52 protein-coding genes and 5 tRNA genes (1 of these 57 only partly in view) are annotated in these 55,548 nt (G+C 67.4%); 17 read left to right on the plus strand and 40 right to left on the minus strand.

Annotation, left to right across the window (positions count from 1 at the left end; all coding sequences use genetic code 11):
- Positions 1 to 165: 165 nt before the first annotated feature.
- From cfa to FAZ79_RS06830, 4 genes are all read right to left on the minus strand, one after another.
- Positions 166 to 1,311 (minus strand): cyclopropane fatty acyl phospholipid synthase, encoded by a 1,146-nt coding sequence (cfa, locus tag FAZ79_RS06815; protein ID WP_211238814.1) that lies wholly within the window; start codon positions 1,309 to 1,311, stop codon positions 166 to 168.
- Between the two features lie 112 nt (positions 1,312 to 1,423).
- The gene (locus tag FAZ79_RS06820) at positions 1,424 to 3,946 is read right to left on the minus strand and encodes an EAL domain-containing protein (RefSeq protein WP_247709516.1); all 2,523 of its coding nucleotides are present in this window, start codon (positions 3,944 to 3,946) and stop codon (positions 1,424 to 1,426) included.
- Between the two features lie 190 nt (positions 3,947 to 4,136).
- Positions 4,137 to 6,719, minus strand: a complete 2,583-nt coding sequence (acnB, locus tag FAZ79_RS06825) for a bifunctional aconitate hydratase 2/2-methylisocitrate dehydratase (protein WP_136867237.1) — start codon at positions 6,717 to 6,719, stop codon at positions 4,137 to 4,139.
- A 198-nt stretch (positions 6,720 to 6,917) separates the two neighbouring features.
- On the minus strand, positions 6,918 to 7,523 hold the full coding sequence (locus FAZ79_RS06830) for an NUDIX domain-containing protein (RefSeq protein WP_136867238.1): 606 nt from the start codon (positions 7,521 to 7,523) through the stop codon (positions 6,918 to 6,920).
- A 166-nt stretch (positions 7,524 to 7,689) separates the two neighbouring features.
- Here FAZ79_RS06830 and FAZ79_RS06835 point away from each other — a divergent pair, with 166 nt between their 5' ends.
- Positions 7,690 to 7,989, plus strand: coding sequence for a hypothetical protein (locus tag FAZ79_RS06835; RefSeq protein ID WP_136867239.1), 300 nt, complete (start codon positions 7,690 to 7,692; stop codon positions 7,987 to 7,989).
- Positions 7,990 to 8,049: 60 nt separating this feature from the next.
- Positions 8,050 to 8,718 (plus strand): META domain-containing protein, encoded by a 669-nt coding sequence (locus FAZ79_RS06840; protein WP_136867240.1) that lies wholly within the window; start codon positions 8,050 to 8,052, stop codon positions 8,716 to 8,718.
- A gap of 21 nt (positions 8,719 to 8,739) precedes the next feature.
- Here the strand turns inward: FAZ79_RS06840 and ligD are convergent, their stop codons facing one another.
- Positions 8,740 to 9,630: a non-homologous end-joining DNA ligase gene (gene ligD, locus FAZ79_RS06845; RefSeq protein WP_136867241.1), complete on the minus strand. Its 891-nt coding sequence runs from the start codon at positions 9,628 to 9,630 to the stop codon at positions 8,740 to 8,742.
- On the minus strand, positions 9,627 to 10,175 hold the full coding sequence (locus FAZ79_RS06850) for a DNA polymerase ligase N-terminal domain-containing protein (RefSeq protein ID WP_136867242.1): 549 nt from the start codon (positions 10,173 to 10,175) through the stop codon (positions 9,627 to 9,629). The genes ligD and FAZ79_RS06850 overlap by 4 nt, the downstream gene beginning before the upstream one ends.
- 218 nt (positions 10,176 to 10,393) lie before the next feature.
- On the opposite strand from FAZ79_RS06850, the gene FAZ79_RS06855 reads away from it, so the two are divergent.
- Positions 10,394 to 10,675, plus strand: a complete 282-nt coding sequence (locus FAZ79_RS06855) for a hypothetical protein (protein WP_136867243.1) — start codon at positions 10,394 to 10,396, stop codon at positions 10,673 to 10,675.
- A gap of 73 nt (positions 10,676 to 10,748) precedes the next feature.
- On the opposite strand, the gene FAZ79_RS06860 is transcribed toward FAZ79_RS06855, so the two are convergent.
- The 7 genes from FAZ79_RS06860 to FAZ79_RS06890 form a co-directional block, all read right to left on the minus strand.
- A tRNA-Glu gene (locus FAZ79_RS06860) sits at positions 10,749 to 10,824 on the minus strand.
- 95 nt (positions 10,825 to 10,919) lie between these two features.
- A tRNA-Glu gene (locus FAZ79_RS06865) sits at positions 10,920 to 10,995 on the minus strand.
- Between the two features lie 5 nt (positions 10,996 to 11,000).
- A tRNA-Arg gene (locus FAZ79_RS06870) sits at positions 11,001 to 11,077 on the minus strand.
- A gap of 2 nt (positions 11,078 to 11,079) precedes the next feature.
- Positions 11,080 to 11,155 (minus strand) — tRNA-Asn (locus tag FAZ79_RS06875).
- 251 nt (positions 11,156 to 11,406) lie between these two features.
- A complete protein-coding gene (locus FAZ79_RS06880; protein WP_136867244.1) occupies positions 11,407 to 11,916 on the minus strand; it encodes a heme-binding protein in 510 nt (169 codons plus the stop codon).
- Between the two features lie 340 nt (positions 11,917 to 12,256).
- Positions 12,257 to 13,354 (minus strand): alkene reductase, encoded by a 1,098-nt coding sequence (locus FAZ79_RS06885; protein ID WP_136867245.1) that lies wholly within the window; start codon positions 13,352 to 13,354, stop codon positions 12,257 to 12,259.
- A gap of 126 nt (positions 13,355 to 13,480) precedes the next feature.
- On the minus strand, positions 13,481 to 13,837 hold the full coding sequence (locus tag FAZ79_RS06890) for a DUF2288 domain-containing protein (RefSeq protein ID WP_136867246.1): 357 nt from the start codon (positions 13,835 to 13,837) through the stop codon (positions 13,481 to 13,483).
- Between the two features lie 42 nt (positions 13,838 to 13,879).
- Here FAZ79_RS06890 and FAZ79_RS06895 point away from each other — a divergent pair, with 42 nt between their 5' ends.
- Both FAZ79_RS06895 and FAZ79_RS06900 read left to right on the plus strand, forming a co-directional pair.
- Positions 13,880 to 14,290, plus strand: coding sequence for a cupin domain-containing protein (locus FAZ79_RS06895; protein ID WP_136867247.1), 411 nt, complete (start codon positions 13,880 to 13,882; stop codon positions 14,288 to 14,290).
- 179 nt (positions 14,291 to 14,469) lie between these two features.
- A complete protein-coding gene (locus FAZ79_RS06900; RefSeq protein WP_136867248.1) occupies positions 14,470 to 14,658 on the plus strand; it encodes a hypothetical protein in 189 nt (62 codons plus the stop codon).
- 1 nt (position 14,659) lies between these two features.
- Here the strand turns inward: FAZ79_RS06900 and kdsB are convergent, their stop codons facing one another.
- The 20 genes from kdsB to leuS form a co-directional block, all read right to left on the minus strand.
- Positions 14,660 to 15,430, minus strand: coding sequence for a 3-deoxy-manno-octulosonate cytidylyltransferase (kdsB, locus tag FAZ79_RS06905; protein WP_331281109.1), 771 nt, complete (start codon positions 15,428 to 15,430; stop codon positions 14,660 to 14,662).
- Positions 15,427 to 15,660 carry a Trm112 family protein gene (locus FAZ79_RS06910; RefSeq protein ID WP_136867249.1) on the minus strand — a complete coding sequence of 78 codons (234 nt, stop codon included), beginning with the start codon at positions 15,658 to 15,660 and terminating at the stop codon, positions 15,427 to 15,429. Before FAZ79_RS06910 ends, kdsB begins: the two co-directional genes overlap by 4 nt.
- Positions 15,661 to 15,722: 62 nt before the next feature.
- The gene (lpxK, locus tag FAZ79_RS06915) at positions 15,723 to 16,715 is read right to left on the minus strand and encodes a tetraacyldisaccharide 4'-kinase (protein ID WP_136867250.1); all 993 of its coding nucleotides are present in this window, start codon (positions 16,713 to 16,715) and stop codon (positions 15,723 to 15,725) included.
- Positions 16,715 to 18,511, minus strand: coding sequence for a lipid A export permease/ATP-binding protein MsbA (gene msbA / locus FAZ79_RS06920; RefSeq protein ID WP_136867251.1), 1,797 nt, complete (start codon positions 18,509 to 18,511; stop codon positions 16,715 to 16,717). The genes lpxK and msbA overlap by 1 nt, the downstream gene beginning before the upstream one ends.
- Entirely contained in the window at positions 18,508 to 18,909 is a 402-nt protein-coding gene (locus FAZ79_RS06925) for a biopolymer transporter ExbD (protein ID WP_136867252.1), read from the minus strand. The genes msbA and FAZ79_RS06925 overlap by 4 nt, the downstream gene beginning before the upstream one ends.
- The gene (locus tag FAZ79_RS06930) at positions 18,906 to 19,538 is read right to left on the minus strand and encodes a MotA/TolQ/ExbB proton channel family protein (RefSeq protein ID WP_136867253.1); all 633 of its coding nucleotides are present in this window, start codon (positions 19,536 to 19,538) and stop codon (positions 18,906 to 18,908) included. The genes FAZ79_RS06925 and FAZ79_RS06930 overlap by 4 nt, the downstream gene beginning before the upstream one ends.
- A 98-nt stretch (positions 19,539 to 19,636) precedes the next feature.
- Positions 19,637 to 21,340, minus strand: a complete 1,704-nt coding sequence (locus FAZ79_RS06935; protein ID WP_169303631.1) for a DUF4139 domain-containing protein — start codon at positions 21,338 to 21,340, stop codon at positions 19,637 to 19,639.
- The gene (locus FAZ79_RS06940; RefSeq protein WP_136867255.1) at positions 21,333 to 22,421 is read right to left on the minus strand and encodes a 3-deoxy-7-phosphoheptulonate synthase; all 1,089 of its coding nucleotides are present in this window, start codon (positions 22,419 to 22,421) and stop codon (positions 21,333 to 21,335) included. The genes FAZ79_RS06935 and FAZ79_RS06940 overlap by 8 nt, the downstream gene beginning before the upstream one ends.
- Before the next feature lie 377 nt (positions 22,422 to 22,798).
- Positions 22,799 to 23,647 (minus strand): carbon-nitrogen hydrolase family protein, encoded by an 849-nt coding sequence (locus FAZ79_RS06945; protein ID WP_136867256.1) that lies wholly within the window; start codon positions 23,645 to 23,647, stop codon positions 22,799 to 22,801.
- Entirely contained in the window at positions 23,644 to 27,618 is a 3,975-nt protein-coding gene (locus tag FAZ79_RS06950; RefSeq protein WP_136867257.1) for a DUF3971 domain-containing protein, read from the minus strand. Before FAZ79_RS06950 ends, FAZ79_RS06945 begins: the two co-directional genes overlap by 4 nt.
- A 66-nt stretch (positions 27,619 to 27,684) precedes the next feature.
- Positions 27,685 to 29,169, minus strand: a complete 1,485-nt coding sequence (gene rng / locus FAZ79_RS06955; protein ID WP_136867258.1) for a ribonuclease G — start codon at positions 29,167 to 29,169, stop codon at positions 27,685 to 27,687.
- On the minus strand, positions 29,166 to 29,816 hold the full coding sequence (locus FAZ79_RS06960; protein ID WP_136867259.1) for a Maf family protein: 651 nt from the start codon (positions 29,814 to 29,816) through the stop codon (positions 29,166 to 29,168). Before FAZ79_RS06960 ends, rng begins: the two co-directional genes overlap by 4 nt.
- A gap of 52 nt (positions 29,817 to 29,868) precedes the next feature.
- Complete coding sequence (gene rlmH / locus FAZ79_RS06965; protein WP_136867260.1) at positions 29,869 to 30,339, minus strand: 23S rRNA (pseudouridine(1915)-N(3))-methyltransferase RlmH; 471 nt, start codon at positions 30,337 to 30,339, stop codon at positions 29,869 to 29,871.
- A gap of 7 nt (positions 30,340 to 30,346) precedes the next feature.
- On the minus strand, positions 30,347 to 30,760 hold the full coding sequence (gene rsfS / locus FAZ79_RS06970; protein WP_240031462.1) for a ribosome silencing factor: 414 nt from the start codon (positions 30,758 to 30,760) through the stop codon (positions 30,347 to 30,349).
- 116 nt (positions 30,761 to 30,876) lie between these two features.
- On the minus strand, positions 30,877 to 31,482 hold the full coding sequence (nadD, locus tag FAZ79_RS06975; protein ID WP_136867261.1) for a nicotinate-nucleotide adenylyltransferase: 606 nt from the start codon (positions 31,480 to 31,482) through the stop codon (positions 30,877 to 30,879).
- A 7-nt stretch (positions 31,483 to 31,489) separates the two neighbouring features.
- Positions 31,490 to 32,758: a glutamate-5-semialdehyde dehydrogenase gene (locus FAZ79_RS06980; RefSeq protein ID WP_136867262.1), complete on the minus strand. Its 1,269-nt coding sequence runs from the start codon at positions 32,756 to 32,758 to the stop codon at positions 31,490 to 31,492.
- 94 nt (positions 32,759 to 32,852) lie between these two features.
- Positions 32,853 to 33,224 carry a hypothetical protein gene (locus FAZ79_RS06985; RefSeq protein ID WP_136867263.1) on the minus strand — a complete coding sequence of 124 codons (372 nt, stop codon included), beginning with the start codon at positions 33,222 to 33,224 and terminating at the stop codon, positions 32,853 to 32,855.
- Positions 33,221 to 33,877 (minus strand): DNA polymerase III subunit delta, encoded by a 657-nt coding sequence (gene holA / locus FAZ79_RS06990; RefSeq protein ID WP_136867264.1) that lies wholly within the window; start codon positions 33,875 to 33,877, stop codon positions 33,221 to 33,223. The genes FAZ79_RS06985 and holA overlap by 4 nt, the downstream gene beginning before the upstream one ends.
- A gap of 6 nt (positions 33,878 to 33,883) precedes the next feature.
- Positions 33,884 to 34,471: an LPS assembly lipoprotein LptE gene (gene lptE, locus FAZ79_RS06995; protein WP_136867265.1), complete on the minus strand. Its 588-nt coding sequence runs from the start codon at positions 34,469 to 34,471 to the stop codon at positions 33,884 to 33,886.
- Entirely contained in the window at positions 34,471 to 36,945 is a 2,475-nt protein-coding gene (gene leuS, locus FAZ79_RS07000) for a leucine--tRNA ligase (protein WP_136867266.1), read from the minus strand. The genes lptE and leuS overlap by 1 nt, the downstream gene beginning before the upstream one ends.
- Positions 36,946 to 37,379: 434 nt before the next feature.
- On the opposite strand from leuS, the gene FAZ79_RS07005 reads away from it, so the two are divergent.
- Both FAZ79_RS07005 and FAZ79_RS07010 read left to right on the plus strand, forming a co-directional pair.
- Positions 37,380 to 37,889, plus strand: a complete 510-nt coding sequence (locus FAZ79_RS07005; protein WP_136867267.1) for a hypothetical protein — start codon at positions 37,380 to 37,382, stop codon at positions 37,887 to 37,889.
- Positions 37,890 to 37,980: 91 nt separating this feature from the next.
- A complete protein-coding gene (locus tag FAZ79_RS07010; RefSeq protein ID WP_136867268.1) occupies positions 37,981 to 38,901 on the plus strand; it encodes a rhodanese-like domain-containing protein in 921 nt (306 codons plus the stop codon).
- A 17-nt stretch (positions 38,902 to 38,918) separates the two neighbouring features.
- On the opposite strand, the gene FAZ79_RS07015 is transcribed toward FAZ79_RS07010, so the two are convergent.
- The gene (locus FAZ79_RS07015; RefSeq protein WP_211238813.1) at positions 38,919 to 39,611 is read right to left on the minus strand and encodes a hypothetical protein; all 693 of its coding nucleotides are present in this window, start codon (positions 39,609 to 39,611) and stop codon (positions 38,919 to 38,921) included.
- Positions 39,612 to 39,662: 51 nt separating this feature from the next.
- Complete coding sequence (locus FAZ79_RS07020; RefSeq protein WP_136867270.1) at positions 39,663 to 40,163, minus strand: CIA30 family protein; 501 nt, start codon at positions 40,161 to 40,163, stop codon at positions 39,663 to 39,665.
- Positions 40,164 to 40,230: 67 nt separating this feature from the next.
- Here FAZ79_RS07020 and FAZ79_RS07025 point away from each other — a divergent pair, with 67 nt between their 5' ends.
- The gene (locus FAZ79_RS07025; protein WP_136867271.1) at positions 40,231 to 40,755 is read left to right on the plus strand and encodes a hypothetical protein; all 525 of its coding nucleotides are present in this window, start codon (positions 40,231 to 40,233) and stop codon (positions 40,753 to 40,755) included.
- A gap of 81 nt (positions 40,756 to 40,836) precedes the next feature.
- Here FAZ79_RS07025 and FAZ79_RS07030 read toward each other — a convergent pair.
- Positions 40,837 to 40,912: transfer RNA gene (locus FAZ79_RS07030), tRNA-Ala, on the minus strand.
- Positions 40,913 to 41,148: 236 nt separating this feature from the next.
- Between FAZ79_RS07030 and FAZ79_RS07035 the strand changes: the two genes are divergently transcribed.
- A complete protein-coding gene (locus tag FAZ79_RS07035) occupies positions 41,149 to 41,640 on the plus strand; it encodes a low molecular weight protein-tyrosine-phosphatase (protein WP_136867272.1) in 492 nt (163 codons plus the stop codon).
- 126 nt (positions 41,641 to 41,766) lie between these two features.
- On the opposite strand, the gene rne is transcribed toward FAZ79_RS07035, so the two are convergent.
- Positions 41,767 to 44,613 carry a ribonuclease E gene (gene rne, locus FAZ79_RS07040; RefSeq protein ID WP_136867273.1) on the minus strand — a complete coding sequence of 949 codons (2,847 nt, stop codon included), beginning with the start codon at positions 44,611 to 44,613 and terminating at the stop codon, positions 41,767 to 41,769.
- 541 nt (positions 44,614 to 45,154) lie between these two features.
- Here rne and FAZ79_RS07045 point away from each other — a divergent pair.
- The 5 genes from FAZ79_RS07045 (at position 45,155) to clpA (ending at position 50,972) form a co-directional block, all read left to right on the plus strand.
- Entirely contained in the window at positions 45,155 to 46,210 is a 1,056-nt protein-coding gene (locus FAZ79_RS07045) for an RluA family pseudouridine synthase (RefSeq protein ID WP_136867274.1), read from the plus strand.
- Positions 46,211 to 46,241: 31 nt separating this feature from the next.
- A complete protein-coding gene (locus FAZ79_RS07050; RefSeq protein WP_136867275.1) occupies positions 46,242 to 46,988 on the plus strand; it encodes an HAD-IA family hydrolase in 747 nt (248 codons plus the stop codon).
- Positions 46,989 to 47,077: 89 nt separating this feature from the next.
- Positions 47,078 to 48,145, plus strand: coding sequence for a S49 family peptidase (locus tag FAZ79_RS07055; protein WP_136867276.1), 1,068 nt, complete (start codon positions 47,078 to 47,080; stop codon positions 48,143 to 48,145).
- A 42-nt stretch (positions 48,146 to 48,187) separates the two neighbouring features.
- A complete protein-coding gene (gene clpS / locus FAZ79_RS07060; RefSeq protein WP_136867277.1) occupies positions 48,188 to 48,556 on the plus strand; it encodes an ATP-dependent Clp protease adapter ClpS in 369 nt (122 codons plus the stop codon).
- Positions 48,557 to 48,683: 127 nt separating this feature from the next.
- Complete coding sequence (clpA, locus tag FAZ79_RS07065; protein ID WP_136867278.1) at positions 48,684 to 50,972, plus strand: ATP-dependent Clp protease ATP-binding subunit ClpA; 2,289 nt, start codon at positions 48,684 to 48,686, stop codon at positions 50,970 to 50,972.
- A 440-nt stretch (positions 50,973 to 51,412) separates the two neighbouring features.
- On the opposite strand, the gene infA is transcribed toward clpA, so the two are convergent.
- Entirely contained in the window at positions 51,413 to 51,631 is a 219-nt protein-coding gene (gene infA, locus FAZ79_RS07070; protein ID WP_058574334.1) for a translation initiation factor IF-1, read from the minus strand.
- Positions 51,632 to 51,825: 194 nt separating this feature from the next.
- On the opposite strand from infA, the gene FAZ79_RS07075 reads away from it, so the two are divergent.
- Both FAZ79_RS07075 and FAZ79_RS07080 read left to right on the plus strand, forming a co-directional pair.
- Positions 51,826 to 52,407: a nitroreductase gene (locus tag FAZ79_RS07075; RefSeq protein ID WP_169303632.1), complete on the plus strand. Its 582-nt coding sequence runs from the start codon at positions 51,826 to 51,828 to the stop codon at positions 52,405 to 52,407.
- A gap of 151 nt (positions 52,408 to 52,558) precedes the next feature.
- Positions 52,559 to 54,274 carry a glutamine--tRNA ligase/YqeY domain fusion protein gene (locus FAZ79_RS07080; protein WP_136867280.1) on the plus strand — a complete coding sequence of 572 codons (1,716 nt, stop codon included), beginning with the start codon at positions 52,559 to 52,561 and terminating at the stop codon, positions 54,272 to 54,274.
- A gap of 219 nt (positions 54,275 to 54,493) precedes the next feature.
- Here the strand turns inward: FAZ79_RS07080 and FAZ79_RS07085 are convergent, their stop codons facing one another.
- Positions 54,494 to 54,838, minus strand: coding sequence for a high-potential iron-sulfur protein (locus tag FAZ79_RS07085; RefSeq protein ID WP_136867281.1), 345 nt, complete (start codon positions 54,836 to 54,838; stop codon positions 54,494 to 54,496).
- 132 nt (positions 54,839 to 54,970) lie between these two features.
- Positions 54,971 to 55,315 carry a DUF2007 domain-containing protein gene (locus FAZ79_RS07090; protein ID WP_136867282.1) on the minus strand — a complete coding sequence of 115 codons (345 nt, stop codon included), beginning with the start codon at positions 55,313 to 55,315 and terminating at the stop codon, positions 54,971 to 54,973.
- Between the two features lie 114 nt (positions 55,316 to 55,429).
- Between FAZ79_RS07090 and purM the strand changes: the two genes are divergently transcribed.
- Positions 55,430 to 55,548 carry the beginning of a phosphoribosylformylglycinamidine cyclo-ligase gene (gene purM, locus FAZ79_RS07095; protein ID WP_136867283.1) on the plus strand. It continues 931 nt past the right edge of the window, so the window shows 119 of its 1,050 coding nt (coding positions 1–119); the start codon lies at positions 55,430 to 55,432; the stop codon falls past the right edge of the window.

Consider the following 55,548-nt stretch of genomic DNA (forward strand, 5'->3'; position numbering starts at 1 on the left):
CCGGGCCCCGCGTCGGCCCGCCCGGCGCGTCGGCGCTCGTTCTCGCGCTACCCGCGCGAGGACTGGCGTTACTGGCGAGATCTCGCGATCGTGATTGCCCTGGTGTTGCTGCTGCTCATTGCCACCGCGTTCATCGGCACGCGCTACGCCTGACCCGGGTCGGGATTAGACCGGACGACGATAACCGCCACGGGCCCCCGTGGGCGACAGCACGAACTGCCACAGCTGGATCTGGCGGGCGCGGAACCCGCCGGCGCAGGACTGCAGGTAGTAGGTCCACATCCGGCCGAACGACTCCCCGTACCGCTCGCGCCACCGCGGCCAGGCGCGCTCGAAGTTCTCGTACCAGGCCATCAGCGTGCGGTCGTAGTCGGCACCGAAGTTGTGCATGTCCTCGACCACGAAACGCCCTTCGCAGGCATCGATCACCTGCTGCATGGCCGGCAACTCGCCGTTGGGAAAGATGTACTTGCTGATCCACGGATCGGGCGGCGAGCCTTCGCGGTTCGTGCCGATGGTGTGCAGCAGAAAAAGCCCGTCGGGCTTGAGGCAGCGACGGGCGACTTGCATGTATTCGTCGTAGTTGTGACGGCCGACGTGCTCGAACATGCCGACCGACACCACGTGGTCGAACGGCTCGTCGATATCGCGGTAATCCATCAGGCGGAATTCCACCGGCAGATCGCCGGCAAGCTCGCGGCCGAGCGCCGTCTGCTCCTTCGAGACGGTCAGCCCCACGCATTCCACGCCGTAGTGTTCGGCCGCATAGATCATGAAGCTGCCCCAGCCGCAGCCGATGTCGAGCACCCGCTGGCCGGGCCGGAGGCCGAGCTTGCGGCAGATCATGTCCAGCTTGTGTTCCTGGGCCTCGGCAAGCGTCTGGGCCCCGTCGCCCCAGAACCCGCAGGTGTAGGTCATGCGCGGGTCGAGCATGTCGCGGTAGAAGTCGTTGCCGAGATCGTAGTGACGCTCGCCCACCTCCCAGCAGCGCGAACGGGTCTGGCAGTTGAGCAGGCGCGCCTTGAGCGCCGGCAGCCACAGGCGCGGCGAGCGACCGACCTCGCGCGCCAGCTCGGCGCGCAACACGCGCTCGACGAACTCGTCGACCCGGTCGATATCCACCCAGCCGGCCATGAACGCCTCGCCCAGGCCGAGATTGCCCCAGCCGAGGATACGGTCGACGGCGCGCGGGTCACGGATACGGATGTCCCAGGGTCGCTCGCCACCGACGTGGATGTCCGCCCTCGCCAGCAGTTGCGCAAAGCGGGAACCGGGATCGATCACGTGATCGTCGGCCGCTTCCGCCTCCATGGTCATTCGCCTGCTCATCGAGCACCTCCGTGCCTGGCTTGACCGGGTGCCCGCGCTCAACGCCCGCGCTTTGCACCCCGAATCAACAATCTAGCTAGCCACGGGGCGGTTTTCAATCCGCGCGACGCGCTGGCTGGCCCAACCCCCAGTGTCGGGCGAAGGCCTCGGCGGGCATCGGTCGGCCATGGTAATAGCCCTGTTGCAGGTCGGCCCCGAGCTCGGCCAGCAGGCGGGCCTGTTCGACGGTCTCGACCCCTTCGGCGATGACCCGCAGGCGCAGGTTGTGGGCCAGGGCAATGGTTGCCGAGACGATCGCGCGGGCATCACCGCTTGCGATCATGTCCGCGGTAAAGCCGCGATCGATCTTCAAGCAATCGAGCGGAAAACGACGCAGGTAGGCAAGCGACGAATACCCGGTACCGAAATCATCGATCGAGAAACGGAATCCCGCCTCGCGCAATTCGCTCATCGTGGCCACGTGCGCATCCACGTCCTGCATCAGCGCCGTTTCGGTGATCTCGAGGGTCAGTGCGGTACCGGGCACGCCCAGCGTCGTGCAGGTGTCGATCAGCGACCGGGCCAGATCGGGTTCGGCGAACTGCCGGGCCGAGAGATTGACCGATATCTTGACGCGTCCGCCCCAGCGCGCCGACTGGCTCACCGCCTCGTGCACCACCTGCTCGCCGATCGGCAGGATCAGCCCCGTTTCCTCGGCGAGCGGGATGAACTCGCCCGGCCCGACCGCCCCCCACTCGGGATGATCCCAGCGCAACAGCGCCTCCGCGCCGACGAGTTCGCCCGCGCCGTCGACCACCGGTTGGTAATGCAGGCGGAACTGCTGGTGCTCGATCGCCTGGCGCAGACCGGTCTCGAGATCGAGGCGCCGGCGGGCCGCCTCGTTCATCGCCGGGGTGAACAGGCTGTAGGTATTGCGCCCACTCTGTTTCGCCCGGTACATCGCGATGTCGGCGTGCTTGAGCAGGGTCTCGCTGTCGATGCCGTCGTCGGGGTAGAAGGCCACGCCGACGGAACAACCGATCACCAGCTCGCGGCCCTCGAGGACCACGGGACGACTCAGTGATTCGATGATGCGCTGCGCGATATCCGCCACCGGCTCGAAGTCCTCGATCTCCGGCAACAGCGCGAGGAACTCGTCACCGCCGGTGCGGGCGACCGAGTCGTCCTCGCGCAGGCACGCGGTCAGCTTGCCGGCCACCACCTCCAGCAGCTCGTCGCCCACGGCATGACCCAGGGTGTCGTTGATCTTCTTGAAGTGATCGAGATCGATGAACAGCACTGCCAGCCGCCCGCCACTGCGATGGGCATGCGCGATCGCCAGATCGAGCCGGTCGTGGAACAGCCGGCGGTTGGGCAGACCGGTCAGGGGGTCGTAGTAGGCCAGGTGCCGGATCTGGCGCTCGTTCTCCTTGAGCTCGGTGATGTCCGAGAACAAGGCCGCGTAGTGACTGATCGCGCCGTCCTCGTCGGTGATCGCCTTGATCGTCAGGAGCTCGGGGTAGATTTCGCCGTTCTTGCGTCGGTTCCAGATCTCCCCGCGCCATTGCCCGTCCCGGTTGAGCGTGGCCCACATGCGGTCGTAGAACGCCTTATCGTGACGGCCGGACTGCAGCACGGCCGGCGAGTGCCCGATCACCTCCTCGGGCCGATAGCCGGTCAGGTCGGTGAACGCCGGGTTGACCCGCATGATGCGGCCCTTGGCATCGGTGATCATGATCCCTTCGAGCGAGGTCTGGATCACCTTTTCCGCCAGCTGCAGGTTGCGCTCGGAGCTGGCCAGCGCCGAGTCGCGCGCCTGCAGCGCCGAGCGCAGCTCGTCCACGTAGGCCAGCTCGATGCCGGAAAGCAGGTCCGCGAAGCTGACCAGGCCCTCCACGTCGCCGTCGCGCTCGACCCCGATGTGGCGGACACCGCGCTCGTTCATCATGCGGCGCACGTGAAACAGGCTGGCGTCCGCCGGGACGGTGAACAGTTCTCGGGTGCACACCCCGCCCACGGCAACGTCCTCGTGCCGGTTCGCGATCAGGCCGACCAGGTCCCGCTCGGTGAGGATGCCGTGCCCGCCCTCGTCGAGGGCGACCAGCACGGCATCCACGCGCGCCTCGCGCATGCGCCGCGAGGCCTGCGAGAGCGTGTCCGTCTCCCGTATCACGACGGATTCGTGTCCGACCAGCGTGCCTACCGTGCGGAAATGCAGGTAATGCTCGATGCCCTGGTTGAGCACCACGTCGGTCAACGAGATGATCCCGCGCAAGGCGGCCTGCCCATCCCCGCCATCGCCGACCAGCAGGTGACGGATATGGCGTTCGCGAAACAAGTGTGCCGCATCGGTCAGGGTGGCGGTCGAAGGAATCGATCGCACCGGCGAGCTCATCACGGTCCTCACCGGTCGATCGAACACGCTCGACGACGACAGATCCAACGCCAGGGCGTCGTGCTCGGTCCAGATGCCGACCGGCCCGTCCTCGTCGGCGACCACGATCGAACTCACGCCGGCCGACCGCATGAGGCCGGCGGCCTCGAAGACGGGCGTGTCCGGCGGGCAGGTCAGCACCTCGCGGCCGGGCGGCAGGATGTCGACGATTTTCGGATCGAAGTCGAGTTGGCTGGCGTTCACGGGCGGCCTGTCATGTGTCGTGGAAAGCACCCCGACATGGCGGGGCTGGAACAGAGAAACAGCAACGCCGGGTCGCTCCATGATTCTCACCTCGAGAACCAGGAAACGCCCGGCGCGCATTGTTGGGCAGGGTCACTCCCGACGCGTCGATCCAACCACGACCGACCGGAAGCGCCCCGCGCTCATGTCATCAGGCGGTCACCACCGGGATGTCCTTGAGCATCTGCAGCCCCTTGGTGGCCTCTTCCTGGTACTCCTCGATCTCGTTGAAGTTGAGGTAGCGGTAGATGTCGGCGGACATCGTGGCCAGGTGGGCGACGTGCTCCTGGTACTCCTCGACCGACGGCAACTTGCCGAGGATCGCGGTCACCGCGGAGAGCTCGGCCGAGCCGAGGTAGACGCGCGCGTCCTTGCCCATGCGGTTGGGGAAGTTGCGGGTCGAGGTCGACATGACGGTGGCGCCGTCGGCCACGCGCGCCTGGTTGCCCATGCACAGCGAGCAGCCCGGCATCTCGACGCGCGCACCGGCGCGACCGAAGACGTTGTAGTAGCCCTCCTCGGTCAGCTGGTGCTGGTCCATGCGGGTCGGCGGCGCGATCCACAGGCGAGTCGGCACCGACCCGCCGTAGGACTCGAGCACCTTGCCCGCGGCGCGGTAGTGACCGATGTTGGTCATGCAGGAACCGATGAACACTTCCTGTACCTCGTCGCCGGCGACCTCGGACAACGGCTTGATGTCATCCGGGTCGTTCGGGCAGGCCAAGAGCGGCTCTTTGATCTCGTTGAGATCGATCTCGATGATCTCGGCGTACTCGGCGTCCGCGTCCGGCTCGAGCAGCTCGGGGTTGTCGAGCCATTCCTGCATCGCCTCGATGCGGCGACCCAGGGTGCGCTTGTCCTCGTAGCCCTGGCTGATCATCCACTCAAGCAGGGTGATGTTGCTCTTGAGGAACTCCTTGATCGGCTCGGGGCCGAGGCGGACGGTGCAGCCGTTGGCCGAGCGCTCGGCCGAGGCGTCGGCGAATTCGAACGCCTGCTCGACCTTGAGGTCCGGCAGGCCCTCGATCTCGAGCACGCGGCCGTTGAAGACGTTCTGCTTGCCCTTCTTCTCGACGGTCAGCTGGCCGTTCTGGATCGCCTTGTAGGGGATGGCATTGACGAGATCACGCAGGGTGATGCCCGGCTGCATCTCGCCCTTGAAGCGCACCAGCACGGATTCCGGCATGTCCAGCGGCATCACGCCCAGCGCGGCGGCGAAGGCGACCAGGCCGGAACCGGCCGGAAAGGAGATCCCCAGTGGGAAGCGGGTGTGCGAGTCGCCGCCGGTGCCGACGGTATCCGGCAGGATCATGCGGTTGAGCCAGGAGTGGATCACGCCGTCACCGGCACGCAGCGAGACGCCGCCGCGGGTGGAGATGAACTCCGGCAGCTCGTGCTGCAGGGCGATGTCCACCGGGCGCGGGTAGGCGGCAGTGTGGCAGAACGACTGCATGACGAGATCCGCGGAGAAGCCCAGGCAGGCCAGTTCCTTCAACTCGTCGCGGGTCATCGCGCCGGTGGTGTCCTGGCTGCCCACCGTGGTCATCCGCGGCTCACAGTAGGTGCCCGGGCGCACGCCCTCGACGCCGCAGGCCCGGCCGACCATCTTCTGCGCGAGCGTGAAGCCCTTGCCGGTGTCTTCCGGCTGCTCGGCGCGCAGGAACTCGTCGGACGGCTCCATCTTGAGCGCCTCGCGGGCCTTGGCCGTCAGGCCACGGCCGACGATCAGCGGGATGCGGCCGCCAGCACGCACCTCGTCGGGCAGTGTGCTCGGGCGCATGTTGAAGGTGGTGATCACCTCGCCGTTCTTGAGGATCTCGCCCTTGAACGGGCGGATGGTGAGCACGTCACCCGTCTCCATCGAGTCGACGTCGCACTCGATCGGAAACGCGCCCGAGTCCTCGGCGGTGTTGAAGAAGATCGGGGCGATCTTGCCGCCCAGGACCACGCCGCCGGTGCGCTTGTTGGGCACGTTCGGGATGTCACGGCCGATGTGCCACTGCACGGAGTTGATCGCCGACTTGCGCGAGGAGCCGGTACCGACCACGTCGCCGACGTAGGCGATCTTGTGGCCGCTCTCCTTGAGCTTCTTGATGGTGTCGAGTGCCTCCGGCATCTTGGATTGGAGCATCGAGCAGGCGTGCAACGGGATGTCCGGGCGGCTCCAGGCCTCCTGGGCCGGGGAGAGGTCGTCGGTGTTGGTCTCGCCCGGCACCTTGAGGACGATCACCTCGATCTCCTCCTCGAGCTTGGGCTTGGCCTTGAACCAGTCGGCGTTGGCCCAGGACTCGAGCACGCGACCGGCATTCTTGCTGCCCTCGCGGTACTTGTCCTCGACGTCGCGGAAGGCGTCGTAGACCATCACCAGCCGCGAGAGCGCCTTGACCGCATCCTCACCGACGGTCTCGTCATCGAGCACCTCGATCAGCGGGTCGACGTTGTAGCCACCCATCATGGTGCCCAGCAGCTCGACGGCCTGATGCCGATCGATCAGCGGCGACTCGGCCTCGCCCTTGGCCAGGGCCGCGAGAAAGGCGGCCTTGACGTAGGCGGCCTTGTCCACGCCCGGCGGCACGCGCTGGGAGAGCAGGTACTTGAGCTCTTCGCCGTCGACGTCGGCCGGCGGGTTCTTGATCAGCTCGATCAGCTCGGCTGTCTGCTCGGCGTTCAGCGCCAGCGGCGGAATGTCCTGCTCGGCACGTTCGGCCTTGTGTTCGCGATAGGCTTCAAGCATGGGGGATCCTCAACGGCTTGTGATCATGGATTCGGAGCGCCTCGACAACCGGCTGCCGCGTGGACGGCGGAGCCGGGACGGTGTTTCGAGACGCCCTGGTTGTTCGGTTTTTCGAGCCGGTGTGACCGACCGACCCGGTTGGCTGTTTCGAAGAGGCCGGATTCTATCAAATCCGGCGCCCCAATCCGCCGAACGCCCTCAGAGCTTTCCCGCCAGTCGCAGGCGGTCGAGCCAGAGCAAGGCGATCACCGGGGCAGCGGCCACGATCCGACCCGCCTCGACGTCGGCGAGCGCCTGGTCGATCGGCACCACCCGTACGCGGATGTCCTCGTGCTCGTGGTCGAGGCCGAAGCGCCCGTCGACCAGCCCGTCACCGTCGCGATCGATCGACCCGGTATCCACGCGGGCCAGGAACAGGTAGATGCTCTCGGTGGTGCCACCGGGGCTGACCCAGTAGCGGGTCAACGGGTAGAGCTCGTCGATGGTCAGTCCCGCCTCCTCGTCGGACTCGCGGCGGGCGACGTCCTCGGCCGACTCGCCCGGCTCGATCATGCCCGCGACGATCTCGGCCAGCCACGGGCCGGTCGGCGCATCCAGCGCCCCGGGGCGGAACTGCTCGATCAGCACCACCTCGCCGCGCCCCGGGTCGTAGGGCAGCACGGCGACGGCGTGACCGCGTTCGAAGATCTCGCGCTCGATCGGCTCCGACCAGCTGCCGTCGAAATACTCGAAACGCAATCGATAGCGCTGCAGGGAGAAAAAACCCCGGTACAGGGTCTCATTGGCCAAGAGGTCGAAACGCATCGGTGCTGGGTCCTGCTACCATCCACGGATTAATCAGGCTGGCACAACCGATCCGAACCGCCGACAGGCGGCTTGCGCGAAAGCCGCTCGGCAGTCGGGTGGGTTATCCAGAATCTCAAGACTAGCCTACATTTCGGCGAGCACGCTCGCCCGATCGACGGATGCCATGAATACGATTCTCACCCTGCTCGAGCCCCTGATCGGGCGCGAAATCCAGATCGGGGACCAGCGCGGCACCGTGATCGAGATCCACGACGCGCCGCCGTCCCTGATCCTGCGCGCCGAGGGCAGTCCCGATGCCTTCCAGGTCGACTATCTCGGCCGGCCGCGCTCGATGGCCCAGCCGACCTGGACACAGCCGATCACGGGCGAATCGGGCCGCGGACTGCATCCCGACCTGCAACGGCAGTTGCCGCGGGAAACCGCCCTCGCCCTCGACGATTTCATCAAGTCGCAGCAGCCATAGCATCGCGACGCCCCCCGACCGTCCATCCATCACTCACCCCTCGACAAGGAGTCACGTCTCATGGGAACCCCTTTCTCCTCCTCCGGCCTGCGTGCCATTGGCCTGGGTCTCGCGCTGGGACTGGTCACCGCGCCGGCCAACGCGGCCCCCACCCCGCCGACCGACACGCACTGGCGGCTGGCCAACGCGGTCGGCATCCAGAGCATCGACCCCACCATCACCGATCTCGTGGTGGACAGCGAGGGCAATCTCAGCGGGGTGGCCGGCTGCAACCAGTACCGGCGCGAACTTGGCGACGAGGGCTACGGCGAGACGATCGTGACGCGCAAGAGCTGCTCCGAGGCGCAGATGAAACAGGAAGCCGCCTTCCTGCAGGCACTCGAGCAAACCCGTCACTGGGACCATGACGGCGAGCGCCTGCTGTTGCGTGATGCCGAGGGCCGCACGCTCGCGATGATGCTCGAGCCGATCACCCGCACCTACCACTTCGAATGCCAGGGCAAGGCGGTGGTCTTCGACGTGATCCGCCGTGGGCAGATCCGCCTGACCGTGGACGACCAGACCGTTCTGATGCAGCGCGAGGAGAGTGCCTCGGGCTCGCGCTATCGCGACGAGGACGGGGCGATGACGTTCTGGGGCAAGGGCACCGATGGACGATTGACCCAGGGCGATGAAACCCGCGAGTGCCAGCAGGTCCCGCCGCCGGATGCCTACCCGATCAACGACTGACCGCCACCGGCGGCTCGGGATTCAATCCAGCGCCTCGAAGGCCTGCCGTGCGGCGGCCAGGTCACCGGCGTGGTCGAACATCCGCGCCCAGGGGTCGCCCTTCTGGCCCAGGCGGCGGAACACGTTCTCGAGCGTGTAGCTGTCCGAACGCAGCCCGCCCTTGTCCAGCTCGACCCAGTCGAGCGGGGTGGCCACGGGCGCCCCGGGTCGGGCGCGCAGGGAGTACGGCGCCACGGCCGTCTGGCCGAAGGCATTGCGCATCACGTCAAGGTACAACCGCCCCTCGCGAGCCTCGATGCGCTGCTCGGTAGTCAGCTCGTCGGGAAACTCCGTCGCGAGTCGTCCGGCCATCCCGCCCGCCAGGGCCCGAACCGCGTCGAAATCGGCTTGCGGACGCAATGGCGCGACCACGTGCAGTCCGGTCGACCCCGTGGTCATCACGAAAGGCGAGAGCTGGCAGTCGCGCATCAGCGCGGCTACCCGTCTGGCCGCGCGCTTGAGCTCCCCCATGTCGCCATCGGGTGGGTCGAGATCGAAGATCATCAGGTCGGGTCGGTCGAGCGCGCGCGAGCGTGCAGCCCAGCGATGAAAGGTCAGCGTTCCCTGATCGGCGAGAAACGCCAGGCAATCGGCATCATCGCAGCGCATGTGCTCGACCCACCCCGTGGGCTTTTCGTGACGGATCGCCAATCGCTCGACCCGCTCACCGAAGTGCTCGGCCCAGGCCTGCTGGAAGAACCCCTCGCCGTCGAGACCGTCGGGGAAGCGATGGAGGGTCAGGGGCCGGCCGGCCAGATGCGGCAACATGTACTCGGCCACGCGCCGGTAGTAGCCGACCACGTCGGCCTTGGTCCAGCCGGCCTCCGGGTAGAGCGCCTTGTCCGGGCGGCTGACGTCATCCGATGCGGTCATGTCGAAGCCTCGGCATCACGGATCTGGGCCAGCGTTCGCCCCGTCTTGACCGAGCGATCCTGCGTGGAGACCGGGTTGCGTCGCGCGTCGGCCCCCTCGTCGCGCATCTTGATCATCAACCACTGCGGCTTGTCGCCGCCCTCGATACGTTTGAAGGCGTAGCCGCCACGGATCTTTTCGCCGTCGAGCCATACCTCGATCAGCCCGCGCTTGAGCCCCTCGGCCACCGAGTGCGCCGAGTCGAGATTGCGGTACCCGCCCCGATCCCAGACCATCACCGTGCCGGCGCCGTATCGGCCCTCCGGGATCACGCCCTCGAAATCGGCGTAATCCAGCTTGTGGTCCTCGACTTCGATCGCCAGTCGCTTCTCGGACGGATCGGTGGATGGCCCCTTGGGCACGGCCCAGGACTTCAGGACCCCACCCACCTCGAGGCGAACGTCGAAATGGCGCTGGCTGGCGTCATGCCACTGAATGACGAAACTCGGCGACTGGCCCCCAGCTACGTTGCCCCTGGTTGCGTTGCCCCCAGCTGTTTTGCCCATGACACCGCTCCCCCGTGTTGGACGTTGCTCGGTACATGTTTCTGGCGCTAGCCCGGAGTAAAGCAGTCCACCGTTCCGGCTGCCGAACCGATTTCAGCACGCCGATAAGATCGGATTATGGAACCATTCATATATCTATGGGTCGGACTAACCAGTCTGCCTGGCCAGAGCACCTGGTCGCGGACGGCAAACGAGATCAAGCACAACGAGGTTTCCTTATGCGATCCACCCTTCTTTACACCCTGCTCGGCACCTTCCTGGCCGCCGGCGCCGCCCACGCCGGGCACGCCAATCCCTGGGCCACCCCGGAAGACGACCTGCTGATGCAATACCACGACGAGAACCTGGAACAGAGCGTGGACACCCCGGGCGAGGACGAAATGCTCGGCGTGATGGAGCAAGGCGCCTACGGCAAGCTGGGCGGCTCCCCGACGACCGGCGGCCCGGGCGCCGGCGCCGGCGTGGGTGGCGGCAACCCCGGGGTCGGCGGCGGCCGCTGATCCCGGCCCGGAACGGAATTCCCGGAAACGAAAAAAGCCCGCGCGGCAGACCCGCGCGGGCTTTCTCGTTGTGTGGCGTCCCCAAGGGGATTCGAACCCCTGTTACCGCCGTGAAAGGGCGGTGTCCTAGGCCTCTAGACGATGGGGACCTAGTTGAAAGGTCGGAGCCTACCCGACCAATTGATCACGTTTCAAGGTGACCAACAAGTAGGGCAGCACGCGTGACACGCACTGCCCGACCATATGGCGTCCCCAAGGGGATTCGAACCCCTGTTACCGCCGTGAAAGGGCGGTGTCCTAGGCCTCTAGACGATGGGGACCTGATTGGCGCGCCCGGGAAGATTCGAACTCCCGACCTTCTGGTTCGTAGCCAGACGCTCTATCCAACTGAGCTACGGGCGCTTTGGCTCCCCGAGCTGGACTCGAACCAGCGACCCAGTGATTAACAGTCACTTGCTCTACCAACTGAGCTATCGGGGAATACGTCTCGCGACGTGGGGCGGCATATTAATGATCCACCCCGGGTGCGTCAACACCCACGACCAGAAAAATGCGCCCATGAGCGCCCTGCCGGGCTAAGCCCTTGAAACGCGGTTGCGCGACGCGGCGGCACTCCCCGTGGCAATCCTCGACGTCGCGACTTGGCCCGCCCCCCAGAACGATAACGACCCGGCCGGGCCGGGTCGCAACACCTCACGCCCCGTCCCGGGGCAGGGTTCATCGGTGGGCGATCAGAGGAACTCGAGGTCCATGGCCACGGCCTCGGCGCCCTTGCGCGCGCACATTTCGTCGGTCTCGCCGGACGGGGCGCCCGAGACACCGATCGCCCCGTAGGTCTTGCCACCGGCCTCGATGGTGACACCACCGGCGCCGAACATCAGCCCCGGCACGTGGCCCAGGGCCCCGGCACCGCGATCCTCGATCGCCGAGGTGGCCGAGTTGAACGACATGGCGGTGTAGGCCTTGAGCTTGGAGATGCGCAGGGTCAGGTCCGGTGCCAGCACGTCACGCAGCACCACCTGCTCGTTGCCACCGCGATCGACGACCGTCACGCCCACCTGGATACCCTCCTCGCGGCAGGCCTCCATCGTGGCCTGGGCGGCCTTCAAGGCCATTTCCATGGACAGGCGGTCGACGCTGACGGTCATTGGCTGGTCGGACTGCGCCATCGCGGCATTGCCGGCCAGGGCCAGGCCGGTGGCGACGACGGCACCGCGAATCGCGTTCTTGGTGAATTGCATGGGTTCTTCCTCTTCGTTTGGCTTGCTGGTGGTCTTGGGAAATTCTGCACGATTCGATGGCATCTCTGGCTCGCGGGTTTGTTCGCAAGCAAGGCACCGGCCCGAAGGCGGGCTCATTGCCCGTCGAGGGGCGGCAACGCCGAGTGCGGTCAAACCCGCGACCCCCGTCCGGGCGGGCCTCCAAGGACCCATCTGCGGCGTTGCAGCCCTTGCAAAGGGCAACGGCCCTTCGCGGCGGACTGCGCCTTGCATCTGGGCCCTTGGAGGTCCCGCAGAGACGCCATCGAATCGTGCAGAGTTCCCTTGGGCTCTGTCGGCCCATTTTTTATCTTGGACCGGCTTACGCCTGGTCCAGGGTGGGGTAATCGATATACCCCTTCTCCCCTCCACCGTAGAAGGTCGAGGTGTCGGGTTCATTCAGCGGTGCATCGAGGCGGAAGCGCTCGACCAGGTCCGGGTTGGCGATAAACGGCACGCCGAAGGCCACGGCCGCGGCACGGCCTGCCTCGATATCCCTTTCGGCCCGGGCCTGGTCGTACTGGTAGTTGCGGATCACCGGACCCTCGAACAACGGCACCAGCTCGGCCAGGTCGAAGGCCGGGCCGGCATCGCCGGGCGCGTCCTCGCCCATCCCCGCGATGTGCAGGTAGGCCAGGCCGAAGGGGTTTAGCTCGCGCACCACGTAGGAGAAGGTGCCCCAGGGGTCGCTGTCGTGCATGCCGTTGAACGGTTGCAGCGGCGAGATGCGTACCCCGGTGCGCTCGGCACCGGCCACGCGGATCACGGCCGCCAGCACCTCGCGCAGCAGCCGCATGCGGTTTTCCAGCGTTCCGCCGTAACGGTCCGTGCGCTTGTTGGTGCCGTCACGCAGGAACTCGTCGATGAGATAGCCGTTGGCCGCGTGCACCTCGACCCCGTCGAAACCGGCCGCCAGGGCGCGCTCGGTGGCGCGGGCGTAGGCCTCGACCAGCTCGGGGATCTCCTCGGTTTCCAGCGCGCGCGGGGTTTCGAAGGGCTTCTTCTCGCCGGAGGGGACGTAGCCTTCCCCGTCGATGGCGATCGCCGACGGCGCCACCGGCAGCTTGCCACCGGGCTGGAAGTCGGAGTGCGAGACGCGGCCGACGTGCCAGAGCTGGAGCACGATGCGGCCGCCCTCGTCATGCACGGCCCGAGTGATCATCTCCCAACCGGCCTGCTGCTCGTCGCTGTGGATACCGGGCGTGGCCGGATACCCCTGCCCCTCGGGCACGACCTGGGTCGCCTCGCTGATGATCAGGCCGGCCCCGGCGCGCTGCCGGTAATAGGTGCGCATCATCTCGTTGGGGACGTTGCCCGGCACGGTCGCCCGGCAGCGGGTCAGCGGCGCCATGATGGCGCGGTTGGGCAGGGAAAGGGCCCCGAGGGTGACCGGGGTAAGCAATGCGGAATCCTGACTCATGGAACCTCGAACACGGTTGTTGTCGGGTGCCGAGCGTTCGATCCGGCCCGGCATCCGCTACGACAAGTTGGTTAGCCGGCTAACTTGTAGTCCACATGGCCGTCGAATGCCACCCGGATGGGCACCTCAGTGCCGGGCGGGTGCCCCCGCCGACTCCTGGACCAGGATCCACGGCGGCGTGACCACCGCCCACAGGGTCGGCTCGCCGCTCGCCCAGCGACGGGCGGTACCGGTGTCGAGCGCGTCGATCTCGCCGGCATCCCGCCAGGCGCCCACCGCTTCGGCGCGGTCACGCACCATCGCCATGGCGACGTCGACCAGGTCCAGGCTCGGGGCGATCTTCAGGATCTGGCCCTTGGCGAAGAAGCGCTCGAGTTCCGGCCACTCGATCCGGGCGGTCTGCCCGACCAGCTCGGCGTAGAGCGTTTCGTCGTCAAGCGCCGCGGCGCCGGTCTCGGGGAGATTGGAGGAGATTTCTGTCATGATCTGCCCTTGTTCACTGTATTCGGAGAGGAGAGCCTGCCGATGGCCAAGCGCCGCCGCCCGGGACCGGACCGCTCGAGCTACCTGAATCACCGCAGCCGCGTCGAGCCGATCCGCGCCCCCGACGGCTCGTCCGTGCGCGAGCTGCTGCATCCGTCCCGTCACGCCATCGAGCGCCTGAGCGTGGCGGAGGCCAGCATCGATCCCGGCGAATCGACCCGTCTGCATCGCCACCCCGTGGCCGAGGAGGTCTACCAGATCCTCGACGGCGCCGGCCTGATGGAACTCGGCGACGAACGGCTCGCGGTGGTGCCGGGTGATATCATCCGCATCGCCCCCGGCCAGCCGCACCGGATCGAAGCGAGGAGCGAGGTCCCGTTGCGGCTGTTGTGCATCTGCCAGCCGGCCTACCGCGACGAGGATACCGAATTCCTCGACCCGGATATTTCATGAACGAGTACTGAGATTGCGCAGAGAATTGGTTTCACAAGGAAATTTCCGAAGGAGCGTCGTATCGGTGACTACGGCCGACTGAGGAAATATTTCTTGTGGGATCAAAGATCAAGCAAGATCAGTGCTGGTTTGTGAAATATCCGGGTCAACACCCCCGACCCCAGCGACACCGGAACGACATGGTCATCCAGCGCAGCACACTCGAATTCCTGATTATCGCCCTGGTCCTGGGCACCATCCTCGCCGCGACGCTCTGGCTCGGCCACGGCGCCGGCGTGCTGGTACTGATCGCCTGGGGCGTCGCCGGCTTCATCTACCTCAAGCGCAAGTCGCCCCGCACCAAGGGACACGACGACTCGACGGACTGACTCAGTCCGCCATCTCCTCGGCCATCAGCCGCCGCACCCGCTCGAGATCCGCCTCGGTATCCACCCCGGGCGGCGGCGTGACCTCGGCGATCTCGATCGCGATGGTCTCGCCCATCGAGAGGGCACGCAGCTGTTCCAGCTTCTCCAGGCGTTCGATCTCCGGGCTGCCCGTGGCCACGAACCGGCGCAGGAAACCCGCGCGGTAGGCGTACAGGCCCAGGTGGCGAAAACCGAAGATGCCCGCCTCGCCGGCCTCGGGCAGGCCGTCGCGATGGAACGGGATCGGGGCGCGGGAGAAGTACATCGCCTCGGCGCGCTCGTTGGCGACCACCTTGACCGCGTCGGGCGAGAGAAACTCCTCGCGATCGGCGATCGGCACCATCAGGGTGGCCATCGCCGCCTCGGGCTTGGCGCGCAGCAGCTTGGCCACCTGGGCAAGCAGCACGGGCGGCATCATCGGCTCGTCGCCCTGCAGATTGACCACCACCGTCTCGTCGGGGAGCTCGAGGAAGTCGATCACCTCGGCCAGCCGATCGGTGCCCGAGGCATGACCCTCGCTGGTCAGCACCGCGCGTGCGCCGATCTCGGCCGCGGCCTCCTGGATGCGCTCGTCATCGGTGGCGACGACCACGTGCTCGCTGCCGGCCGCCACGCCACGCTCGTAGACCCAGTGGATCATGGGGCGCCCGGCAATCTCGGCCAACGGCTTGCCCGGCAGACGACTGGAGTCGTGCCGTGCCGGGATGATGATCCAGTCGCTCTCGTCCATCATGCCCCGGCATCCCCCCTGGTGTCGGTCGTTGCCGGGTGCTTCTTGCGCCAGGCCTGGTATTCCTCGTCCTCCAGCCGGCGCGCCTCGTCCTCGAGCATCACCGGAATGCCGTCCCGAACGGGATAGGCCAGGTGGGCCGAGAGCGAAATCAGCTCGTCGTTCGACTTGTCGTAGATCAGCGGTCCCTTGGTCACGGGGCACACGAGAATATCCAGCAGCTTCTTGTCCATCGGGGGTTACACCTCGTCGGGCCGCGCGGCCCAGCGACCTCGGGTCGATCGCCGCGCATGCATCAGGTTTCCAGTCGTTTCAGCGTGGCCTCGATCAGCGCGGGCGGCAGATCGATACCACCGCGCATCACCAGGAGCTGCCCGGGGCGAACCGGGGGCTCGGGCCATTTGACCGCATCCTTCTCGGTCATGACAACCGGACGACCGTCATCGAGCCAGGCGCGGGCCTGGGTCCGGGTGGGCGCGGCGTGATCGTCCAGGGGGTGCGCCTCGACCTCGACCCCCTCGGCCTCGAGCATGGCGAAGAATCGTTCGGGGTTGCCAATACCCGCCAGCGCGATCACCTCCCGGCCGGCGAGATCCGTGATCGGCCGCTCGGTCTGATCGAAGCGGTCGAGCAGCCCCTGGGGGCGAAAGTCGATCCGCCAGGCGGGCACACCATGCGCCCCCGCCCCATGGCGGGCCGGCTCGGCGCCGTTGACCAGCACCGCGTCCACTTCGTCCATCACCGCCGGCGACTCGCGCAGGGGCCCGGCCGGCAGGCACCAGCCGTTGCCCAGCCCTCGATGACCGTCGACCACCACCCATTCGATCGTCCGCGCCAGCCGGTGATGCTGCAGGCCATCGTCGCTGACGATCACGTCGACCTCGGGGTAACGGGCCTTGAGCTGCCTGGCCGCCTCGCGCCGGTAGGGGTGGACGACCACCGGGGCACCGGTGCGCTGATGGATCAGCCAGGGCTCGTCGCCGCAGCTGGACGGGTCGACCGCCTCGGCGAGGTCGACCGGCTCGATACCGACCTTCACGCCAAAGCCGCGGCTGATTACGCCCGGGGTGTGACCGGCCCGGCGCAAGGCCTCGACCAGCGCGATCACCACCGGCGTCTTGCCCGTGCCACCGACGGTGAGATTGCCCACCACGATCACGGGGCATTCGGGCTGACGGCCGGCCGCTTTCCGTCGGCGACGGGCCGCCTCGGCACAGACCAGCCAACCCAGCGGCCAGAACAGACGGGCAAGCAGACCACGGCGCTGCCAGAAGGCGGGATAACGCATCAGTCGGCCTGGTCGGCGAATTGCAGCCGGTAGAGACCGGCGTAGGCGCCGTCGGCGGCCAGCAGCTCCTCGTGGCGCCCCTGCTCGACCACGCGCCCGCCCTCCATCACGACGATACGGTCGGCATGCTCGATGGTCGACAGCCGGTGGGCGATCACCAAGGTGGTCCGCCCACGGGTGAGGTTCTCCAGCGCCCGCTGGATGAAGCCTTCCGAGCGGGTATCGAGCGCCGAGGTCGCCTCGTCGAGCAGCAGGATCGGGGCGTCGCGGTACAGGGCACGGGCGATGGCGATGCGCTGGCGCTGGCCGCCCGAGAGCAGCACGCCGTTCTCGCCGATGTTGGTCTCGAAGCCCTCGGCCAGTTGCTCGATGAACTCCTCGGCAAACGCGGCCTTCGCGGCCTCGCGCACCCGCTCCCTATCGAAGTCCGCGCCGTCGGCGTAGCCGATGTTCGCGGCGATGGTGGTATTGAACAGCACCGTCTCCTGCGAGACGTAGGCGAACTGGCGCCGCAGATCGGCCAGCGGCACGTCGTCGTGACGCATCTCGTCCAGCCGGATCGCGCCACGCTGGATCTCGACGAAGCGTGGCAGCGCGCCCATGAGGCTCGACTTGCCGGCACCCGACTGCCCGACGAACGCCACCGTCTCACCCGCGGCGATCTCCAGGCTCACGCCCTTGAGCACCCAGTCGGGATCGCGGCTATCGGTTGGCGCGGGATCGCGGTAGCTGAGCCAGACATCCTCCATCGCGATGCGCCCGCTGACCCGACCGACCGACTGGGTGCCCGACTCGGTCTCGCGCGGCTCGTCGAGCAGGGCGAACAGGCTTTCGCCGGCGGCAATGCCTTTCTGGATGATGGCGTTGAGATTGATCAGGCGCTTGGCCGGGGCGAGCGTCATGGCCAACGCGGTGATGAAGGAGACGAAGGTGCCGACGGTGATGTCGTCCATGCGATCGCCGCTGGTGGCGAACCAGACCACGCCGGCGACGCCGATCGCGAGCACGAACTGCGTCAGCGGCGAGGAGGCGGCCTGCACCGCCTGCATCTTCATGAACGCGCGGAAGTTGTACTGGTTCTGGCGATCGAAGCGCGCGCTCTCGTAGTCCTCGCCACCGTAGAGCTTGACCACGCGATGGCCGCTGATGGTCTCCTCGGCCACGTGCGAGACCTGCCCCATCGATTCCTGTATCCGCCGGGCGTAGCGACGGAAGGCGCGCGAGATGCCGGCAACCATCCCCACCAGCAACGGCAGCAGCACCAGGATGAACAGCGTCAGTTGCCAGGAGAGATACAGCATCCACACCAGCAGACCGATCACGGTCACGCTGTCGCGAATCAGGATCGTCAGCGCCTTCGAGGCGGCCTCGGAGACCTGTTCGCTCTGGTAATTGAGGCGGGTCAGCACCTCGGTCGACGGCACCCGGTCGAAGTAACGCGGCGGCAGATGCAATACCTGGGCGAAGGTGTCGTGGCGCAGGTCGCGGATCACCGACCGCCCCACCCAGGCCATGCCGTAGTTCGAGGCGAATTCACCGATCACGCGGAACAGGAACACGCCCAGCAGTGCCAGCGGCATCCAGGTGACCAGGGTCGGGTCGCGCTCGACGAAACTGCCGTCGAGCAGCGGCTTCATCAGGGCGGCGAAGCCGACCTCGGACAGGCCCGCGACCACCATGCCGACGATGGCGATCACCAACACCCGGGTATAGCGCCAGGTGTAGTTGAGCAGGCGGCGGTAGGTGGCCCACCCGGCCTCGGTGCGGGCGCGTTGCTTGAGCGACTCGGGATTCATCGTGGTGGCGTCGTCCCCATGCCGATCTTGTCGATGCCGGCGCGGCGGGCCTGGTCCAGCACCGTGACTACCCGCTGGTTGACCACCTGGGCATCCGCCCAGAGCACCACCGGTCGGCCGTCGTCGGCGATCTCGGCCAAGACGCCGCCAAGCTCCTGCTCGGAGACACGGCGGCCGTCGACGGCGATCTCGCCGCGGGCGTCTAGTTCGATCACGTGATTCTCCAGTTCGGCCCGCTCGCTGCTACCCGACTCGGACACCGGCAGGTCCACCTTGAGGGTACGATCGTGCACGAAGGTGGTGGTCAGCATGAAGAAGATCAACAGCATGAAGACCACGTCGATCAACGGGATCAGGTTGAGCTCGAGCGGTTCGCGAGCACGCTGCCGGAAGTTCATGCCGCCTGCCTCCGTCCCAGGCCGGCCGGGTGGATCAGGTCGACCAGGCGAATGGCCTCGGCCTCCATGTCGATGACCAGTTCGTCGATCAGCCCGCGGAAGTAGCGATGGAAGATGAACGCCGGCACGGCGACCATGATGCCCGCGGCGGTGGTGATCAGCGCCTTGGCGATACCGCCGGCGAGGAGCTCGGGCGCCACCGCGCCGGCGCCGCTGTGCGCGGTGATCGCCTGGAACACGTCGATGATGCCGATCACCGTGCCCAGCAGGCCGAGCAGCGGCGAGATCAGGGCGATGGTGCCCAGCGTGTTCAGGTATCGCTCCATCTGGTGGGCGACGTGACGGCCGGCATCCTCGATGCGCACGCGCATGCTGTCGGCCGAGTGACTGCCCGCCAGCCCGGCGGCGAGGATGCGCCCGAGCGGCGAGACCCGGGAGAGCTCGTCCAGTCGCGCCGCGGTGATCCCGCCATGGCCCTGCCAAGAGCGGACCATCTCGACCGGGTCGCCCGCCATGATGCGTCCGCGACGCAGGGTGTAGAGGCGCTCGAAGATGATTGCCATGGCAATCACCGAGGCAATGATGATGGGCAGCATCATGCCGCCACCGGCCAGAACGAGATCAAGCATGTTCGTGGTAGGTCCTTGTCCGTGGAGTGATGGGTTCGGGTTGGCGCCACCGGATCGGTCGCGCTCGAGCGACTCACGCGATGGTCACACCGGGCGTGTCAGAACGGCGTGATCCGCTTGCCCTCGGGCCAGCGCACGCGATAGCCGAAGTCGATCTGCCAGGGTTCGTCGGGGGCCAGCTCGCGCTGATAGGCCCAGACCCCCTTCTGGTCGTCGAAGGCGCGCTCGGTGGGCGTGTCGGTCTCCGCCAGCGCCTCGACGACGATGTCGGCATCGAGTGGTGTCGGCATCCGCATCAGCACGGTCACCGGCACGCCCTCGCCATGGCGGCTGGTCACCGTGACCTGGCGACGGCGCTCGATCTGGTGGACTTTGCCGATCAGGCCGTGGCCGGCGCGTTCGTCCGGCGGGGCCTGGTAGTCGACCACCAGCCGCGGATCGACGCCGAAACTGAGCTCCACCGGCTCGTCGGGCTGCAGCGCCGGGCGTGAGGCGCTGGCCTGCTGCTGCCCGTCGCGATGTATCTCCCAGCGGCCGGCCGGAAGCGGGTTGACGATGCTCGGCACGAAGCGGGCGACCACCACGGCATCCCGACTTTGCTGCGGGGCAACGCGGAGTGCCATCGTGGCATCCAGGCCCTGGTCGAGCACGGCCAGGCTCACCCCGCCCTCACCGCTGGGAATGGCCGCGGGCTTGTTCACCGCGATACGCGTGGCAAAGCCGGTCTCGTCCTCGACCCGTGCCGCCTCCGCCATGCCGGCGACATCGGCACGCATCAGCGAACTCTTGGCCAGGGGTTGCACCGGGGCGCCATCCTCCGGGTCGACAAAGCCGATCGTCAACGGCAGGAGTTCCGGTACCGGGTAGAAGCGACGCTGATCGCTGGTCACGAGCGTCATCGGCACCGCCGGCCAGTCCTCGCCGGTCTGTTGATGCACCCGGGCCGTCATCCGCCAGTCAATGCGGCGCTCGGCGGTATCCAGCCGGGCGCGGTAGATCGGCTCCCAGCCGGCATTGGCGACCCGGTAAGCCAGGTGCAGGGCCTCGTCGCCCGGCTCCAGATCCGTTCCGTTCAGGGCAATCCCGACCTGCCAGCCGGGGGGCTGGCCCGCCAGCTCGTCGAGGGCGGCCTGCAGGGCGTCGACGTCCTCGTCGATCCGGGCCTGACGCTCGAGCAGGGCTTGCCGTTCTTCGCTCAGCCGCGACATCAACGTGTCGACCGCGCCGTTTTCCTTCCAGAGTCGGGCGATCTCGCCGTCTTCGGGCACGAGCGCCGCGAGCTGGTCACGGGCGATCCGTCGTCGCAGGCCGTTTTCCTCGAGCTCGACGGCCACGGCACGGGCCTCAGCGCGCACCTCGTCGAGCCGCTCGGACAGGCGCTGGTAGCGGGGTGTCTCGCGCATCACCTCGCGCTCGAGGCGGATGCCCGACTCGGTATCGACCCGCGGCCCCTGCACCCTCAGGCTGTTGCCGTCGAGATCGGCCGGCAGGCCACCAATCCAGAGCCGCCCGCCCTGTTCGGCCGGGTCTCGACGCAACAGCGAGGCATCGGCCCGGCCGAGATTCACCAACGATTCGGCCGTCAGCGACCGGCTCACCCAGGCGCCCGCCGGGGCCACCGTCAACTGGTCGATGCCCATCGCGTGGTCGTCGACCGACTCGATCAGGGCCTCGACCTCCGGCGAGGCGGCATGAAGGCCGCCCGCCCAGCCAAGCCAAGAGGCGCTGCACGCCAGCAACAGGCCGCCGACCCGCCGCCGGGCCGGGACACGAGGCCGACCAGCGACTGCCCGATCAGCCATGTTCCGGCAGCTCGTCGAGCACGCCGCCGCCGGCACGACGGATGCGCACCGCCTCGGCCAGACGGTGGATGACCGCGCGGCTGTCGTCCCAGCCGATACAGGCATCGGTGATGCTCTGGCCGTAGTGGAGCGGCTTGCCCGGCACCACGTCCTGGCGACCGGCAACCAGGTGGCTCTCGATCATGGCGCCGACGATGCCGGCGTTACCACCGGCAATCTGACCGGCGACGTCCTCGGCCACCTGGATCTGGCGGGCATGCTGCTTCTGGCTGTTGGCGTGCGAGAAATCAATCATCAGCCGTTCGGGCATCTCGGTCTGGCGCAGCTGCTCGAGCGCCTCGCTGACACTCGCCGCGTCGTAGTTGGTGCTGCGCCCGCCGCGCAGGATGATGTGGCAGTCCGGGTTGCCGCTGGTCGCGAAGATCGCCGAGCGGCCGGCCTTGGTCACCGACAGGAAGTGGTGCGGACGGGCAGAGGCGCGAATCGCGTCGATGGCCACCCGCAGGCCACCATCGGTGCCGTTCTTGAAGCCGACCGGGCAGGACAGCCCCGAGGCCAGCTCGCGGTGGACCTGCGACTCGGTGGTCCGAGCGCCGATCGCGCCCCAGCTGATCGAATCGGAGATGTACTGCGGGCTGATCAGGTCGAGGTATTCGGTGGCGGTGGGCACGCCCATGTCCGCCAGGTCGACCAGCAGGTGACGCGCGACACCCAGGCCCTTGTTGATATTGAAGCTGCCGTCGAGGTCCGGGTCGTTGATCAGCCCCTTCCAGCCGACCGTGGTGCGCGGCTTCTCGAAATACACGCGCATCACCAGGAAGACGTCCTCCTTGACCTCCTCGGCCAGCTCGCGCAGCCGGGCGGCGTAGTCGCGCGCGGCGTCCACGTCGTGGATGGAGCACGGCCCCATCACCACCATCAACCGGTCGTCGCGACGGTCGAGGATGTTCTGGATGGTCCGGCGCGCGTGGGCCACCGTCTCCGCACCCTGCTCCGAGAGCACGTACTCGGCCCGGAAGACCTCGGGCGGGGTCAGCTGGTGGATCTCCTCGATACGCAGGTCGTCGGTCTGTACGGTCATCTTCGCTCAACTATTGGCTATGGAAACTCTGCAGGAACGCCATGCCACTCTGGCCTGTCGAGCCGTTCGTGATCAAGGCGTGTCGTCGCCGGCGTGCCGGCGGCCACGTCAAGACGTCGCAACGCGGAGCACGGGCGGCTCGGCAGGCCCCGCAGGGCGCGCCTTGAGCCGGGCATCTGCTGCGTTATCGTCCTTGGAAAGGGAATCACCCTTCCGCGGCGGACGAGCGCCTTGCATCTGCCCGGCTCAAGGCGCGCAGAGCGGCATGGCATTCCTGCAGCGTTTCCCTATGAACGCCCGGGCAGCATCGCCGGGCCGAAATTCAGGGCTCCATGGTAAAGGCCAAGCGCGATTTGCGCCATGGGCGCGCGGCCAACTCACCCGCCGTCGGAGAACACCGTCGGACGATGCAACTGCCGGACGGGAAAACGCTCGCGCAAGCCGGCAAGCCAGGGGTAGTCGAACTGGGCGAATCGCAGGCAATCGGCCTGCTCGCCGGCATCCTCCAGCACCTGCCCCCAGGGGTCGACGATCAGGCTGTGCCCGTAGGTTTCTCGCCCGTCGGCGTGGCGCCCGACCTGTGCGGCGGCCACCATCCAGGCGCTGTTCTCGATCGCCCGGGCGCGCAACAGCACGTGCCAGTGGGCCTGACCGGTGGCCCGGGTGAAGGCCGACGGTAGGCAGAACCAATCGGCGCCCGCCTGGACAAGGTGGGCGAACAGCTCGGGGAAACGCAGGTCGAAGCAGGTTGCCATCCCCAGGCGACCGGCGGGCGTGTCCACCACCACGGGCCGGTCGCCGGCGACGAAGGTGTTCGACTCGCGGTAGCTCTCGCCATCCGGCAGCACCACGTCGAACAGGTGGATCTTGTCGTAGTGGGCGACGACCCGGCCGGCCGAGTCGACCACGAAGCTGCGCGAGGCGACGCGATCCACCTCGGCCGGCGCGTCGGGCACGAACGGCAGGGTGCCGGCCACCAGCCAGACGCCATGGCGGGCCGCCCAGGCGGCAAGATCGTCGACCGCGCCCGGTGTGTCCGCCCGCGCCATGCGGACCAACTCGCGCGGGTCGGCCGGCATGGCCAGGAGGTTTTCCGGCAGCACCACCACGCTCGCGCCGCCCTCGCCCGCCCGGGCGATCAACGCCTCGACCACGGGGCGATTGGCGGCCCAGTCGGCCCGGCCGTTGAGTTGGGCGACCGCGACGGTCGGTGTCGTTTCGCTCATGGGGCCTCTCCTCTCGTCACCACGGGCTCGTCGAACGAGCCACCGATATGGTAGGTGACCGATGGCTCCGGGGCCTGATCGAGTTGCCGGAAGGTCTCCTGCAGGGCCAGCACCGCCCCGCCGACCAACGGGCCGCCGGCGACCGTGCCGATCAGAGGCAGGAGCATGCCGAAATCGGCGTAGATGCGCGCGGTGAGATCCAGTCGGCGCTCGACCAGCTGGAGCTCGCCGTCGATCAGGGCGCTCAGCGACGGGTTGGTCAGCTCGAGCGGATCGACCATCAGACGTCCGCGATCCAGCCGCCACTGCCCGGCGAGCGTCTCGAAATACAGCCCTTTCTTGGTCACGTCGCGGAAATCGAGGCGCAACCGGTCGGTCAGCGCACCGAGGCTCATCAATCCCACCAGGCGGCCCGCGCCCGGGTCGATGCGTTTCAACTGCCCCTCGGACAACAGGAACCGACCGTTGCCGGCCGCCCGACCGACAAAGAAGCTCGTCGGGCTGCCCGGCCAGGCGATGGTGAGCTGACCCTCCTCGACCTCGCCACCCTGGATGGGCGAATCGCCGTTGATTGACTCGATCGCGCCACCCAGGTCCGTGCCGTCGACGGCCAGCGACAGACGCGTGCGCTGCCCCTGCGGTCCCTCGCTGACCCCGTCCTCGACGCGGCCACTACCGGACACGCTCAGGCCCGGGGTCGGTTGCCAGTCGACGCGGTCGATCCGGTAATGGGCGTTCTCCGGCAGGGATTCGACGCGCAACTGACCCAATGCGAGTTCGTCGACCGTCAGGGCATCGATCTTCAGGCTGGCCGCGGGCAGCGTTGCCAGGTCCCAGGCCTGCGGGGGAGCGGGGTCGCGATCGGCGGTGCTCGCCTCGCGATGCAGGCGCAGGCGGTCGAACTGCCCCTCCAGCCGGCCGGTCGAGGGCCCCGCGGCGAACCGCAGCTCGCCCCGGTTCTCCTCGCCGGAAACGCCCAGCCACCAGCCATCGCCACGGGTCGTCCAGCCTGCCGTCACCCCGTCGAGCCACCAGTCACCGAGGCGGAGTCGATCGACGCGGGCGTCCACCCACCAGGACTCGCCGCCGCTCCCGGCGGCGCCCGCGCCGTTCGAGGCAACCGACCCCCACCAGGCAAGCCACGGCTCGAGGGCAAGCTCGCCCAACGTCACGCCGACGCGATGAGGCGCCGAGTCACCCTCGCCACCCGGAATTCCGTCCAGCGCCCGGTTGCCGATCCGGCTCTCGGCCAGCGCCCCGTTGTCGCCGAAAGCCAGTTCCGCACGCCAGGTCTGCGGGCCGTCAAGTCGGGCCGAGAGCGTCCGCAACCCGCCGTTGCGCACGGCCATGTCGACGCTCAGCGGCCAGCGGATCGGGGCCGGCTTTGCCAGCGGCTCGGGCAGCCGGCTCTGCCAGCCCACCAAGCCGGTCTCGACCTTCACCGCGACACCGCCCTCGCCGTGCGGCACATCGACACGCACGCCCACGTCCGTCTCGCCCTCGAGGGAGGCCACCAGCGCCTCGGCCACCGGCGTCTGGCCGGCCTGGCCCAGCACCGCGGCAAGGCCGGTCGGCGTGAAACGGGTGTTTGCCTGGATACGGGTCGCCGCCCGGTCGGTCGCCCGATCGACCCGAGCACGGAAAGGCTTGCCGAGAAAACGCCCCTCGAGGGCATCGGCCGAGAAACGGGTATCGGCAAAGCGCAACGGCCCGCTGACGTCCTCGAACACGAAGCGCCCGTCGGCCACCGCCAATCGATGACCGGCGAACCGATAGGACCCACTCGCCGTGGGTGGCGGGGAACCCTTGGTGAGGCCGATCAGCACGTCGAGGGTGAATTGGCCGTCACCACGCCCGGACAACCCCGCCAGGGCCCCGGCATCGATCAACGGCGTCTGGCCGAGCCCGTCGAGCAGCGCGTCGATCGCGAGCGGCCGATCGACGGCGATCTGCAACTTGGGTGCATCGAGGTCGAAGATGCTCACGCGCGAATCGCCGACCGGCACCGGGCCGACCTGACCCTGCTCGACGTCGACGTGATACTGCTTGTTGATGAACGCCATGCTGCCGTCGGCGCCCGTGAGCGCGGGCCAGCCCGGCCGGTACGGCAAGGTCACGTCGTGGTAGTCGAAGACGATCGAGAAGTAGCCCCCGCCGTCGGTAAACGGCGCGCGGGCGGGATCGCCATGGAAGATGAAACGCCCCGCGTCGATCCGCCCCTGCGCCCCCTCGCCTTCCAGCGCGGCATCCAGCCAGTCGAGCGTCCCCGGACCGATCACGTGTCGCGGCAGGTAACCCGGCGCCTGGCGCGTATCGTCGACGGAAAAGCCGCTGTCGATGCCGAGATACCCCGGCCGGTCACCCGCCGCCTGGCGATAGAAGAACCGCCCGGCCAGGGCCAATCCCGGCGATTCGAGCACCAGGTTGGGGCTGTAGAGCGCTAGCCCCGGGGCGGGATGGTCCTCGCCAGTCCCCGCGACTCGGTCGAACCAGTAGAGATCCCCCTGCAGGCGATCGATGCCCACCGGCTCGCGGAACATGCCGGGCACGGCCAGGATTAGATCCTGCTGGTCGACGCGGGCGAGCCAACCGCCCGGCTGGCGATACAGGGTCAGGTCCGCGCCGCCGCGCCCCGCGCGGGTGCCGATGACCGGGCGCAGCGGCACGCCGGTGGTGTTGCCGAAGCCGGCGAGATCGAGAAAGCCCTCGACCAGTTCGCCATCGAGGAACCGCAGGCGCACGTCGCGGGCCTGGCCGCGCGGCACGTTCTGGTCGAGCAGTTCGAGGAAATCGGTCGGCAATGGCGCGGCGGCCAGCCAGACGGCCAGGTGGCCAAGGTCGGCGTGGTCCGTGGCGAACAGGAGCTCGTCGCCGATCGCGCGCAGGCGCACGAACTCGGTCGGCAACGGCTCCTCGCGCGACGGGCGCAGCTTGACGTTCTCGGCATCCAGGTGCCAGCCGTCGGCATCGCGCGCCCAGGCAAGCGTGGCCGACACGCGGTCCAGTGACGCCTGGCTGGCATCGTCCTCGCCCAGCAGGTGCTCGCGCGTCACGGCCAGGTCGCGTACGTCCGCCTGCACGGTGAGTTCGGTCAGGCGCGTCTCGCGCCAATCCAGCCACAACCGCCCCTCGAGTCGGCCCGAGTCGATGCGGGGCATGCCCACCTCGCAGCGGGCCGGGTTGCCATCGCCCGGGCAGCCGCCCAGCGTGCGCTGCACGGTGGGACCCCCGTAACGATCCAGGCGTCGCTGCACCGCGGGCAGGTCCCAACCGGTCACCTGCAGGAACAGCGAGACCTCGCTCTGCTCGCCGAAGCGCCCGTCGCCGGCAAAGCGCATGGGCTCGTCACTGATCCCGCCGAGCCTGGCATTGCCGGAGGCGCGCCAGTGCTCGCGGTCGAGCTCGGCGGCGAGGCTGAAGGTCAGTCGATCACCATGGCCGGTCGGGTCGCGGAATTCGACCACCGCGTCGCGCACCGACAGGTGCCCGAGGCGCGCCAGCTGGACCTCCACCTCGGACCAGGAGACCCGCTGGGCGGTCACGCCGGCGCGTCCCTCGAGCGAGAGGTCGGCCACCGACCAGCCCTCGCGGTCGCGAATCAGGGTGAATCGGGGGGCATCGAGGGTGATCTTGTCGGCGACCAGGCGCCATTCGGTCAGGCTGCGCCACCAGGAAAGCCCCAGGCTCAGGGCATCGGCACGCGGCCCGGCGTCGATGCGCACGTCGCGAAAGATCACCTGCGGCTGATAGCCCTGCCAGCGCAGGTCGAGCGAACCGAAGCGCACCGGCACGTCGAGCGCCTCGCTGACCATCGCCTCGAAATCGGGCTGGTAGCGTTCCACCCAGGGCAGCAGCGCCCGGGAAACGGCACTGATCGCCGCGACCAGCACCAGCAGCACGGCGCCCACCATCAACAGGCGACGGAACGCCAGGCGAAGCCGGCGTTCCCGTTGTGCGCTGCTTGTCTCCATTAACTGGCCACTCCGCGTACCTCCGCCAGCCCGCCGATTGCCGACCAGCCGGTCGGCCATGTCCGATCACATCAGGACGATATCGTACTGCTCGGGCTGGTAGTGCAGGTCAATCTGGAGTTTAAGCGGAACGCCGGTGAATTCCTGCAGTTCGGCCAGGGAGGTGGAATCCTCCTCGCGCAGCCGGTCGATCACCGAGGCGCTGGCGATCACCAGCATCGACTTGGGTCGGTACTGGCGAGCATCCCGGGTCACCTCGCGGAAGATCTCGTAGCAGACGGTCTCGGCGGTCTTGACCGAACCGCGCCCGGCACAGACCGGGCAGGTCTCGCAGAGCACGTGCTCGAGCGATTCGCGGGTGCGCTTTCTCGTCATTTCGACCAGGCCGAGCGTGGAGACGTCGCAGACCTTGGTGCGGGCGTGATCGCGCTCGAGCGCCCGGTTGAGCGCCTGGTGTACCTGCACGCGGTGCTCGGGCTCGGCCATGTCGATGAAATCGATGATGATGATCCCGCCGAGGTTGCGCAGGCGCAACTGGCGCGCGATCGACGCGGCCGCCTCGAGGTTGGTCTTGAAGATGGTCTCCTCGAGGGTCTTGTGACCGACGAACGCGCCGGTATTGACGTCGATGGTGGTCATCGCCTCGGTCTGGTCGATGACGATGTAGCCGCCGGACTTGAGCGCGACCCGTTTTTCCAGCGCGCGCTGGATCTCTTCCTCGATGTTGTGCAGCTCGAAGATCGGTCGCTCGCCGGGATAGTGCTCGACGATCGGCAGGATGTCCGGGACCATCTCCTCGGCAAACGCGATCGCACGGTGGTAGGTCTCGCGCGAGTCGATGCGGATCTTCTCGACGAACTGGCCGAGGGTGTCGCGCAGGGTCCTGAGCGCCAGCGGCAGGTCCTCGTAGACCAGCCCCGGGTCGGTCATCTGCTGGCGCCGCTCGGCGAGATTGCTCCACAGCCGGCGCAGAAAGCGGTAGTCATGGCGCAGCTGCTCGCCCTCGACGCCCTCGGCCGCGGTACGCAGGATCAGGCCGCCGACCCCCTCGAGCGTTCCCTCTTCCTCGAGGATGATCTCGGTCAGGCCGGTCTTGAGGCGGTCGCGCTCGTTCTTGTCCTCGATCCGGCTGGAAACGCCGATGTTGCGCCCATTGGGCACGTAGACGAGATAGCGCGACGGGATGGTGATCTCGGTGGTCAGGCGGGCGCCCTTGGTGCCGATCGGGTCCTTGATCACCTGCACCAGCAGGTTCTGGCCGGTGCGCAACAGCATCTCGATCGACGGGGGCGAGGACTCGAGCTCGGTGTCCGGATCATCCATCTTCAGCTCGACATCGGAGACGTGCAGGAAGGCCGCGCGCTCCTCGCCGATGTCGATGAAGGCCGCCTCCATGCCCGGCAGCACGCGGGTCACGCGGCCACGGTAGATGTTGCCCACCATCCCGCGCGAACGCGAACGCTCGATGTTGATCTCCTGGAGCACCCCGTTCTCGACCATCGCGATGCGGGTCTCCTGCGGGGTGATGTTGATCAGGACTTCTTCGCTCATTTCTGGTTCTCGTTATCGTTCCTTGTGCGGTCCATCCAGGCGGGCCGGATGCCGAATAGGGCGAGCAGGCGCCCGGTCTCGGCCAGCGGCAGGCCGATCACGGCACTGCAATCGCCCTCGATCGTCTCGACGAAGCTGCCGGCCCGCCCCTGCAGACCGTAGCCACCCGCCTTGTCGAGCGGCTCGCCGGTGGCCACGTAGGCGCGGATCACCTCGCTCGACAGCCGGGCAAAGCGCAAACGCGAGGCGACCACCGCGTCGTGGCGCTGCTCGCCGTCGCCCACGGCAACGGCGGTGATCACCTGGTGCCACTGGCCACTCAGGCTGGCGAGCATGGCCTCGGCCTCGGCCGCGTCGACGGGCTTGCCCATCGGCCGCCCGTCCGCCCCGGCCACCAGGGTATCGGCCGCCAGCAACACGGCACCGGGTGGCCATGACGGTACCGCCAGCGCGGCATCGAGCTTCGCCCGGGCAAGGCGCAGGACAGCCGACTCGGCCGACTCGCCCGGCAGGAGCGACTCGTCCACCTCCCGCGCTGGCCGTGCCCGCCCGGCAATGACGAAACCGGCCTGTTCGAGCAATTCCCGGCGGCGAGGTGAGCCGCTGGCCAGCCACAAGGCGGGACGGGGATCGGATTCGGGTCTCATCGTTTCATTCTAACGATTCGACCCGAGCCGCGGGGGTCCGGTTTCCCGTCCGTCACTCGCGGTGATAGGGGTGATTCTGGTGCAGGGACCAGGCGCGGTAGAGCTGCTCGGCCACCAGCACACGCACCAGGGGGTGCGGCAGGGTCAGGGCCGACAGTCGCCAGGTCTCGTCGGCGCGCTGGCGCAGGGATTTGGCCACCCCGTCGGGTCCGCCGATGACCAGCGCCACATCGCGCCCCTCGACCAGCCAGTCGCCCAGCGAGGCCGCCCATTGGCGAGTGTCCCGGTCGCGACCACGCTCGTCGAACAGGATCATGCGCGCGCCCTTCGGGATCGCCCGTTCGATGCGTTCGGCCTCCATCGTCTTGACGCGATCGATGTCGACGTTCTTGCCGCGCGGCGCGGCCGGGATCTCGGTCAGGCGCACCGGGCAGCCGGCGGGCAGGCGCTTGAGGTATTCCTGCGTGCCCTCCTCCGCCCAGCCGGGCAGCTTGTGCCCGACGCTGATCAGTTCGATCCGCACCCCGACCTTACGATTTCGTGGCCGACGGGTCGGCGGCCGGCGCCGACCAGAGCTTCTCGAGCTGATACAGCGCGCGCGTCTCGGGCATCATCAGGTGGACGATCACGTCGATGAAGTCGACCAGCACCCATTCGGTCTGCGGCGTGTCGTCGCCCTCGACGTTCATCGGGCGCATGCCGTGGTCCTTGAGGGTCTTGACCACCTCCTGCGCCATCGCCTTCAGGTGGCGATCGGAGGTCCCGGAGGCGAACACCATGTAGTCGGTGAAGTTGCAGCGTTCGCGCACGTCGAGGGTAACCAGATCGACGGCCTTGAGCCCCTCGAGCGCCTCGACGGCGTGCTTGAGGATCTCCTCGGCCGGCATCGGCGGGGTCTGGTCGACCGGCTGGTTGCGGGTGGATGGCGGTTGATTCGCGCTCATGTTGGGAAACCTGTTGCCTGGCGGCACCGGGCCACCAATGGAAGTTAAAAACGAAATGAAATCGGAGTGAAATCAGCGTTGAAAACGGGCAATGGTCGGCGCAACCGGGGATGCGGTCAACCACGGCGGAAATGACGGACCACCGGCTCGGGCACGAGGTAACGCAGCGAGCGACCCTGTTCGATGAACCCGCGCAGGGTGGTCGCTGAGATATCCAGCCGGGTGATGGCCACCGGCACGATCCGGCCGACTGGTGACTCGGCCAGCGCGCCGGGGACGACCTGCCGTTCGGCCAGCCACCGGGCGGCCGTGCCGGTCGCCTCCGAGCCCGGCCGGGTCGCGACCGCGATGTGCGCGAGATCGAGGATGCGTTCGACCTCGTGCCAGCCCGGCAAGCCATTGAAGGCATCCATGCCCATCATCAATACCAGCGGCTCGCCCGGGTACTCGGCGGCGAACTCGGCCAGGGTGTCGGCCGTGTAGGACGGCCCGGCTCGGCGGTGCTCGCGGTCATCGAGAACGAATCGCGGTTCGTCGGCGATCGATTGCGCCACCAGGTCGAGGCGCGTGGCCGGATCCAGGAGCGGCTCGCCCCGATGGGGCGGGATGGCCGCCGGCACCAGGTGCACCCACGAAAGATCGAGGGTCTCGGCCACCTCGGTCGCCAGGCGCAGATGACCGATATGGACCGGGTCGAACGTCCCGCCAAAAATGCCGATCATGACCGGCTCAGTGCCGCGTCTCGCCGTTGCCCAGCACGATGAACTTCTGCGAGGTCAGCCCCTCCAGGCCCACCGGGCCGCGGGCGTGGATCTTGTCGGTGGAGATGCCGATCTCGGCACCCAGGCCGTATTCCATGCCGTCGGCGAAGCGGGTCGAGGCGTTGACCATCACCGAGGCCGAGTCGACCTCGCGCAGGAAACGCCGCGCGGTGGTGTAGTTCTCGGTGACGATGGTGTCGGTGTGGTGAGAGCCGTAGGTCTCGATGTGCTCGATCGCCGCGTCCAGCCCGTCGACCACGGCCACGGCGAGGATCGGGCCGAGGTACTCCTCGCCCCAGTCCTCCTCGGTCGCCGCGGTCATCGACGAAACGATCGCCCGCGACCGCTCGCAGCCGCGCAGTTCGACGTCGAGCTCGCCGAAACGCTTGGCGAGATCCGGCAGCACGGCCTCGGCCACCGATTGGTCGACCAGCAGGGTCTCCATGGCATTGCAGACGCCATAGCGATGCGTCTTGGCATTGATCGCGATCGCCTTGGCCTTGTCCAGATCGGCATCCCGATCGATGTAGACGTGACAGACGCCGTCGAGGTGCTTGATCACCGGCATGCGCGCCTCGCGCGAGACCAGGGCCACCAGGCCCTTGCCGCCGCGCGGGATGATCACGTCGATCGCCTCGGGGCTGCGCAGCATCGCCGTGACCGCCTCGCGGTCGGTAGTGCCGACGATCTGCACGGTCTCGGCGGGCAGGCCGGCAGCCTCCAGCCCGTCGCGGATGCACGCGGCCAGGGCCTGGTTGCTGTGGATCGCCTCGGAGCCACCGCGCAGGATGGTGGCGTTGCCGGATTTCAGGCACAGCGCCGCCGCGTCGATGGTCACGTTGGGCCGCGACTCGTAGATGATGCCGATCACGCCCAGCGGCACGCGCATGCGCCCGACCTGGATGCCCGACGGGCGGAAGACGGTGTCGGTGATCTCGCCGACCGGGTCCGGCAGCGCGGCGATCTGGCGCACGCCCTCGGCCATCTTCTCGATGCCGGCGGCGTCGAAGGCCAGGCGGTCGATCATCGCCTCGTCGAGCCCGTTGGCGCGCCCCGCCTCGAGATCCTTCTTGTTGGCCTCGATCAGGGTGCCGGTGTGTTGAACCAGCTGGTCGGCGATCGCCAGCAAGGCGGCGTTCTTCTTCTGCGTGTCGACTCGGGACAGCGCTCGTGCCGCGCGGCGGGCCGCCTGCCCCATCGCCTGAATGGTCTCGGTAACGGTGTTGTCGTTGGCCATCGTCAGCTTCTCCTGATCATTGCCACGGCGGGCCTCACCCACCGATTGAATCGTTGTCTGTCGTGTACGTGTCACCGGGGGCTGCCGGCCGGGATCACCGCCCCGGGCGGGTCGCGTGCAGCATCACCCGGTCGAGCAAGGCCCAGACCCGGCCACCGCCATCCGCGGTGTTGCAGCCCTCGCCCAGCCCCTTGATGCAGCGGTCGACCTCGGCGCAACCAGCCAGCAGGCGCTGCCAGTTGCCGGCCGGCATCATCCGGGCACGCGCCTGATAGCGACGCGCGAGAAATGCCGGAATCCGGGTCTTCTTGAAACCCGCCTGGTCGTTGCCGGCCAGCGCGACCAGTGCGCGCAGATCGCGGGCGATCACCCACAGGATCAAGAGCGGCTCGGTGCCCTCGGCGCGCAGGCGCGAGAGCAGGTACAGGCCGCGCTCGCGGTCGGCGTCCAGCACCGCATCGCTCAAGGCGAAGGTATCGACTCGCGACTGGTTGGCCAAGCCCTGGGCGACCGGCCGGCATCGACCGGCCCCTCGAGGTCCATCAGGGCGAGTTTCTCGATTTCCTGGGCGGCGGCCAACAGGTTGCCCTCCACGCGCCCGGCGATCAGCTCGGCGGCATCCCGCTCCAGGCGCACCCCGTGGGTGGCGGCCCGACGCGTGATCCAGGCCGGCAATTGACCCAGCGGCACGTCGTTGAACCGTACCGCCAGCCCCGCCCCGGCCAAGGCCTTGAACCAGGCGCTTTTCTGCAGCTGGTTGTCCAGCCGCGGCAGGCTCACGATCCAGATATCCGACTCGCCGCCACCCTTGACCCGCTCGGCGAGCGTGCTCAGGGCCTTGGAGCCGACGCGGCCCGGCTTGCCGCCGGGAATGCGCAGATCGATGATACGCCGGCTGGCGAACAGCGACAGGCTCGCCCCCTGGCTTTCCAGCGCGCCCCAGTCGAACTTGGCATCCACCTCGAAGCGCAGGCGCTCCTCGCAACCCGCCTCACGGGCCTTGGCGACGATGGCATCACGCGCCTCCTGGACCAGCAGCGGCTGATCGCCGCCGATCACGTACAGGGATTCCAGGCCCCGGGCCAGACGCTGTTCGAATTCCTGCGGTTTGGCGAGCACGTGGCCTCAGCGACCGTCGTCGGGCGCGATCAGGGTGTCGGGATCGATCGGCGCGAGCAGGCGGTAAAACAGCAACTGCCCCACCAGCTCGCCCAGTTCGCGGCGAATCTGCCCCTCGTTGCTCGACGAGGCCAGCACGCCGGTCGGATCGTAGTTGTAGTTGCGCGCCTGACTGATCTGGCGGCTGGGCGTGCGCGAACCGTCCGGCAGTTCGATGTGGTAGCGCAGCTCGTGGAGCAACTCGTACTGACGCACGTCGGCGCTCGGGTCGACCACCGAGGCGCGCTGCTCGACCGAATTGCCCTCGACCACCAGTCGGGCCGTCGCGTCGCGGCGATCATCGACCAGCACGGCCTCCGATTTGTCGATCTCGGCGGCCAGTGTCCGGTAGACGGGATCCGAGCTCGACAGTCCCGAGACGTACACCCGCTCGAAACTCGGGTCGACTTCCGTCACGCCTCGCAGGTGGTAGCCGCAGCCCGAAGTGACCACCATGGCCGCCGCCAACGCCATGGCCACCCCCAGGGAAAGGGCACGCGACAAGCCACGCATGCCGGCCGATTGACGGGACGTCCTGACCCAAGTCGTATCCATTACGTTGCCACCACGATATTGACCAGTTTGTTGGGGACCACGATCACGCGCTTGATCTCGCCCTCATTGGTGAAGCGCTGCACGTCCTCGTTGGCCAGCGCCTGCGCCTCGATGGCCGCCTTGTCCGCGGCGGCCGGCACGTTGATCTTCGCGCGCAGCTTGCCGTTGACCTGCACGACCATCTCGATCTCGTCGCGCACCAGCGCGGCCTCGTCGATCGTCGGCCAGGCGGCATCCGCAATGGTGCCCTGCCCGCCGACTTCGTGCCAGAGCGCGTGGGTGATGTGCGGCACGATCGGCGCGAGCATGCGCAGCATGTCCTGGATGACGGCCCCGACCACCGCCTGACCGCGCTCGTCGGTCGCCTCGAACCGGGCCAGTTCGTTGAACAGCTCCATGTTCGCCGCGATCACGGTATTAAAGGTCTGGCGCTTGTCGATGTCCTCGGTGACCCGGCCGATGGTCTCGTGGAGCTTGCGGTACAGATCCTTGGCTGCGCCATCGGCATCGGCCAGCTCGTCGGCCGACTCGATGCGCCGCGTGAGGTCGATGCCGGCGGCCTTGCGCTCGGCGACCTGGCGCCACAGGCGCTTGAGGAAGCGGTGCGCGCCCTCCACGCCCGAGTCGGACCACTCCAGGCCCTGGTCGGGTGGCGCGGCGAACATCATGAACAGTCGTACGGTGTCCGCGCCGTATTCCTCGATCAGCTCCTGCGGGTCGACGGTGTTGCCCTTGGACTTGCTCATCTTCGCGCCGTCCTTGTTCACCATGCCCTGGGTGAGCAGGCGGGTGAACGGCTCGGCGCAGTCGGCCGGGATCAGGCCCTCGTCGCGCATCAGCTTGTGGAAGAAGCGCGCGTACAACAGGTGCAGCACGGCGTGCTCGACACCACCGACGTACTGGTCGACCGGCAGCCAGTAAGCGGCGCGCTCGTCGAGCATCCCCTGGTCCGAACCGGCGCTGGCAAAGCGCGCGTAGTACCAGCTCGACTCGAAGAAGGTGTCGAAGGTGTCGGTTTCGCGCTCGGCCGCGCCACCGCATTCCGGGCAGGTGGTCTCGATGAACGAGCGGTCGGACTTGATCGGCGAGCCCGGGCCGTCCATCACCACGTCGGTGGGCAGCACCACCGGCAGGTCCGCGTCGGGCACCGGCACGGCACCGCAGTGCTCGCAGTTGATGATCGGGATCGGGCAGCCCCAGTAGCGCTGGCGCGAGACGCCCCAGTCGCGCAGGCGGTAGTTGATGGTCTCCTCGCCTCGGCCCTCGGCGGCAAGCTTTTCCACGATCCGGTCGAAGGCCGCCTCGCTGGAAAGCCCGCTGAAGTCGCCCGAGTCGATCAGCGTGCCCTTCTCGGTCATGGCCCCTTCGGCGTAATCATGCTCCGAGTCGCTGCCCTCGATCACCGGCTTGACGGGCAGATCGTGCTTGCGCGCGAATTCCCAGTCGCGATCGTCGTGGGCGGGCACCGACATCACCGCGCCGGTGCCGTATTCCATGAGGACGAAGTTGGCAACCCAGACCGGTACCGGCTCGTTGGTGAGCGGGTGCGTGGCGGTCACGCCCAGCGGCAGCCCTTTCTTCTCCACGGTCGCCATGTCGGCCTCGGCGACCTTGGTGTGGCGACACTCCTCGCGGAAGGTCGCGATGTCATCGTTCTTCTCGGCGGCGGCCACCGCCAGCGGATGGTCGGCGGCCACGGCGAGATAGGTGACACCAAACAGGGTATCCGGGCGGGTAGTGAACACGCGCAACGGCTCGCCGTTGTCGACGCTAAAGTCGAGCTGCACCCCGCGCGAACGGCCAATCCAGTTGGCCTGCATGGTGCGTACCTGCTCGGGCCACTGCTCGAGCTTGTCGAGATCCTCGAGCAGCTGGTCGGCGTAGTCGGTAATGCGGATGAACCACTGCGGGATCTCGCGGCGCTCGACCGGCGCGCCCGAGCGCCAGCCGCAGCCGTCGATGACCTGCTCGTTGGCGAGCACCGTCTGGTCGACCGGGTCCCAGTTGACGACCGCGGTCTTCTTGTAGGCCAGGCCCTTCTTGACCAGTCGGGTGAACAGCCACTGCTCCCAGCGGTAGTAGTCCGGGTCGCAGGTGGCCAGTTCGCGATCCCAGTCGTAGGCGAAACCCAGACGCTGGAGCTGGCCGCGCATGTAGTCGATGTTCTCGAAGGTCCAGCGCGCCGGAGCGGCCTTGTTCTTGAGCGCGGCGTTTTCCGCCGGCAGGCCGAAGGCGTCCCAGCCCATCGGCTGGAGGACGTTCTTGCCCAGCATGCGCTGGTAGCGACTGATGACGTCGCCGATGGTGTAGTTGCGCACATGCCCCATGTGCAGTCGGCCGGAGGGATACGGGAACATCGACAGGCAGTAGAACTTCTCGCGGGTGGGATCCTCGCGAACGTGGAATGCCTTGGTGTCTTCCCAGAAGCGTTGTGCCTCGTCCTCGACTTTCGCGGGGTTGTATTGCTCGTGCATGTGGGACTGTTTCTACCTTGGTTTTGAGCGTCTGCCCGGCCGGATCGCCGCGATAATCGCGACGTACCGATCGTCGGGCCATGTTGCGTCCGAGGCCGACCCTCGGCCACGATGGAATCGGTGCATTCAATGGCAACGCCCCCGGCGCGGCGTCGGGCTCTCCACGACAGCGCCACCGGGGGCTGACCGGGGAAGGTCTGCACGAATCCGTTGCCACTGAGGGCTTGGCGAGTGGTGCGTGATCAGGACGCCATGTCGCCGGCGGACGAACGCCTTGCATCTCGCGCCTCAAGGCACGCTTCAGCGGTATCGGATTCGTGCAGACCTTCCCCAGCGCACTAGAATACCGAAAGGAACCACCCCCTGCACCACTCGGCGAGCACGCCATCGGGCAGGACCCGGCAAGCCCAGAAGGCACACGGAGACCAAAGCGAATGACCGATACCCGCCAGGAGCACAGCGAGACCTACGAAGCCCTGCGACACGGCTACTACCAGCTGCTCGAACGGATCTACGCCCGCCTGCTAGACGAGCCCGGGCACAAGCCGGCCGACCGGGCCCGGATCGCCCAACTGGCCGAGGAGGAGGCATCGGCACTGGACACCGAGGATTTCCGCCACGAGATCGTCGAGGCGGTGAAGGACGACCTCGAGCATACCCGCGAGAATCTGGCGCATGAAGGCGAAAGCATCCGCGAGACCCTGCGCGACTGGGCCGGTGACATCGGCGCGAAGCTCCTGTCGATCGCCGATCACACCGACGTGACCCTGGAACAGATCCGCAACGAGGCCGAGCGGACCCGACCGCGCGAATGGGTCGCCGGCCATGTCACGAGCCCCAAGCGCCTCGAATGCATCGACTGTGGTACAATCCTGCATCACGACCGTTTCGGCCCGCTGCCCAGCTGCCCCGAGTGTCACGGCCGGTCCTTTCGGCGGGCCTGACTTTCCCGTCGTGGCGAACGTTTAGCCCATCTGACCCCGGATCGCCGCCAGCGAAGCCCCGGGGACAACCCCCTTCACCCCGGAGAAGACGATGAAGCCCGTTCTCGTTATGAAGCCCGTTCTCGTTATCCTGACCGCGCTGGCGACGATTATGCTGCCGGCGCGCGTGGCGTTGGCGATCGGCGTCCCGCCTCTGGTCGAGCCCGACTGGCTGGCCGACCGGCTCAATGCACCCCAACTGGCCATCATCGAGATGTCCAACGAAACCTCCTATACCTTCGACGGGCACATCCCGGGGTCACGTTTCACCACCAAATCGGCCTGGCGCGAGCAGAACGACGAAGGCACCCTGATCCGCCTCCCCGTGGACACGCTTGAGGGGCGCTTCCGTGAACTGGGGGTGAACGACGGCGATGGCGTGGTGATCTACTACAAGGGCAACGACCTCGACGAGGTCCTGGGTGCGTATTACCTCTTCTGGCTGTTGCACTACCTGGGTCATACCAACGTCGGGATGCTGGATGGCGGCTGGCACGGCTGGCAACAGGCCGATGGCCCGGTATCGGACGAGGGCGGTGCGGCGGAATCGGGGGATTTCGTTGCCCGCCCCCTGCCCGCGCTGGAGATCTCGACCGAGGAGCTCGACGCCATCCGCGAGCACTACCCCGTGATCGACGGCCGACCGGCCAGGCATTTCAGTGGCGAGGACAAGTTCCCCGCCAACCCGCGCCACGGACGCATCCCGGACACCATCAGCCAGCCTTGGGCGGATTTTCTCCGGACCGCCGACGACGGGACGATCTACACCGAACGCACCGACCTGGCCCCCTTCTTCGTCGAACACGGCATCGACCCGTCGACCCCCATGCTGATCACCTGCCTGGGCGGCACGGGCGCGGCCATCGACTACGCGATGTTCTACAGCCTGGGCTACCGCAACATGCGGGTACACGACGCCGGGCTGCGCGAATGGAACGTGCGTGACCTGCCCCTGATCACGCCGGACGACTAGCCCCGTGCCGCGTTTCCTTACCGGTTGAACAGCCGCGGGTTGGCCTCGAGGAATGCCGCGATCCACTGCTCCAGAAACGATCGCCCCGCCGCCACCTTGAGGTAGCCGTAACCGAGTATCGCGATCGCCCCCGCCCCCAGGGCATCGACGATCAGATCCCACATGGTGTCGGTCAGCCCCGACGGGTCGCCGAGCATCGCCTTCTGCATGTCGGTGCCGAACCACTGGTCCATCGTGAACTCGACGATCTCCCACATCGCGCCGATCCCCAGCGCGAACATGTAGGCGAACAGCGCCACGAACCCGGGCGTCATGTGAAAGCGCAGGCTCTTCTTCTCGTTGAGGATGTAGACCAGCAGAAAACCGACGATACCCAGGAGAAACCCCGAGGCGGTGTGCAACACGAGGTCCCACCACCAGAAGCGGGTGTAGTAACCCTGCACCTCGCCGAGAAAGAGCGAGGCGAAGATGAACAGGGTCGCCAGCAGCTTGAACTCCGAGGGGATAAACACCTCGAAGCGCCGGAACATCAGCACCGGCGCCAGCGTCAGTAGGAGGATGAGAAACGTCATTGCCGCCGTCAACCACAGGCCTTCCCAGAGGGCAAAACCCAGCTCGGCGAGCATGATCAACTGGATCACCAGGGTGACGCGCTGGTGGACGCGTCGTTGCTGCCCAGGCGCTTTGCGATCAACAGGCGTCATCGGCATGAGTGGAAGACGGTTGTCGCGGGGTTGCCGCGGGTGCGACCCCCACGCCGATCAGGAATCATCGACGTGTCGATCGGCCGTGATGGAGGCAATCTCGAGCCGAAACGGCCCGGGCTGACGGTCGGCGAGCAGGAACCCCACCCGGTCGATGCGCTCCGGGCTCAGGCGCGGCGCATCCGGCACATCGCGCCCACGAAACACCGCCTCGAACGCCGGCCAGGCAAGACTCACCTCCAGCCACTGGCCGGCCACGGTATCGAAACTCGCCGCGTAGGAAATGCCCGGCGCGGTCTGGTCGGTTCCCACACGACACTGGTAGCGCCGCCCATCGCCCCGCACACGCATCGACAGCCCCGTCGCGCCGGCCAGCACGCCGGGACGCAACTCGCGACGCACGGAGGCAAAACCGCCGCCGTGTTCGAGCGACAGCTCACCCGCGAACACCGCAATGTCAGTCTCAAACGACATCGAGCCGGCGGATACCCCGCCCATCACGCCATCGTTGACGGCATGCCAGCCCTCCGGCTCGAGGAAACTTGTACGGGATATCATCGGACTAACGTAGATCACCGGCGCGCTCGCCGCTGACCGGTCGAATCGACAAACAGGAGGTGCCACCATGCTGATGACAACCCACGCCTTCAAACCGACCCGGACCACGGGCCTGGTCCTGGGCCTCGTCCTGACGTTGCCACTGCTTGCGCCGACGGCGTGGGCGGCGGACGACGAGCCGTGGAAAAAGCCCGGCTGGGAGCCGATCACCGACGAGGAGCGCCAACCGCCCAGCCCCGACGAGATGGCGGAAAGCGCCGTCGAGATCCGTGAATCCCAGGGGATTCGCTATTTGAGCGGCGGCCTGGGCGCCGGGGAGCGGGCCTGGCTGCAACAGCACGGGGCCTCGTACCCGGTGGCCCTGCAATTCTCCAAGGGGGAACGCGGGGCGTTCGTCTCGTCAGTGGGCGTGACGATCCGCACGCCCGATGGCCAGACGCGCTTCGAGGCCACGACGGACGGGCCGATGATCTTCATCGACCTGCCCGCCGGCCGCTACGACGTCACGACCCGCTACCAGGAGCACAGCCGCGACTTCTCGCTGCAGGTACCCACCAGCGGCCAGACGAGCCAGTCGATCAATTTCCCCTGAGAACACCGACACCGGAGCCGAACATCCGATGCAACGAAAAAATCCCGGGTCGCCAGTGCGAACCCGGGGTTTTCTGATGTTTGGTGGAGCCAGGCGGGATCGAACCGCCGACCTCCTGCATGCCATGCAGGCGCTCTCCCAGCTGAGCTATGGCCCCTCGTGCCTGAGGAATGCGCGCATTGTACCGGCAGAACGGACGCTGTCAACACCCTGTCACGCGGATTTTGTCGGGATCGACACAACCCCCTGATTCCCCGACATCTCGACATCGCATCGCCCCGGAATTGGGCCGGGGCCGCGCACGCCATCGGGATTTTGGTTACATTACCGCCACACGATCGGGCAGCCACCCGCGCCTGTCCGCCCCACCCTTCGAAAGCGACGAGGTATCACATGACGTCGAGCAACACCCCGAGCGTCCTGTTCGTCTGCATGGGCAACATCTGCCGTTCGCCCACCGCCCACGCCGTGTTCGAGCGGCTTGTCGAGCAGGCCGATCTGGCCGATCGCATCCGCATCGATTCGGCCGGCACGCATGCCTATCACGTCGGCAATCCGCCTGACGAACGCGCCATGCGCGCGGCCATGACACGCCAGTACCGCATGGATCACCTCGTCGCGCGTCAGGTACGTCCGGAAGATATCGCCGAGTACGACTACGTGCTCGCGATGGACCTGGCCAATCTCGAGATCCTGCAATCGCTGGCCGACGAGGCCCTGCGCGACAAGCCGCACCTGTTCATGAGCTACGCCCCCGACTACGGGCTAGAGGAGGTGCCGGACCCGTACTACGGTGGCACCAATGGTTTCGAGCAGGTGCTCGACATGGTCGAGGCCGCCGCCGGCAACCTCTTGGAAGACATTCGTCGGCGCCACCTGGGCTAACCCGCGACGATCAGCCGCGCTCCTCGACCCGGCCAACGGCGTTTCGCCCTGGAGCGGAACGAACAAAAGAAAACGCCCCGCTACGATCAGCGGGGCGTTCTTGTTTCCGGCCGATTCACGACGGGATCAGCGCTCGCGCTTTTCCTCGTCGGTGGTTGACTCGGCGGCGGACTCATTGGAGCTCGCGGCTTCCGACGTCTCAGCTGCATTCGCCTCGGCGGTCGGCTCCGCGCTCTGCTCCTTGGAGCCCTTCTCTTCCGGTGCCTTTGCTGCCGACGCCTCGGCCTTTTCCGCCGCCGAGTCGGCAGTGGGTGCCGCGTCAGCTGGCTCGGCCGCCTTCGGCTTCTCGGCCTTTGCCGCCGTCTCGAACACGTTCGACGGCTTTTCCTCGGCTACCGGCTTCGCCTCGTCGGCGACCGGCTCGACCGTCGGCGGTGTTTCCGCGGCGTCTTCCTTGACGGGCTGGCCTTGCGTCGGCGCGGTTTCCGTCGCCTTGCTCGCCGCCTGCTCGGACTTGCCCGAATCGGTCACCTCGGCACTGGCCTCGGTCGGCGCGGCCGCCGGCGTAACGGACTCGGGGGCTGCGGCCTTGCTGGTCTTGGTATCGCTTGCCTTGACCAGGCGATCACTGCTTTCGAGCCGGACGGCGGCGTTCGGCGGCAGTTCCTCGGCCACGCCTTTCTTCTTGGCGACGTCGAGCGGCAGGCTCTTGCCTTCGCTGATCGGCGCGGCCAGCTGCTGCTCGACCATCTGGCGCTCGCGCTCGCCCAGCGGGGGCGGCGTGCGCGGCTCGCTCTTGGGACCGCGGTCACCACGACCGCGACCCTTGTTGCCCGGGCCGCCTTGGCCACCCTTGCCGGAGGTATCGCCGGAGGGCTTGCCAGCGGAGGACTCGGCCTTGCCCTTGGTGTCGGCCTTGGTGGTATCAGAGGGCTGCTCGCTCTTCTGCTGCTCCAGCTTCTGGCCACCAGTCTGCTGGGCCGCGTTGCCACCGTTGCCACGGCGACCACGACCACGCCGACGACGGCTGCCGGACTTGCCCTTGCCCTGCCCCTTGTCCTGGGACTCGTCGCGGGCGGACTTCGCCTTCTCGCCACCGTCACCGGCCGCTTGACGGCGACCGCCGCCCTTGCGGCCGGAACGATCCGCCGACTTCTCGTCGCCCTTGCCGGACGGCTTGCCCCGGCGCGATGCGGTCTCGGCGCCCTCGTCCTCGTCGGCGCGGGCACCGAAGAGCTGACCCACCACGCGACGCAACAGGGAAACCGCGCCATTGGCGGTCGGACGCTGCGGTGCTGCTGGCGCCTCGACGGCCTTTGCCTTGGTCGCCGCCGGCGCCGGGGCCGGCTCGGCGGCCTTTTCCGGGGCCGGCTGGGCCGGGCGCGGGATGGTCTGCACCGCGGCCTTCTCGGCCTGGCGATGACGCGGCTCCGGCGACGGGGTCTCGACGGTCAGCGGCTCGATCAGCTGCTGCACGTCGCGCGAGCGGGCCTCGCTGTCATCGGCGCGCACCCGCTCGATCTCGTAGTGCGGCGTCTCGAGATTGATGTTCGGGATCAGGAGCAGGTCGACGTTGTTGGCCTGCTCGATCTCGTTGATCTGGTCACGTTTCTCGTTCAGCAGATAGGTGGCGACATCGATCGGCACCTGGGCGATCACGCGGCCGGTATTGTCCTTCATCGCCTCGTCGACCAGCAGACGCAGGATGGCGAGCGACAGCGACTCGACCGAACGGATCACGCCCTGGCCGTTGCAGCGCGGGCACATGTGCTGGCTGGATTCCTCCAGCGAGGCGCGCAGGCGCTGGCGCGACATCTCCAACAGGCCGAAGCGCGAGATGCGGCTGGTCTGTACCCGGGCGCGGTCGTACTTCAACGAATCGCGCAGGCGGTTTTCCACCTCGCGCTGGTGCTTGGAGGAGCCCATGTCGATGAAATCGATCACGATCAGCCCGCCCAGATCCCGCAGGCGCAGTTGCCGCGCGATTTCCTCGGCCGCCTCCAGGTTGGTGTTGAAGGCGGTGTCCTCGATGTCCTGGCCCTTGGTGTTGCGCCCGGAGTTGATGTCGACCGCGGTCATGGCCTCGGCGACGTCGAACACCAGTTCACCGCCCGAGGGCAACGTCACGTTGCGCTGGTAGGCGGACTCGATCTGGGACTCGATCTGGTAGCGGGAGAACAGCGGGGTCGGGTCGTCGTAGAGCTTGATCTTCTCGGCGACCTTTGGCGTGACCATCTGGACGAAGTCCATCGCCTGCTGGTAGATGGTCGGCTCGTCGATCAGGATTTCGCCGATGTCGTTGCGCATGTAGTCGCGCAGCGCCCGGATGATCAGGTTGCTTTCCTGGTAGATCAGGAAGGGGGCCGGACGGCCCTCGGCCGCCTCGTGGATCGCGCTCCAGACCTGGACGAGGTAGTCGAGGTCCCACTGGAGTTCCTCGACGTCACGCCCCACCCCGGCAGTGCGCACGATCAGGCCCATGCCCGCCGGTACGTTCAGCTGGGCCAGCGCGGCCTTGATCTCGGCGCGGTCATCGCCTTCGATGCGGCGCGAGACGCCACCGGCCTTGGGGTTGTTGGGCATGACCACCAGGTAGCGCCCGGCCAGGCTGACCAGCGTGGTCAGGGCCGCGCCCTTGTTGCCACGCTCTTCCTTCTCGACCTGGACGATCAGTTCCTGACCTTCCTTGAGCGCGTCCTTGATGATCGGACGCCCCTTGTCGTCGACCGCCTTGGGGTCGAAGTACTCGGGCGAGATCTCCTTGAAGGGCAGGAAACCGTGGCGATTGGCGCCGTAGTTGACGAACACGGCCTCGAGGCTGGGCTCGATGCGCGTGATGGTGGCCTTGTAGATGTTGGCCTTCTTTTGCTCCCGGGACGGGGTCTCTATGTCGATGTCATAGAGGCGTTGCCCGTCTACTAGCGCAACGCGGATCTCCTCGGAGTGCGTTGCGTTGATCAGCATTCGTTTCATGGAAAAAATCTCGACGTTTCTGCACGAGTCGCGGCTGGCAACAGGCCGCTCGCGACAGGTGACTTGACTTCAGGGGAACGTCCCGACGCGCGATTGCCGGCCACCCCGCCAGTCGCCGGGCCGCAAGCGACCACGACGTCTGCCGCCCGGCTGCCACGAGGCGAACCAGGACGGAGAACGGCAGGGAGAGAAACCGGAAAAGGCACATTGAGTACAGGACGTGATAACCGTTGATCGTTCTTGACAACTGTGAGCGGGCGGCAGCCCGAGGCTTGTCGTGCCCGTCGAGACCCGCCAGGGGTGCTGGCAAGGCCGCGTCAAAGGCAAGCGGGATGGTCTGGCGCGGGGCGCCGGCTTGAAGAACCCGAGCGCTCGCTGACTGCCGTGGGTGGTCGGCACCTGCCGCTCCACCTGACTTTCGCCACAGTCCACTGATACTATCACATCCCCGCCGGCCCACCGCCGCGATTTACCCGTCGCCCGCAGGCCCCGGCCGCGCCCCACCGGTGCCCCGGTTCACCGCCGCACGCAAGCCAGCCAGATGACTGCCGAGAACCGTCCCGAACACCACCGACAGACCACCCAGCAGGCAGCCGATCGACCCGCTGTCGATCGTCCCCGGGTCCGCCTGGAAACGGTCGACGCACGCAGCGATGGCCAACGGCTCGACAACTTCCTGTTGCGCGAGCTGGGCGCCCAGCACGACAAGCAGCCGCGCGCCCTGGTCTATCGCCTGATCCGCAAGGGCCAGGTGCGGGTGAACAAGAAGCGCGCCAAGCCGATGCAGCGACTGCGCAGCGGCGACATCGTGCGCATCCCGCCGGTGCGCGACCTGCGCGGCGACCCGGACACGGCCCGCCCGACGGCCAGCATTCCCGCCGGCTGGATCGAACGCATCGAGACGCTCATCCGACACGAGGACGAGGCCCTGCTGGTGGTCGACAAGCCCGCGGGGCTGGCCGCCCACGCCGGCAGCGGCTACGACTTCGGCCTGATCGAGCTGCTGCGCGCCGCGCGTCCGAGCGAGGCCATGCTCGAGCTGGCCCACCGGATCGACCGCGAGACCAGCGGCCTGATCGTGGTGGCCAAGTCCCGCGAGGCCCTGCTTGCCCTGCAGGAACAGTTCCGCCCCGAGGGCGCGGCGAAGAAACACTATCTGGCCCTGTGCCACGGCCACTGGCGCGACGCGCACCAGACCGTGAATGCCCCGCTGCGCAAGGACCAGGGCGAGGGGCGGGCCCATCGGGTGGTCGTGGACACCCAGCGCGGCAAGAGTGCCCGCACCGATTTCGAACGCCTCGGCACCAGCCATCGTGGCCCGGCTCTCAGCCTGATGAAGGCCACCCTGCACACCGGGCGCACCCACCAGATCCGGGTGCACTGCCGTCACGTGGGCCACCCGATCGTCGGCGACAGTAAGTACGGCGATCGCGGTCTCGATCGCCCCCTGTCCCGCCGGCGGCCCGGGCTGATGTTGCACGCCTACCGCCTGACCCTGGCCCACCCGGACCACGGCGGACGACTGACGATCACCAGCATGCCGCCGGATAGCTGGCAGCCGCTACTCGAGCAGGCCGGCCTGGCCGTGAAACCTTGAAAATCGCCGACCCGACCCGATAACCGCTCCCATGACCGACATCCGCACACTCCTGAGCCGCCCGGACCACCTGGCCACCCCGCCCCGCCTGGTCGTGTTCGACTGGGACGGCACGCTGGCCGATTCGACCGGCCGGATCGTCACCGCCTTCCAGGAGGCGCTGGGCTCGGTGGACCACCCGCCCCTGCCGGACGACTCGATCCGCGGCATCATCGGCCTGTCCCTGGCCAACGCCATCGCCGAACTGTTCCCCGAGGCCGAGGACGCCTTCCGGGAGGCGCTTGCGCAGGCCTATCACCACTGCTACTTCGCCAACGAGGAGCCCGTCGCGCTCTACCCGGAGGCCGAGGCGCTGCTCAAGGGCCTGGCCGAATCCGGTTGCCTGCTCGCCGTGGCGACCGGCAAGTCGCGCCGCGGGCTGGACCGCGCCCTTGCGCAGACGGGGGCGGCGAACTACTTTCACCACACGCTGACCGCCGAGGAGACGCGGTCGAAACCCCACCCGGAGATGCTCGAGGGCATCCTCGAGTACACCGGCAGCCGCCCGGTCGAGACCTGGATGGTGGGTGACACCGACTTCGACCTGCTGATGGCCCGCAACGCGGGCACGCACGCGATCGGCATCACCCATGGCGCCCACCCGATCGAACGCCTTGCCGCCGCGCGGCCGGACTGGCTGATCGAGCGTCTGGCGCAGCTGCACGAGCCGGACCAACGGCCCGCACCACCCGGCATCGCGGATCAGGCAGGGGAACCCGGGACCCGCCCGGCCGTCTGACTCGGTCATCGAATGCGCCGACCGGACGATCCCCCGCCGGCCAATCACCCTGGAAAATCACCCCGGACGACAACGCAGGCAAGACCGCCATGAGCCAGAACACCCCGCCAGACGACGTGCGCATCGAACCGCCCGGTGGCCCGGACTACCATCCGGGCGACCCCTCCGGCGAGTCGTCACGCCCCCGGCGCGAGAAGGCCGAGGCCTCGCCGGACTGGGCACGTGACGCCCTGCTCGACATGGCCCGCCACGGGCTGGTCGAGCAGCGTCGGGCCCGGCGCTGGAAGGTGTTCTTCCGTTTCGTCTCGGTGGCGCTGGTGATCTGGTCGCTGACCATCATCACCCTGCTGTTCACGGCCGGCGATCGCAGCGCGCCGGGCGTGGGCAAGCCCGCCGCGGCGGTAATCGATATCAGCGGCCTGATCGCCGCGGGCGAGACCACCGAGGCGCGCCGCGTGATCCCGCAGCTGGAGAAGGCGTTCAAGGACGACAACGTCAAGGGCATCGTGCTGCGCCTGAACACACCCGGTGGCAGCCCGGTCCAGTCCAGCGCCATCTTCAATGCCATCCGCGATCTCAAGGCGCAGTACCCGGACAAGCCGGTCTACGCCGTGGCCGAAGACATGGCGGCCTCGGGCGGCTACTTCATCGCCGCGGCGGCCGACGAGATCTACGCCAACCCCTCCTCGATCGTCGGCTCGATCGGCGTGCGCATGGACAGCTTCGGCTTCGTCGACGCCATGGAGAAGCTCGGCATCGAGCGTCGCCTGCTCACCGCCGGCGAGAACAAGGCCCTCGGCGACCCGTTCAGCCCCAGCGACCCGGCGGAGACCGAGTATCTCAAGGGCGTACTGGATGAAATCCACGAACAGTTCATCGCGGCGGTCAAGACCGGCCGCGGCGACCGCCTCGATGACGACGAGGCGATCTTCTCCGGGCTGTTCTACACCGGCGAGACCGCCGTGGAGAAGGGGCTGATCGACGGCATCGACAGCGTGCGCGGCGTGATCCGCGAGCGCATCGGCGTCGAGCACCAGATCGATCTCACCCCGCGCAGCAATCGCCTGGAGAAGCTGCTCGGTGCGACGGCCCAGGAGTTCGGCTCGGCCCTCACCGGCGTCAGGAACGAGCCGGCACGACCCATGATGCTGCCCTGAGGACCCGGTCACGCGACGGTTGGCTCGGGTTAGACTGTGCAGATGACTGACACCAGCCAGACACGCCTACCGTTCACCGCCGGCATCAGCGCCGGTCCGCAGACCACCCACCGCCCGCTCGAGACCGAGGAAGTCTCCGAGCAGGCGGTCAGCGACGAGCCGCCCATGTACCGGGTGCTCTTGTTGAACGACGACTTCACCCCCATGGATTTCGTGGTGCAGATCCTGATGCAGCTGTTCGGCATGACCTTCGACCAGGCCAATGCCGTGATGCTGGAGGTGCACCACAACGGCCGTGGCGTCTGCGGCGAGTTCACCCGCGAAATCGCCGAGACACGCGTGAGCCAGGTCAACCAGATCGCGCGGGAACACGAATACCCGCTGATGTGCGTGATGGAACGCGCCGAATAAGTCGAAAGACTGAAAATTCCTCGCCCCGTTGGCAACGCCGTAATCCGGCGTATCATCGGGACACAGGCCCACGGTTCGACACCGAACCGGAAACGGGCCATCGCAGATACCCCGGAGGAGAGGATCGGTGCTGAGCAAATCCCTCGAAACCACCCTGAGCCGCGTGTTCGATCGCGCCCGGCGCCAGAACTACGAATTCGTCACCCTCGAGAGCCTGCTGCACACGCTGCTCGAGGACCCCGACGCGCGCATGGTGCTGGAGGGCTGCAACGCCAACATCTCCCAGCTCGCCATGGACCTCGAGGCGCACATCCGCCGCACCACCCCGCGCATCCCGGAGAACGACCCGCGCGAGACCCAGCCCACGCTGGGCTTTCAGCGCGTCCTCCAGCGTGCGGTGATGCAGGTGCAGGCCGCCCAGCGCAGCGAGGTCTCCGGCGCGCACGTGCTCGCCGCGATCTTCGGCGAGCAGGACGCCCATGCCGTGCACCTGCTGCACAAGGCCGGCGTTACCCGCCTCGACGTGATCAACTTCATCTCGCACGGCCCCGAGGCCGACGACGAGGGCGTCGACGACGAGGAGCCGGAGATCAACCAGGCCGACGTCGAGGCCGCCGAGGAGCAGCCGGCCGACGAGAACGCCTTCGAGAACTTCGCGATCAACCTCAACAAGCAGGCGGCCGAGGGCAAGATCGACCCGCTGATCGGCCGCACCGCCGAGCTTGAACGCGTCCAGCAGGTCCTTTCGCGTCGCCGAAAGAACAACCCGCTGCTGGTCGGCGAGGCCGGCGTCGGCAAGACCGCCATCGCCGAGGGCCTGGCGCGCAAGATCATCGACGGCGAGGTGCCCGAGGCACTCTCCGAGGCGACCATCTACGCGCTCGACCTGGGCGCGCTGGTCGCCGGGACCAAGTACCGCGGCGACTTTGAGAAGCGCCTGAAGATCGTCTTGAAGAAGGTCCGCTCTGTGCCCGACGCGATCCTGTTCATCGACGAGATCCACACCCTGATCGGCGCGGGCTCGGCCTCCGGCGGCTCGATGGATGCCTCGAACCTGATCAAGCCGGCACTCGCCTCGGGCGAGCTGCGCTGCATCGGTTCGACCACGCACCAGGAATACCGCAGCATCTTCGAGAAGGATGCCGCCCTGACCCGCCGCTTCCAGAAGATCGACGTCCCCGAACCCTCCGAGGAGGAGACGATCGACATCATCCGCGGCCTGCGCGAGGGCTACGAGAAGCACCACCACGTCGTCTACACCGACGAGGCGATCGAGGCGGCGGTCAAGCTCTCCACGCGCCACATCAACGACCGCCACCTGCCGGACAAGGCGATCGACGTGATCGACGAGGTGGGCGCGCAGTACCGCCTGCTCCACCCGCGCCCCGAGGACAACCGCATCACCGCCAGCGACATCGAGCGCGTGGTCGCGCGGATGGCACGCATCCCCGAGCGCAGCGTCTCCACCTCGGATCGCGAGGTGCTCAGGAACCTCGACCGCAACCTCAAGATGGTGGTCTTCGGCCAGGACGAGGCGATCGCGCAGATCACCACCGCGATTCGCCTGGCACGCTCGGGCCTGCGCCCGGACAACAAGCCGATCGGCTCGTACCTGTTCGCCGGCCCGACCGGCGTGGGCAAGACCGAGGTCTCCAAGCAGCTCGCGCGTCTGCTCGGCATCGAGCTGGTGCGCTTCGACATGTCCGAGTACATGGAGCGCCACAGCGTCTCGCGGCTGATCGGCGCCCCGCCGGGCTACGTCGGCTTCGACGAGGGCGGCCTGTTGACCGAGAAGGTGCACAAGAACCCGCACTGCGTGCTGCTGCTCGACGAGATCGAGAAGGCGCACCCGGACGTGTTCAACGTGCTCCTTCAGGTGATGGACAACGGCTCGCTGACCGATACCAACGGGCGCAGCATCGACTTCCGCCACGTGATCCTGATCATGACCTCCAACATGGGGGCCGAGGAGATGGCGAAGAACAGCATGGGCTTCGTCGCCCAGGACATCGGCTCGTCGGGCATGGAGGCGATCAAGCGCGGCTTTACCCCCGAGTTCCGCAACCGCCTGGACGCGATCATCCAGTTCCGGTCGCTCGGCACCCGGCAGATCGCCAACGTGGTCGACAAGCTGTTGCTGGAGCTCGAGCAGCAGCTCGAGGCAAACCACGTCACCCTGCAGGTCGACGACGAGGTGCGTCACTGGCTGGGCGAGCATGGCTACGACGTGGTGCTGGGCGCCCGGCCGATGGCCCGCCTGATCCAGGACAAGCTCAAGCGCCCGCTCGCCGAGCAGATGCTGTTCGGCGATCTCGCCGACGGCGGCAAGGCGCGCTTCACCATGGACGAGGACGAGCCCGCCCTGATCGCCACGCCAGCCGCGGAGTCCGTGGCCGAGGAATCCTCCACGGCCTGAGGTCAGTAAATAGACCGATCAAAGACGAACGGCGCCCCTTGTGGGCGCCGTTTCTCTTGGTGGGCTATTTTTCGAGCACACAAACGCGCTCGCCCGGCTCACGCAAGGCGTGGCCACCGGGAAACGCTGCACGAATGGCATGCCACTCTGGCCTGTCGAGCCGTTCGTGATCAAGGCGCGATGTCGCCGGCGTGCCGGCGGCCACGTCAAGACATCGCAACGCCGAGCACGGGCGGCTCGACAGGCCCCGCAGGGCGCGCCTTGAGCCGGGCATCTGCTGCGTTGTCGTCCTTGGAAAGAGAATGACTCTTCCGCGGCGGACGAGCGCCTTGCATCTGCCCGGCTCAAGGCACGCAGAGCGGTATGCCATTCGTGCAGCGTTTCCCGGAGATGGGCCGTCGGGATCGGTGGCGGTCGGCTCGGGCGGACCTACCGCGGGATCAGCGGGAGCGGAAGGAGATGCGCCCCTTGGTCAGGTCGTAGGGGGTCAGCTGCACCGTGACCTTGTCGCCGGTCAGGATGCGGATGTAGTTCTTGCGCATGCGCCCGGAGATGTGGGCGGTCACCACGTGGCCGTTTTCCAGCTCGACCCGGAACATGGTGTTCGGCAGGGTGTCGATCACCACGCCCTGCATCTCGATGTAATCTTCTTTTGCCATAAATCCTCTAGCAGGTTGAAATGGGGCGTGATTATCGACGAAAACCGAGCTCGCGCCAAGAAAACGCCCCCGTCGGACCAAGCGCCGTGCCGAATCATTCAACATGGGCGACTCGTTCGATGACCAAACCGGTTGGTCGCAAGCCCGCCATTATGAACGAAAACCGCCCAACCTTATATCGAGACCCTGCAGACATGACCGAACACCGTGACCTGGTCGACGCCCTGATCCATCGCCACTCCACGCCGGCGACTTGCCTGACCGAGCCGGCACCGGACGACGACACGCTCCAGCGCATCCTGCAGGCGGCGGAAAGCGCCCCGGATCACGGCGGCCTGCACCCGTGGCGCTTCCTGGTGATCGACGGCCCGGCCCTCGATCGACTCGGCGAGGTGTTCGTCGAGGCGATGCGCCGGAAGGACCCGGAGGCGAGCGACGAGTTGCTTGATCGCGAACGCCTGCGCGCCCAACGTGCGCCGATGATCATCGCCGCGATCGCTCGGGAAGAGGCGGGACACGCCAAGATCCCCGAGGTCGAGCAACTGCTTTCCGCGGGCATCGCCGCCCACCACGTGCTGCTCGCCGCTCGGGCATCGGGTTTCGGCGCGGTGTGGCTGACCGGCCTGCGGGTCTACGACGAGCACGTCATGGCCGCCCTGGGGCTGGCCGAGGACGAGCGCCTGATCGGCCTGATCAACATCGGCACCGTCAAGGAAGGCGCCCCGACCAAGGGCAAGCGCCGGCGCCAGGCCACGATCGACCGCTGGGCGGGCTGACGTCGGCCGTTGTGTCCCGATCCGGGCGGGAGCACGGCGCGCGGCCCGATTTTTCGTACAATGCCCGCTTCACACGCGATCGATGCCCCCGCTCACACGTGGCGGGCCCGATCTACGCACCGCCCATCCAGCCGAGGCCCATCGAGCAAGCATGTCCGAATCCAACGAGCCGATCAGCCACTTCATCCGCAACCGCATCGACGCCGATCAGGACAAGGGCACCTACGGCGGCAAGGTGACCACGCGCTTCCCGCCGGAACCCAATGGCTACCTGCACTTCGGGCACGCCAAGAGCATCTTTCTGAACTTCGGCCTGGCGCGGGACTACGACGGCATCTGCCACCTGCGCTTCGATGACACCAACCCGGTCAAGGAAGAACAGGCGTACGTCGACGCGATCCGCGAGGACATCGACTGGCTGGGCTTTCGTGACCCGGCCCACGAGCACTTCGCCTCGGATTACTTCGAGACCCTCTACCAGGGCGCGGTTGCCTTGGTGAAGGCGGGGCTGGCCTACGTCGATTCCCAGTCGGCCGACGAGATGCGCGCCAATCGCGGCACGCTCACCGAACCGGGCACGAACAGCCCGTACCGCGAGCGCTCGATCGACGAGAACCTGGATCTGTTCACCCGCATGCGCGCCGGCGAGTTCCCGGACGGCGAGCATATCCTGCGGGCCAAGATCGACATGGCCTCGCCGAACCTGAACATGCGCGACCCGGCCATCTACCGCATCCGCCACGCGCATCACCACCGCACCGGCGACGACTGGCCGATCTACCCGATGTACGACTACGCCCACTGCGTGTCGGATGCCATCGAGGGGGTCACCCACTCGCTGTGCACGCTCGAGTTCGAGGACCATCGCCCGCTGTACGACTGGTTCATCGACAAGCTCGCCGATCTCGGCTTCTTCGAGCGCCCGCTGCCGCAGCAGATCGAGTTCTCGCGCCTCAACCTCACCTACATGCCGCTGTCCAAGCGGAAATTGATCCAGCTGGTCGAGGGCGGCCATGTCGATGGCTGGGACGACCCGCGCATGCCGACGCTCAAGGGCGCGCGCCGTCGCGGCTTCACCCCGGCCGGCTTCAAGCTGTTCACCGACCGCATCGGCGTCTCCAAGTCCGACAGCCTGATCGACTTCGGCGTGCTCGAGGACTGCATGCGCGAGACGCTCAACGAGTCGGCCGAGCGCCGCATCGGCGTGCTCGATCCGCTCAAGCTCGTGCTGGTCAACTTCCCCGAGGAACACGAGGAGACCTGCTACGCGCCCAACCATCCGCAAAAGCCGGACTGGGGCAAACGGGAGGTGAAACTGACCCGCGAGCTGTGGATCGAGCGCGGCGACTTCGCCCTCGACCCGCCCAAGAAGTACTTCCGCCTCAAGCCCGACGGCGAGGTCCGGCTGCGCTACGGCTTCATCATCAAGCACGTCGGCCATGACGTGGACGAGGACGGCAACGTCACCTGCGTCTACGCCGAATACGACCCGGACACCAAGTCCGGCACGCCGGGGGCCGACTCGCGCAAGGTCAAGGGCAACATCCACTGGCTGTCGGCACGCGACGCGGTGGAGACCGAGATCCGCCAGTACGACCGCCTGTTCAACGTGCCCGCCCCGGGCGCGCGCCGCGAGGGTGACGAGCCGGACGTCGAACGCGATTTCCTCGATGACATCAACCCCGACTCGATCCACACGCTGACCGCCTATATCGAGGCCGGTGCGGCGAATGCCGAACCCGAGTCGATCTACCAGTTCGAGCGGCACGGCTACTTCGTCGCCGACCAGAAGGAGCACGCACCCGACCAGCGCCCCGTCTTCAACCGGGCCGTGACCTTGCGCGACTCCTGGGGCCAGGGGAAATAAGGCCGCCGGGGCGGCCGTGACGAACCGTAGGAGCGCCTTCAGGCGCGAAAGGCTCGGGCGGCAATTTGCGTGGTTTCGCGGCTGAAGCCGCTCCTACGAACCGCATCGTGACCGGTGCCTCAGGATCGAACAGGCCCGTCATGCACACGAAAAACGGCCCGGGAGTCCCGGGCCGTTTTCTCGTTGCGCGGCCAGATCCGATGACCTGGTCCGTCGGACTCACCCCTTCACGTAGGAGCTGCACCAGCCGGTGCCCTTGACCGCCTTGCCACGGAAGATGGAGCAACCGCCCCAGCCTTCGCCCGCCGCATCGGCCTTGTAGAGCGCGCAGTTGGCGCAGGTCTGGCCGCTCTTGTACGAGCCGTGCTCGACCTCGCTGGCCTCGTGCTTGTAGTCCAGCGACTGAGCCATCGGGTCGTCCTCGGACAACTGCTCGAGCTCCTGCGCCCGGGCCGGGGCGATCGCCATCAGCGGGATCACGGCCGAGGCGAGCGCCCCGCCGACAAAGCGCCGGCGCGATCGATCTGCCGGCAGCTCGGTGTTCGGTGTGTGCTTATCCGTCATGGTTCCTCTCCCTTGGATGAGTTGACAGCAACCCGACTGTAGCGCGCTTTTTCCAAGGAGGGAAACACGTTAGAAGACGCTAACCCGTTAATATAAAAACGGTTCTCATTCGTTCGTCCATTCGCTTTCGCCTCACGTGATCGCCCAGCTGAACACCAGCAGCAACAAGGCGGCTGCTACCAGCCACCAGGCCAGCCGGGAGGATTCGGCCACCTCCTCGGCGTCCTCGGCCTCCGCCTGGCCACGTTCACCGGGCGGGAGTGGTTCGCGCTCCTCGTATTGCGCGATCACCCGCTCGGCGCGATCGGCGTCGCGCTCGTCGATCAGCATCACCCGCGCGAAGTCCTGCGGGGCGAGTTGGCCGACCGCCCCCTGCTGGTAGAACCCGGCCACCTCGGCCTCGATGCCCTCGGCATTCAGCATGCCGGCGACGATGTGCGCCTCGAGGATGTCCGCTGCCCGGTAGATGGTTTTCATTGCCGCTCCATTCAATGCGATTCGCGCCCTGGCGAGACCCGCCGAAGGGGGCGCCGGATGCCGAGATTGATGTAGACTACGCGCCATCTCAATCCAAGCGTTCAGCCTACCGCCATGACCCAGGACAAGTCCCCGGAAAACACCCCCCTGACCTACCGCGACGCGGGCGTCGACATCGATGCCGGCAACAGCCTGGTCGATCGCATCAAGCCGGCGGTCAAGCGCACCCAGCG

Source organism: Guyparkeria sp. SB14A, assembly GCF_005096345.1.
GTDB lineage: Bacteria > Pseudomonadota > Gammaproteobacteria > Halothiobacillales > Halothiobacillaceae > Guyparkeria > Guyparkeria hydrothermalis.

What these genes read in the sequence shown, in the direction of transcription:
- FAZ79_RS06830 (WP_136867238.1), bottom strand. Translation starts at nt 7,523, where the DNA reads ATGCGTTTCGACCTCTTGGCCAATGAGACCCTGTACCGGGGTTTTTTC.
- FAZ79_RS07085 (WP_136867281.1), bottom strand. Translation starts at nt 54,838, where the DNA reads ATGACGGATAAGCACACACCGAACACCGAGCTGCCGGCAGATCGATCG.
- FAZ79_RS07045 (WP_136867274.1), top strand. Translation starts at nt 45,155, where the DNA reads ATGACTGCCGAGAACCGTCCCGAACACCACCGACAGACCACCCAGCAG.
- FAZ79_RS06855 (WP_136867243.1), top strand. Translation starts at nt 10,394, where the DNA reads ATGCGATCCACCCTTCTTTACACCCTGCTCGGCACCTTCCTGGCCGCC.
- FAZ79_RS06945 (WP_136867256.1), bottom strand. Translation starts at nt 23,647, where the DNA reads ATGAGCGAAACGACACCGACCGTCGCGGTCGCCCAACTCAACGGCCGG.
- FAZ79_RS07050 (WP_136867275.1), top strand. Translation starts at nt 46,242, where the DNA reads ATGACCGACATCCGCACACTCCTGAGCCGCCCGGACCACCTGGCCACC.
- FAZ79_RS06885 (WP_136867245.1), bottom strand. Translation starts at nt 13,354, where the DNA reads ATGAGTCAGGATTCCGCATTGCTTACCCCGGTCACCCTCGGGGCCCTT.
- FAZ79_RS06835 (WP_136867239.1), top strand. Translation starts at nt 7,690, where the DNA reads ATGAATACGATTCTCACCCTGCTCGAGCCCCTGATCGGGCGCGAAATC.
- kdsB (WP_331281109.1), bottom strand. Translation starts at nt 15,430, where the DNA reads ATGATGGACGAGAGCGACTGGATCATCATCCCGGCACGGCACGACTCC.
- msbA (WP_136867251.1), bottom strand. Translation starts at nt 18,511, where the DNA reads ATGAATCCCGAGTCGCTCAAGCAACGCGCCCGCACCGAGGCCGGGTGG.
- FAZ79_RS07090 (WP_136867282.1), bottom strand. Translation starts at nt 55,315, where the DNA reads ATGAAAACCATCTACCGGGCAGCGGACATCCTCGAGGCGCACATCGTC.
- clpS (WP_136867277.1), top strand. Translation starts at nt 48,188, where the DNA reads ATGACTGACACCAGCCAGACACGCCTACCGTTCACCGCCGGCATCAGC.
- lpxK (WP_136867250.1), bottom strand. Translation starts at nt 16,715, where the DNA reads ATGCGTTATCCCGCCTTCTGGCAGCGCCGTGGTCTGCTTGCCCGTCTG.
- rsfS (WP_240031462.1), bottom strand. Translation starts at nt 30,760, where the DNA reads ATGAGCGCGAATCAACCGCCATCCACCCGCAACCAGCCGGTCGACCAG.
- FAZ79_RS06950 (WP_136867257.1), bottom strand. Translation starts at nt 27,618, where the DNA reads ATGGAGACAAGCAGCGCACAACGGGAACGCCGGCTTCGCCTGGCGTTC.
- FAZ79_RS06980 (WP_136867262.1), bottom strand. Translation starts at nt 32,758, where the DNA reads ATGGCCAACGACAACACCGTTACCGAGACCATTCAGGCGATGGGGCAG.
- FAZ79_RS07010 (WP_136867268.1), top strand. Translation starts at nt 37,981, where the DNA reads ATGAAGCCCGTTCTCGTTATGAAGCCCGTTCTCGTTATCCTGACCGCG.
- FAZ79_RS06935 (WP_169303631.1), bottom strand. Translation starts at nt 21,340, where the DNA reads ATGGCTGATCGGGCAGTCGCTGGTCGGCCTCGTGTCCCGGCCCGGCGG.
- FAZ79_RS06840 (WP_136867240.1), top strand. Translation starts at nt 8,050, where the DNA reads ATGGGAACCCCTTTCTCCTCCTCCGGCCTGCGTGCCATTGGCCTGGGT.
- leuS (WP_136867266.1), bottom strand. Translation starts at nt 36,945, where the DNA reads ATGCACGAGCAATACAACCCCGCGAAAGTCGAGGACGAGGCACAACGC.
- FAZ79_RS06895 (WP_136867247.1), top strand. Translation starts at nt 13,880, where the DNA reads ATGGCCAAGCGCCGCCGCCCGGGACCGGACCGCTCGAGCTACCTGAAT.
- FAZ79_RS06940 (WP_136867255.1), bottom strand. Translation starts at nt 22,421, where the DNA reads ATGACCGTACAGACCGACGACCTGCGTATCGAGGAGATCCACCAGCTG.
- infA (WP_058574334.1), bottom strand. Translation starts at nt 51,631, where the DNA reads ATGGCAAAAGAAGATTACATCGAGATGCAGGGCGTGGTGATCGACACC.
- FAZ79_RS06910 (WP_136867249.1), bottom strand. Translation starts at nt 15,660, where the DNA reads ATGGACAAGAAGCTGCTGGATATTCTCGTGTGCCCCGTGACCAAGGGA.
- FAZ79_RS07055 (WP_136867276.1), top strand. Translation starts at nt 47,078, where the DNA reads ATGAGCCAGAACACCCCGCCAGACGACGTGCGCATCGAACCGCCCGGT.
- FAZ79_RS07020 (WP_136867270.1), bottom strand. Translation starts at nt 40,163, where the DNA reads ATGATATCCCGTACAAGTTTCCTCGAGCCGGAGGGCTGGCATGCCGTC.
- FAZ79_RS06925 (WP_136867252.1), bottom strand. Translation starts at nt 18,909, where the DNA reads ATGAACTTCCGGCAGCGTGCTCGCGAACCGCTCGAGCTCAACCTGATC.
- FAZ79_RS07035 (WP_136867272.1), top strand. Translation starts at nt 41,149, where the DNA reads ATGACGTCGAGCAACACCCCGAGCGTCCTGTTCGTCTGCATGGGCAAC.
- FAZ79_RS07025 (WP_136867271.1), top strand. Translation starts at nt 40,231, where the DNA reads ATGCTGATGACAACCCACGCCTTCAAACCGACCCGGACCACGGGCCTG.
- FAZ79_RS06960 (WP_136867259.1), bottom strand. Translation starts at nt 29,816, where the DNA reads ATGAGACCCGAATCCGATCCCCGTCCCGCCTTGTGGCTGGCCAGCGGC.
- acnB (WP_136867237.1), bottom strand. Translation starts at nt 6,719, where the DNA reads ATGCTTGAAGCCTATCGCGAACACAAGGCCGAACGTGCCGAGCAGGAC.
- FAZ79_RS07005 (WP_136867267.1), top strand. Translation starts at nt 37,380, where the DNA reads ATGACCGATACCCGCCAGGAGCACAGCGAGACCTACGAAGCCCTGCGA.
- FAZ79_RS06930 (WP_136867253.1), bottom strand. Translation starts at nt 19,538, where the DNA reads ATGCTTGATCTCGTTCTGGCCGGTGGCGGCATGATGCTGCCCATCATC.
- rne (WP_136867273.1), bottom strand. Translation starts at nt 44,613, where the DNA reads ATGAAACGAATGCTGATCAACGCAACGCACTCCGAGGAGATCCGCGTT.
- ligD (WP_136867241.1), bottom strand. Translation starts at nt 9,630, where the DNA reads ATGACCGCATCGGATGACGTCAGCCGCCCGGACAAGGCGCTCTACCCG.
- FAZ79_RS06900 (WP_136867248.1), top strand. Translation starts at nt 14,470, where the DNA reads ATGGTCATCCAGCGCAGCACACTCGAATTCCTGATTATCGCCCTGGTC.
- FAZ79_RS07080 (WP_136867280.1), top strand. Translation starts at nt 52,559, where the DNA reads ATGTCCGAATCCAACGAGCCGATCAGCCACTTCATCCGCAACCGCATC.
- cfa (WP_211238814.1), bottom strand. Translation starts at nt 1,311, where the DNA reads ATGGAGGCGGAAGCGGCCGACGATCACGTGATCGATCCCGGTTCCCGC.
- lptE (WP_136867265.1), bottom strand. Translation starts at nt 34,471, where the DNA reads ATGGATACGACTTGGGTCAGGACGTCCCGTCAATCGGCCGGCATGCGT.
- nadD (WP_136867261.1), bottom strand. Translation starts at nt 31,482, where the DNA reads ATGATCGGCATTTTTGGCGGGACGTTCGACCCGGTCCATATCGGTCAT.
- FAZ79_RS07015 (WP_211238813.1), bottom strand. Translation starts at nt 39,611, where the DNA reads ATGCCGATGACGCCTGTTGATCGCAAAGCGCCTGGGCAGCAACGACGC.
- FAZ79_RS07075 (WP_169303632.1), top strand. Translation starts at nt 51,826, where the DNA reads ATGACCGAACACCGTGACCTGGTCGACGCCCTGATCCATCGCCACTCC.
- FAZ79_RS06880 (WP_136867244.1), bottom strand. Translation starts at nt 11,916, where the DNA reads ATGCAATTCACCAAGAACGCGATTCGCGGTGCCGTCGTCGCCACCGGC.
- FAZ79_RS06850 (WP_136867242.1), bottom strand. Translation starts at nt 10,175, where the DNA reads ATGGGCAAAACAGCTGGGGGCAACGCAACCAGGGGCAACGTAGCTGGG.
- FAZ79_RS06890 (WP_136867246.1), bottom strand. Translation starts at nt 13,837, where the DNA reads ATGACAGAAATCTCCTCCAATCTCCCCGAGACCGGCGCCGCGGCGCTT.
- rng (WP_136867258.1), bottom strand. Translation starts at nt 29,169, where the DNA reads ATGAGCGAAGAAGTCCTGATCAACATCACCCCGCAGGAGACCCGCATC.